At 68.9% G+C, this 57,671-nt stretch carries 27 protein-coding genes and 1 pseudogene (2 of these 28 cut by a window edge); 21 read left to right on the top strand and 7 right to left on the bottom strand.

The genetic code is table 11. From position 1 onward, the window contains the following. From NS1_RS06115 to NS1_RS06085, 7 genes and pseudogenes are all read left to right on the top strand, one after another. Positions 1 to 215, top strand: partial view of a M23 family metallopeptidase gene (locus NS1_RS06115; RefSeq protein ID WP_245661600.1) — the end only. 649 nt of this gene lie to the left of the window's left edge; only the last 215 of its 864 coding nucleotides appear in the window; its start codon lies off the left edge, out of view; its stop codon occupies positions 213 to 215. A 233-nt stretch (positions 216 to 448) separates the two neighbouring features. Further along, positions 449 to 7,789, top strand: a complete 7,341-nt coding sequence (locus tag NS1_RS06110; protein ID WP_062982484.1) for a non-ribosomal peptide synthetase — start codon at positions 449 to 451, stop codon at positions 7,787 to 7,789. A gap of 76 nt (positions 7,790 to 7,865) precedes the next feature. After that, positions 7,866 to 13,718, top strand: coding sequence for a non-ribosomal peptide synthetase (locus tag NS1_RS06105; protein WP_062982482.1), 5,853 nt, complete (start codon positions 7,866 to 7,868; stop codon positions 13,716 to 13,718). Between the two features lie 141 nt (positions 13,719 to 13,859). Then, positions 13,860 to 21,368 (top strand): non-ribosomal peptide synthetase, encoded by a 7,509-nt coding sequence (locus NS1_RS06100; RefSeq protein ID WP_084503544.1) that lies wholly within the window; start codon positions 13,860 to 13,862, stop codon positions 21,366 to 21,368. 122 nt (positions 21,369 to 21,490) lie between these two features. Further along, positions 21,491 to 38,329: pseudogene (locus NS1_RS06095) on the top strand (amino acid adenylation domain-containing protein); the annotation flags it as partial. Between the two features lie 226 nt (positions 38,330 to 38,555). After that, positions 38,556 to 39,578: an alpha/beta hydrolase gene (locus tag NS1_RS06090; protein WP_062982476.1), complete on the top strand. Its 1,023-nt coding sequence runs from the start codon at positions 38,556 to 38,558 to the stop codon at positions 39,576 to 39,578. A 144-nt stretch (positions 39,579 to 39,722) separates the two neighbouring features. Beyond that, positions 39,723 to 40,961 (top strand): TetR/AcrR family transcriptional regulator, encoded by a 1,239-nt coding sequence (locus NS1_RS06085; protein WP_062982473.1) that lies wholly within the window; start codon positions 39,723 to 39,725, stop codon positions 40,959 to 40,961. 4 nt (positions 40,962 to 40,965) lie between these two features. Here NS1_RS06085 and NS1_RS06080 read toward each other — a convergent pair whose 3' ends face one another. Beyond that, a complete protein-coding gene (locus NS1_RS06080) occupies positions 40,966 to 42,474 on the bottom strand; it encodes an aldehyde dehydrogenase family protein (protein WP_062982823.1) in 1,509 nt (502 codons plus the stop codon). 315 nt (positions 42,475 to 42,789) lie between these two features. Here NS1_RS06080 and NS1_RS06075 point away from each other — a divergent pair, with 315 nt between their 5' ends. Genes NS1_RS06075 through NS1_RS06065 form a run of 3 tightly spaced genes read left to right on the top strand, consistent with a single transcriptional unit; the run spans position 42,790 to position 45,442 of the window. Beyond that, entirely contained in the window at positions 42,790 to 43,791 is a 1,002-nt protein-coding gene (locus NS1_RS06075; protein ID WP_056818502.1) for a daunorubicin/doxorubicin resistance ABC transporter ATP-binding protein DrrA, read from the top strand. After that, entirely contained in the window at positions 43,791 to 44,600 is an 810-nt protein-coding gene (locus tag NS1_RS06070; RefSeq protein WP_062982471.1) for an ABC transporter permease, read from the top strand. Before NS1_RS06075 ends, NS1_RS06070 begins: the two co-directional genes overlap by 1 nt. Further along, a complete protein-coding gene (locus tag NS1_RS06065) occupies positions 44,597 to 45,442 on the top strand; it encodes an ABC transporter permease (protein WP_056819265.1) in 846 nt (281 codons plus the stop codon). The genes NS1_RS06070 and NS1_RS06065 overlap by 4 nt, the downstream gene beginning before the upstream one ends. Before the next feature lie 51 nt (positions 45,443 to 45,493). Here the strand turns inward: NS1_RS06065 and NS1_RS06060 are convergent, their stop codons facing one another. From NS1_RS06060 to NS1_RS06045, 4 genes are all read right to left on the bottom strand, one after another. Continuing rightward, the gene (locus tag NS1_RS06060; protein ID WP_062982469.1) at positions 45,494 to 46,678 is read right to left on the bottom strand and encodes a lycopene cyclase family protein; all 1,185 of its coding nucleotides are present in this window, start codon (positions 46,676 to 46,678) and stop codon (positions 45,494 to 45,496) included. A 74-nt stretch (positions 46,679 to 46,752) separates the two neighbouring features. Then, positions 46,753 to 47,922, bottom strand: a complete 1,170-nt coding sequence (locus tag NS1_RS06055; RefSeq protein ID WP_062982467.1) for an ABC transporter permease — start codon at positions 47,920 to 47,922, stop codon at positions 46,753 to 46,755. Then, positions 47,919 to 48,797 (bottom strand): ABC transporter ATP-binding protein, encoded by an 879-nt coding sequence (locus NS1_RS06050; protein ID WP_062982465.1) that lies wholly within the window; start codon positions 48,795 to 48,797, stop codon positions 47,919 to 47,921. The genes NS1_RS06055 and NS1_RS06050 overlap by 4 nt, the downstream gene beginning before the upstream one ends. 64 nt (positions 48,798 to 48,861) lie before the next feature. Beyond that, complete coding sequence (locus NS1_RS06045; protein WP_062982463.1) at positions 48,862 to 49,338, bottom strand: hotdog fold domain-containing protein; 477 nt, start codon at positions 49,336 to 49,338, stop codon at positions 48,862 to 48,864. A 556-nt stretch (positions 49,339 to 49,894) separates the two neighbouring features. On the opposite strand from NS1_RS06045, the gene rpsJ reads away from it, so the two are divergent. The 11 genes from rpsJ to rpsQ are packed head-to-tail and all read left to right on the top strand — an operon-like array spanning position 49,895 to position 55,148. Beyond that, entirely contained in the window at positions 49,895 to 50,200 is a 306-nt protein-coding gene (gene rpsJ / locus NS1_RS06040; RefSeq protein ID WP_040804197.1) for a 30S ribosomal protein S10, read from the top strand. Positions 50,201 to 50,214: 14 nt separating this feature from the next. Continuing rightward, a complete protein-coding gene (gene rplC, locus NS1_RS06035; RefSeq protein ID WP_056818490.1) occupies positions 50,215 to 50,880 on the top strand; it encodes a 50S ribosomal protein L3 in 666 nt (221 codons plus the stop codon). Beyond that, positions 50,877 to 51,551 carry a 50S ribosomal protein L4 gene (gene rplD / locus NS1_RS06030; protein ID WP_056818488.1) on the top strand — a complete coding sequence of 225 codons (675 nt, stop codon included), beginning with the start codon at positions 50,877 to 50,879 and terminating at the stop codon, positions 51,549 to 51,551. Before rplC ends, rplD begins: the two co-directional genes overlap by 4 nt. Next, on the top strand, positions 51,548 to 51,853 hold the full coding sequence (gene rplW / locus NS1_RS06025) for a 50S ribosomal protein L23 (protein WP_056818486.1): 306 nt from the start codon (positions 51,548 to 51,550) through the stop codon (positions 51,851 to 51,853). Before rplD ends, rplW begins: the two co-directional genes overlap by 4 nt. 32 nt (positions 51,854 to 51,885) lie before the next feature. Beyond that, positions 51,886 to 52,722: a 50S ribosomal protein L2 gene (rplB, locus tag NS1_RS06020; RefSeq protein ID WP_056818484.1), complete on the top strand. Its 837-nt coding sequence runs from the start codon at positions 51,886 to 51,888 to the stop codon at positions 52,720 to 52,722. A 14-nt stretch (positions 52,723 to 52,736) separates the two neighbouring features. Then, positions 52,737 to 53,018, top strand: a complete 282-nt coding sequence (rpsS, locus tag NS1_RS06015; protein ID WP_056818481.1) for a 30S ribosomal protein S19 — start codon at positions 52,737 to 52,739, stop codon at positions 53,016 to 53,018. Next, positions 53,015 to 53,428 carry a 50S ribosomal protein L22 gene (gene rplV, locus NS1_RS06010; RefSeq protein WP_062982460.1) on the top strand — a complete coding sequence of 138 codons (414 nt, stop codon included), beginning with the start codon at positions 53,015 to 53,017 and terminating at the stop codon, positions 53,426 to 53,428. The genes rpsS and rplV overlap by 4 nt, the downstream gene beginning before the upstream one ends. Further along, on the top strand, positions 53,429 to 54,223 hold the full coding sequence (gene rpsC, locus NS1_RS06005; RefSeq protein ID WP_062982459.1) for a 30S ribosomal protein S3: 795 nt from the start codon (positions 53,429 to 53,431) through the stop codon (positions 54,221 to 54,223). 3 nt (positions 54,224 to 54,226) lie between these two features. Then, positions 54,227 to 54,643 (top strand): 50S ribosomal protein L16, encoded by a 417-nt coding sequence (gene rplP, locus NS1_RS06000; protein WP_056818475.1) that lies wholly within the window; start codon positions 54,227 to 54,229, stop codon positions 54,641 to 54,643. Beyond that, complete coding sequence (rpmC, locus tag NS1_RS05995) at positions 54,643 to 54,882, top strand: 50S ribosomal protein L29 (protein ID WP_056818473.1); 240 nt, start codon at positions 54,643 to 54,645, stop codon at positions 54,880 to 54,882. Before rplP ends, rpmC begins: the two co-directional genes overlap by 1 nt. Further along, entirely contained in the window at positions 54,879 to 55,148 is a 270-nt protein-coding gene (rpsQ, locus tag NS1_RS05990) for a 30S ribosomal protein S17 (protein WP_056818470.1), read from the top strand. The genes rpmC and rpsQ overlap by 4 nt, the downstream gene beginning before the upstream one ends. 152 nt (positions 55,149 to 55,300) lie before the next feature. On the opposite strand, the gene NS1_RS05985 is transcribed toward rpsQ, so the two are convergent. Then, positions 55,301 to 57,292 carry a helix-turn-helix domain-containing protein gene (locus NS1_RS05985; protein WP_062982458.1) on the bottom strand — a complete coding sequence of 664 codons (1,992 nt, stop codon included), beginning with the start codon at positions 57,290 to 57,292 and terminating at the stop codon, positions 55,301 to 55,303. A 135-nt stretch (positions 57,293 to 57,427) separates the two neighbouring features. Continuing rightward, positions 57,428 to 57,671: the final stretch of an SDR family oxidoreductase gene (locus NS1_RS05980; protein WP_062982457.1), read on the bottom strand. It continues 593 nt past the right edge of the window; 244 of the gene's 837 nt are visible here — the last part of the coding sequence; its start codon lies off the right edge, out of view — the gene reads right to left on this strand; it ends in the stop codon at positions 57,428 to 57,430.

Below are 57,671 nucleotides of genomic sequence, written 5' to 3'. Positions count from 1 at the left end.
CCACCGGCGTCTACGGACACGTCAACGACATGCTCGTCAGCGAGGGCCAGCGGGTCAACGCGGGCGATGTCATCGCGACCGTCGGCAACCGCGGTCAGTCCACCGGCCCGCACCTGCACCTCGAGATCTGGGATCAGGGCGGCAGCAAGATGGACCCGATGCCGTACCTCGCTTCCAAGGGTGTCCCGCTGGAGTGGGGCCCTTCCGCGCACTGAGCGGTGTGAGCGCGGAGCTTTCTCCGCAGAGCGAGTGACGGTGGTTCTTATGAGCCCCGTCACTTTGCTGTTCAAGCGGCAACACGTGCGCGGGCCGATCCGATAGTCCTCTGGGCCCCGAGTACCGGGGGCACGCTGACTCGGCCGCTGTGTTGCCGGTCTATATGATGGCTCGATCTGCACGGTGCGGGATCGCCGCGCGTGCAGGCTCGATGAGAGGTGAATGAACCCGAATGGAAACTGCCCGTCGTTCTGCCCGCGGTAACCGCCGTCGCCGATCGAGCAGTCCGACCTTCGGGCAGTTGCTGACGGGAGCCGTCGAATCGGCCGCCGATCGGGTCGCGGTTCGGTTCAACCCCTCCGGCGACCCCGCCGACCAGCGTCAGCTCACCTATTCCGAGTTCGACCAGCAGTCCTCGCAGCTGGCGCGCGCGCTCATCGGCCGCGGCATCGGGCCCGGCGACGTGGTCGCCATCGGCATCGCCCGCGGCATCGAGTCGGTACTGGCTGTGTGGGCGATCGCCAAGACCGGCGCCGCCTATGTCCCGGTCGACCCGAACTACCCGGCCGACCGCATCGCCCACATCGTCTCCGACTCCGGCGCGGTGCTCGGGCTCACCACCGGCGCGTACCGCGAGGTGCTCGGCACGGCGCTGACCTGGCTCGAGCTCGACGACGCCGAGACGGCCACCCACATCGCGACCCAGCCCGCGCACCCCATCTCCTACACCGACCGGATCCGCGGTCTCGACGAGCGGCATCCGGCCTACGTCATCTACACCTCGGGCTCCACGGGTAAGCCGAAGGGCGTGGTGGTGACCCACACCGGTCTGGCCGGTCTGGTCGCCGCCGAGCGCGCGCACTATCGCGTCACCACCGACTCGCGTGTGCTGCACGTGTGTTCGCCGAACTTCGACGTGTCGGTGCTCGAATTGCTGCTCACCTTCTCCGCGGGCGCCACCCTGGTGATCGCCCCGCCCGGAGTGTTCGGTGGCTTCGAGCTCGCGGATCTGCTGCGCCGCGAACAGGTTTCGCACATGCTCATCACCCCGGGCGCGCTGGAATCGGTCGACCCGGCGGACTTGGACGACCTGCGGGTCGTGGTCGTCGCGGGCGACAAGTTCGGCCCGGAACTGGTCGGTCGCTGGGCCGTCGGCGAGCGGGAGTTCTACAACGGCTACGGCCCCACCGAGGCCACCATCCTGGCCACCAGCACCCCGCCGATGGACCCGGCCGCGCCGGTGACGATCGGCGCCGCGATCGCCGGTGTCGGTGCGTTCGTGCTGGATTCCCGGCTGCGGCCGGTGCCCGCGGGCGTGATCGGCGAGCTGTATCTGTCGGGTCCCGCGCTGGCACAGGGTTATCTGAACCGGCCCGCGCTGACCGCGGAACGTTTTGTCGCCAGCCCCTTCGGCGCCGAATCCGGCGACGCGAACGCGCGGCTGTACCGCACCGGAGACCTGGTGCGCCGCGCCGAATCCGGTGACGGTGTCATCGAATACATGGGGCGCTCGGACTTCCAGGTGAAGATCCGCGGCTTCCGCATCGAACTCGGCGAGATCGACAACGCGCTCACCTCGCACCCCGATATCGACTTCGCGGCCACCCTCGGCAAGACCTTGCCTTCCGGTGTGACGGCCCTGGTTTCGTACGTGATGCCGTCGTCCGGCGCCACCGTCGACGTGGCCGCACTCGATGCGTTCCTCGCGAAATCGTTGCCCGCCTACATGATTCCGGCCGCGATCATGGTCCTGGACCAGATCCCGCTGACGCCGGTCGGCAAGCTGGATCGAAAGGCGTTGCCGGAACCCGTTTTCGCCGTGCGCGAGTTCCGCGCGCCCGCCACTCCGGTACAGCAGGTGGTGGCCGGTATCTTCGCCGAGCTGCTGACCGCCGGTGCGCCGGAAGAGATCCGGGTCGGCGCCGACGACGACTTCTTCGAGCTCGGCGGCAACTCGCTGCTGGCCGCGCAGGCCGCCACGCGCATCGGCGCCGCGCTCGACACCAGGATTCCGGTGCAGGTGCTGTTCGAGGCCAGCACGGTCTCGGGGCTGGCCGAACGCGTCGAACGCCACATCGGCACCGGTTCGGGCCAGGAGCTGGTCGCCCAGCAGCGCCCCGACGCGATCCCGCTGTCGTTCGCCCAGCAGCGGATGTGGTTCCTCAACCAGTTCGATCCGGCCAGCGCCGTGAACAACATGCCGATCGCGGTGCGCCTGTCGGGTGCTCTCGATGTCGACGCGTTGCGCGTCGCGGTCATCGATCTGGTGGCGCGCCACGAGGTGCTGCGCACGATGTATCCGCCGGTCGACGGGGTCGGCACGCAGCTGGTACTGCCGCTGTCGGATCCGCGCGCCGTGCCCACCCTCGCGGCCGACGACGCCACCGAGGACGCGATCGCCACCCTGGTCGCCGAGACCGTCGGCGCGGGCTTCGATGTCACCGTCGCCCCGCCGCTGCGGCTGCGCCTGCTGCGGCTGAGCGCGACCGAACACGTGCTGGTCTGCGTGATGCACCACATCGCCGGTGACGGTGTGTCGATGGGCCCGCTCACGCGCGACCTGATGACGGCCTATGTCCAGCGCAGTGCGGGCAACGCGCCGGGCTGGCCCGAATTGGCCGTCCAGTACGCCGATTTCACGCTCTGGCAGCGCGCGGTGCTCGGCACCGAGGACGACCCGGAGTCGATCCTGACCCAGCAGATCGACTTCTGGCGCACCCAGCTCGCCGGTGTGCCCGATCAGCTCGAGCTGCCCACCGACCGGCCACGGCCCGCGACCGCCTCCTACCGTGGGGCGAGCCTGGACTTCCGGATTCCGGCCGAGGTACACGCCGGGCTCGATCAGCTTGCGCGCGCCCATAATTCGACGCTGTTCATGGTGGTGCACGCCGCGCTGTCGGCACTGCTGGCCAGGCTGTCGGGCAGCACCGACATCGCCATCGGCACGCCTGTCGCCGGTCGTGGTGACGCCGCGCTCGACGACCTGATCGGCATGTTCGTCAACACTCTGGTGCTGCGCGCCGAGGTCGATCCGGCGGCTAGCTTCGAAGAGCTGCTCACCCGGACCCGTGCGGTCGATGTCGCGGCCTTCGGTCACGCCGATGTGCCGTTCGAGCGCCTGGTCGAACTGCTCGACCCGGCCCGTTCGACCGCGCGCCATCCGCTGTTCCAGGTGATGCTCGCCTTCCAGAACATGGCGCGCACCGCCCTGGAGCTGCCCGGACTGACCGTCGCGGGCGTCGAGCTGACCATTCCGTTCGCCAAGTTCGACCTGCAGTTCGAGATGGTGGAGGACACCGATCGCCACGGTGCGCCGCACGGCATCGCGGTCGGGCTCACCTATGCCACCGACCTGTTCGACGCCGACACCGTCGCCGGGTTCGCCGACCGGTTCCAGCGGTTGCTGGCCGCCGTCGTCGCCGCACCCGCCGAGCCGCTCGGTGCGATCGAGCTCTTGGAACCTGCCGAGCTGGACCGCATCCTGGTGCAGTGGAACGACACTCGCCACGACCTCGCGCCGGAGCTGTTGCTCGACGGTTATCGGCGTGCCGTGGCCGAATATCCTGATGCCGTCGCCGTCGCCTACGAGGGTGCCGAGCTGACCTATCGGGAGTTCGACGAGCGGGTCAACCGGCTCGCCCGGCTGCTGATCACACAGGGTGTCGGTCCCGAATCCCTGGTCGGACTGGCGGTGCGGCGTTCGCTCGACCTGGTGATCGGGATGTACGCGATCGTGACCGCCGGTGGCGCGTATGTGCCGATCGACCCGGATCATCCGGCCGATCGTATCGCGCACATTCTCGATACCGCCGCGCCCGCCGCTGTCCTGAGCACCACCGCGGATGCGATCGAGGTGCCCGCGGGTGTGCCGGTGATCCTGGTGGATTCCGTAGCGCTCGACGAGTTCTCGGCCGCGCCTGTCGAGTTGACCGAGCCGGTTCGGCCCGAGAATCCGGCCTACGTCATCTTCACCTCCGGCTCCACCGGGCGCCCCAAGGGTGTGGCGGTGTCGCACGCGGCGATCGTCAACCAGATGATGTACATGGGCGCCGAGTACGGGGTCGGTCCGTCGGATGTGTATCTGCAGAAGACGCCCGCCACGTTCGACGTGTCGCTGTGGGGGTACTTCCTTCCGCTGCGGACCGGCGCGAAGCTGGTCGTGTCGACCCACGACGGGCACCGAGACCCGGTGTACCTCGCCGAAACCATTGCGGCGCAACGTGTCACGCTCACCGACTTCGTGCCTTCGATGCTCTCGGTCTTCGCCGCGCACACCACCGCCGGTTCGATCCCGAGTTTGCGCGCGGTGTTCGCCGCCGGTGAGGCGCTGCCCACCGAGACCGTGGCCGACGTCGCCCGCGTCTCCACGGCGCGAGTGCACAACCTGTACGGACCTACCGAAGCTGCCGTCACGGTGACGCGTTGGCCCGCAAGCGATTCCGATCGCGGTTCGGTGCCGATGGGTGTGCCGGAGTGGAATACCCGGGTCTACGTTCTGGATTCGCGGCTGCGTGCCGTGCCCGCCGGTGTGGTCGGCGAGTTGTACCTGGCCGGTGACCAGCTGGCGCGCGGTTATGTCGCCCGTCCCGGTCTGACCGCGGATCGGTTCGTCGCCAACCCCTTCGAGCCCGGCGCGCGGATGTATCGCTCCGGTGACCTCGTGCGCTGGGGTGGGGCGTCGGCCGAGCCCGCGCTGGAATACCTGGGCCGCACCGACTTCCAGGTGAAGTTCCGCGGTCAGCGCATCGAGCTCGGCGAGATCGAGACGGCTCTGCTCGCGCAGGACGCGATCAGCCAGTCCGTGGCGCTGGTGCTCGATACCGCATCGGGCCAGCATCTGGTCGCGTACGTGGTGGCGCGCCCCGGCGAACAGCCGGATGCCGCGGCGCTGCGGACGGCCGTGGCGGAATCGCTGCCGGCCTACATGGTTCCGACCGTTGTCACGGTGCTCGACAGCTTCCCGCTGAACCCTAGCGGCAAGCTCGATCGCAAGGCTCTTCCCGCCCCGGCCTTCACCGCGGGCGAGTTCCGCGCGCCCGCCACCCCCGCCGAGGAGATCGTCGCCGGGGTCTTCGCGGAACTGCTCGGCATGGCCCGCGTCGGCGCCGACGACGACTACTTCGCCCTCGGCGGCAACTCGCTGCTGGCCACCCGCGCGATCGCCCGCATCAACGAGGCGCTCGACGCGCAGCTGGCCATCCGCGACCTGTTCGAGACGCCCACCGTGTCGGCCCTGGCCGCGCGCATCGGCGGTGCGAGCGGTGCGGCCGCGCGCCCGCCGTTGGTCGCCACCGAACGCCCGCAGCGCATTCCGTTGTCGCTGGCCCAGCAGCGTATGTGGGTGGTCAACCAGGTCGACCCCGCCTCCGGCTCCTACAACATCCCCTTCGCGATCCGCCTCACCGGCGAACTCGACATCGCCGCCCTCGACGCCGCGGTCACCGATGTACTCGGCAGGCACGAGTCGCTGCGCACCTACTTCCCCGTGGTCGGCGACGCTGGTACCCAGGACTCCGGTCGCGCACAGGCCAGTGGCGACGCCGCTGTGGTGGCCGACGGTCTGCCCGTCCAGGAAATCCTCTCCGTGGCCGAAGCGCTGCCCGGCGGGCTTCAGGTCGAGACGACCACCGACATCCTCACTCGTGCGGCCGAATTGGCCGGAACGGGCTTCGATGTGACGCGTGAGGTTCCGCTGCGCGCGAGGTTGCTCACGGATGGAACTTCCGCCGACTGGCTGCTTGTTGTTGTGGTGCACCATATTTCGGCCGACGGTGCGTCGTTGGCGCCGCTTGCTCGCGATCTGATGACCGCTTATGTGGCTCGTGCCGCGCACCAGGCCCCGGCGTGGGCACCGCTGGAAGTCCAGTACGCGGACTACGCGCTGTGGCAGCGGGCGGTCGTCGGCGACGACGAACAGCCGCAATCCCTGGCCGCCGCACAGCTCGACTACTGGCGCGAGCAGTTGGCCGACGTGCCTGCGCTGCTCGAATTGCCGCAGGACCGCCCGCGTCCCTCGGCGCCGACGCTGCGCGGCGCCACCACCGAGCTGCGTCTGCCCGCCGAGGTGCACACCGCGCTGAATCACCTCGCGCGCGAGCACAAGTCGTCGCTGTTCATGGTTGTGCACGCGGCGCTGGCCGTGCTGCTCGGCCGGTTGTCGGGCACCTCCGATATCGCCATCGGTACCGCTGTCGCCGGGCGCGGTGAGCGGGCGCTCGATGAGCTGGTCGGCATGTTCGTCAACACGTTGACGCTGCGCACCACCCTCGATCCGGCCGGTTCCTTCGACGAGGCCGTCGATGTGGCCCGCGAGACCGATCTCGGCGCGTTCGCCAATGCCGACCTGCCGTTCGAGCGGGTCGCCGAGGTCGTCGCGCCGGGGCGGGGCAGTGCGCAGAGCCCGCTGTTCCAGGTGGCGCTCACCTTCAGCAACAACGAGGCGGCCGCGCTCGAACTGCCCGGCCTCACCGTGAACGCCCTGGACACCGTGATCGCGGCCAAGTTCGACCTGCAGGTGGACGTCGAACCGCGCTTCACCGCCGCCGGTGATCCCGACGAGCTGGTCACCCTGTTCAACTACGCCACCGACCTGTTCGACGAGGCCACCGTGCGCAGCATCGGCGCGCGCTTCGCCCGCATCCTGACCGCGGTGGCCGCCGACCCGCAGATCCGCATCGGCGATATCGACATCCTCGACGAGTCCGAACGGGCCCGGCTGCTCGCAGGCGCGGCACAGGCGCCCGCGCCGAGCACCCCATCGGGCGGCACCACGCTCGCGCAGGCCTTCACCGCCGCCGCCGAGGACGATCCCGACGGACCCGCCCTCGTCTGGGGCGACGACGCGTTGACCTACGAGCAGCTCGACGCCCGCTCCGCACGCCTGGCCCGGCTGCTGATCGCCAGGGGCTTCGGCCCCGGCGACGGGGTGGCCGTCGATCTCGCGCGCGGTGTCGACTGGGCCGTCGCGGTCTGGGCGATCCTCAAGGCAGGCGCGGCCGTGGTCCCGGTGACCGGCGCCCAGCCGCACACCGAACCCATCGCGAAGCTGAGCATCACGGTCGGCGAATCCCGTGGCGTCGACTGGATCTCACTCGACGACCCGGCGATCAAGACCGAGCTGTCCACCTATTCCGCCCGCCCGGTCACCTACGCCGACCGTACCCGCGCCCTGCGCGGCGGCGACCCGGTGTTCGTGGGCGCCGACGGCACCCGCAGCTACGACGAACTCGCCGCGGCGGGTGCGCGGGTGCGCGCCGACACCGACCTGACCTTCGAAGCGCGAACCTTCGGGCGCGGCGCTGTGGACAGCTTCACCGCCCTGGTGGAGCCGGTCGCCGCGGGTGTGGCCGGTGCGTCGATGGTGCTGGTGCCGGATGCGGTGGACGGTTTGTCGGCGGCGCTGGCCGAGGAGTGGGTAACCCACGTGTTCGGTGATCGGGCCGGGATCGAGGCACTCCACACCGCCGAACTCGGCGATCTGCAGGCGCTGATCGCCGACGACGCCGCACCGGGCAATCCGGGCTCGGCCGATGTGGTGCTGGTACTCGGGGACTCGCGCGCCCAGGTGGCATGACCCCCGGCACTCCACGCTGGCAGGCGGGAGCTGGTGCGAGACAACAAGTTTCGGTGATGGGTGAGGTGGAACAGCTATGACACGACCGGCAAGAACCCGACCGGTACGTACGCGTCGCCCGCGCGTCACCGCGTTGGCACAGCTGCTGGCCACCGCGGTCGAGACCAACCCCGACGGTCTCGCGGTCGTCCTCGCCGACGCCACCCGCACCATCGGCAGCCTCACCTACGCCGAACTCGACGAGCGCTCCAATCGCATCGCCCGCCTGCTGATCGACCGTGGCATCGGCGCGGGCGACCTGGTGGCAATCGGAATCCCGCGCTCGGTCGAGTCCGTGCTCGCCGTCTGGGCCGTCACCAAAACCGGCGCGGGCTTCGTCCCGGTCGACCCGAACTACCCGCCGGACCGCGTGGCCCACATGGTCACCGACTCGGGTGCCGTCTTCGGCTTGACCGTCGCCGCGGTCGCCGACCGCCTCCCCGGCGAGGTGCGGTGGCTGCCACTCGACGGTCACCAGCCGGGTCGGCCCGCTGACGGCGACGAGCCCTTCTTCGACAACATCTCCGGTGCGGCGATCACCGCCGCCGACCGGCTGCGTCCGGTGCGGGCCGAGGACCTCGCCTACCTCATCTACACCTCCGGCTCCACCGGCCTGCCCAAGGGTGTCGCGGTGACCCAGGCCGGACTCGCCGGATTCAGCGCGGAACAGACGCGCCACTACGGTGTCGAATCCGGCTCGCGCACTTTGCACTTCGCCTCACCGTCCTTCGATGCCTCGCTGCTCGAACTGCTGCTGGCGATCGGGGCAGGCGCCACGATGGTGATCGTCGACCCGAGTGTCTACGGCGGCGACGATCTGGCCGCCCTGTTGCGGCGCGAGCGGGTGAGCCACGTTTTCATCACCCCGGCCGCGCTGGCCTCGATCGATCCGGACGGGCTCGACGATTTCCGGGTGGTGGCAGTCGGTGGTGAATCCGTGCCGCCGGATCTGCTGCGGCGCTGGGCGATACCGCTCGCCGACGGCACCTTGCGCGAGTTCCACAATGTGTACGGGCCCACCGAGACGACCATCGTCACCAACATCAGTGTGCCGCTGAAACCGGGCGATCCGATGACCATCGGCGGCCCGATCAACGGCGTGGCCGAATATGTCCTCGACGACCGGCTCGGTCCCGTTCCGCCCGGCGTCACCGGCGAGCTCTACATCACCGGCGCCCAGCTGACCCGTGGCTACCACGCCCGCCCCGGACTCACCTCCTCGCGCTATGTCGCGAATCCGTTCGACCCGGCCGGTTCTCGCCTCTACCGCACCGGCGACCTGGTCCGCTGGACGGCCGACGGCGCGCTGGACTATGTGGGCCGCAACGACTTCCAGGTGAAGATCCGCGGCTTCCGGATCGAACTCGGCGAGATCGACGCGGTGCTCTCGGCGCACGAGAGCCTCGACTTCGCCGCCACGATAGGCCACGAACTCGACAGCGGCGCAACCATTCTGGTGTCCTATGTGCACGCCGCGCCGGGCGCTGCCGTCGATACCGCCGCCCTCACCGCCTTCGCCGAGCGCAGTCTGCCCGCGCACATGGTGCCGACCGTGCTGATGGAACTCGACGCCATCCCGCTCACCCCGGTCGGCAAACTCGACCGAAAGGCGCTCCCCGCACCGATTCTCGAGCACGCCGAATTCCGCGCTCCCACTACGCCGGTGGAGCAGATCGTGGCGGGCACCTTCGCCCAGGTGCTCGACCTCGGCGACACCCAGCTCGGCCTCGACGACGACTTCTTCACCCTCGGCGGCAACTCGCTGATGGCCACCCAGGTGGCCGCCCGCCTCGGCGCCGCGCTGGACACCGACTTCCCGGTCCGACTGCTGTTCGAGGCGTCGACGGTGGAAACGCTGGCACGGCGACTCGCCGAATCCGCCGGTGCGGGTGCTCGTCCCGCACTGGCGGCGGGGGAGCGGCCCGCGCGGATTCCGCTGTCGCTGGCTCAGCAGCGGATGTGGTTCCTCAATCAGTTCGACCCCGGATCGGTCGCCTACAACATCCCGATGGCGGTGCGGCTACACGGCGCCATCGATGTCGAGGCGCTGCGCGCTGCGGTGGCCGACCTCGTCGCCCGGCACGAAACCCTGCGCACGATCTACCCCGAGACCGACGACGGGCCGATCCAGCAGATCCTCGCCGAGACCGAGGCGACGCCCCGGCTCGAGGTGCGCTCGATCGCACCCGATCAGCTCACCGCCGCCATGCACGAGTTCGGTTCGTCCGGGTTCGATGTGCGCGCCCAGGTGCCGTTGCGAGTCGCGCTGTTCGAGCTCGACGCCGACGCATCGGTGCTGGCGGTGGTGGTGCACCACATCGCCGGTGACGGCTCTTCGCTCGCGCCGCTGACCAGGGACCTCATGCTGGCCTATGCGGCGCGTTCGGCCGGTAACGCGCCGGAGTGGGCGCCGCTGACGGTGCAGTACGCCGATTACTCGCTGTGGCAGCGAGACCTGCTCGGCAGCGAGGACGATCCGCAGTCGCTGGCCTCGGCTCAGCTCTCCTACTGGCGCGCGGCGCTGGCCGGGCTGCCCGACCAGCTCGACCTGCCCGCCGACCGGCCGCGTCCGGCCGTGCAGACCTTCGCCGGTGGTCGCGTTCCGATCGAGGTCGACGCCGAAACCCATCGCGCTCTGCTGGCTTTGGCGCGCACGCAGGGTGCCACGCTGTTCATGGTCGTGCACACCGCCCTCGCGGTGACCTTGGCGAGGCTGGCGGGCACCGACGATCTGGCGGTCGGTACTCCCGTCGCCGGCCGCGGTGAGGCCGCGCTCGACGACCTGATCGGCATGTTCGTCAACACCCTGGTCTTCCGCACCACCCTCACCTCCGGCGAGTCGTTCACCGAACTACTCGCCCGCCAACGGGACAGCGACCTCCAGGTGTTCGCGAACGCGGACCTCCCGTTCGAGCGCCTCGTCGAGGCGATCAACCCCGCCCGCTCCACGGCCCGCCATCCACTGTTCCAGGTCGGCCTGTCCTTCCAGAACCTCAGCCGCACCGGCCTCGAACTCGGCGAGACCGCGGTCGAGGGCGTCGACGTGGACCTCGCGGTCTCCCAGTTCGATCTGCACGCCATCGTCGCCGACGCCTACGACAGTGACGGCGTCGCGCAGGGGATCAGTGGCGTATTCACTTATGCCACAGACCTGTTCGACGCGTCGACCGCCCAGACCTACGCCGACCGTTTCGTGCGAGTTCTCACCGCGATCGCCACCGCGCCCGAACGTCCTGTCGACGAGCTGGAACTGCTCTCCGATGTCGAGCGGGAACGAATTCTGCACGACTGGAACGCAACCGACCACTCGTGCCCGTCCGCGACGCTGGCCTCGCTGTTCGATGACAGCGCGGCAGCCGACCCCGATGGTGTGGCGCTCGTCGATCCCGACGGCGCGCGGCTCACCTATCGTGATTTCGCCGCGCGGGTGAATCAGCTTGCGCGACATCTGATCACGCGGGGCGTGGGAGTAGAGGACCGCGTGGCGCTGGCGATCCGGCGTTCCACCGACCTCGTCGTCGCGATGTACGCGGTGACGCAGACCGGCGCGGCCTACGTCCCCGTCGACCCGGACCAGCCCGCCGACCGCGTCGCTCACGTCCTCGATACGGCGGCGCCTGCCTGCGTATTGACCACCACGCGTGACGGATTCGCGACTGTGTCGGCGCCGGTGATCGCTATCGACACGATCGATACTTCCGCGGTCTCGACCGCGCCGATCGTGGCGAGCGAGCGCGTCGGTGTGCTGCGTCCGGAGAACACGGCCTACATCATCTTCACCTCGGGGTCGACCGGCAAGCCGAAGGGTGTGGCGGTCTCGCACGGCGCGATCGTCAATCAGTTGCTCTGGAAGACAGCTGCTTTCGGCCTCGGTCGTGACGACTCGGTCCTGTTGAAGACCGCCGCTACCTTCGACCTCTCGGTCTGGGAGTTCTGGTCGGCCGCGAGCTGTGGTGGTCGCCTGGTGATCGCCGCCGCCGACGGCCACCGCGACCCCGCCTACCTGCTGCGTGTACTCGCCACGCAAGCGGTGACAACCTTGCATGTGGTGCCCTCGATGCTCGACGCGTTGCTCACCGAATCCGCCGGCGCGCTCCCGCGTTCACTGCGCCGCGTACTCGCCATCGGCGAGGCCCTGCCCGCCGCTACCGCCCAGCGTTTCCTGGCGACGACCTCGGCGGCACTGCACAACCTGTACGGCCCCACCGAAGCCGCGGTCTCCATCACCGACCACCGCGTCACCACCGCCGATCGCGCCACCGTCCCGATCGGTCGGCCGGTGTGGAACAGCGGCGCCTACATCCTCGACGCCCGGCTCCGCCCGGTCCCGCCCGGTGTCGCAGGTGAGCTGTATCTAGCGGGCGCGCAGCTCGCTCGCGGCTACTACGCCCGCCCCGACCTCACCGCCGACCGCTTCGTCGCCGACCCCTTCGCCGGACCCGGCGGCGCGCGCATGTACCGCACCGGTGACCTCGTCGCCTGGACGGCTGACGGCGAGCTCGACTACCGCGGTCGCACCGACTTCCAGGTGAAGATCCGCGGATTCCGCATCGAGCTCGGCGAGATCGAGGCCGCCCTGCTCGCCGCGCCGCAGATCGCCAAGGCGGCGGTCATCGCGTCGACGGATCCGCAACTCGGCGACCGGCTCGTGGCCTACGTCGTCCCCGCGTCCGGAACCTCGCTCACCGCCACGGAAGCCAAAGCCGCCGTAGCGCACGTGCTCCCGTCCTACATGGTCCCCGCCGCATTCGTCGTTCTCGACCACCTCCCGCTGAACGCCAACGGCAAACTCGACAGAGCCGCCCTCCCGGCGCCGGTCCTCGAACCGCGCCGCTATCGCGCACCCGAGACCGATCACGAGATCGCCGTAGCCGCCGTCTTCACCGAGGTCCTCGGCGCGCGAACCCCCGGCCTCGACGACGACTTCTTCGCCCTCGGCGGTAACTCGCTGCTGGCCACCCGCGTCGTGCACCACCTACGCGAACACACCGGCGTCGAACTCACCGTCGCGGCGTTCTTCGCCGACCCGACCGTCGCCGGTCTCGCCGCGAGAATCAGCGACGGACCGGCCGGCGCCGCCGACCTCGAAGCCGCGCTCTCGGTCGTGCTCCCGATCGCGCGCCGCGGCACCCGCCCGCCGCTGATCTGTGTGCACCCGGTCTCCGGTCTGGCATGGGCCTACGCGAGCCTGGTGCCGTATCTGCCCGACGATCTGCCCGTGGTCGGCATCCAGTCGCCCGCGCTGAGCGATCCGGAATTCCGGCCCACATCAGCCGAAGAACTGGTCGATCGCTACCTTGCCGAAATCCGTGGCGTCCAACCGCACGGTCCCTATCAGCTGCTCGGCTGGTCGCTCGGCGGCGTGCTCGCACAGGCTGTCGCGACCCGTTTACAGGCCGAGGGTGAAACGGTGGCATCGCTGACGATGCTCGACAGCCTCCCCGGTGCCGCACTCGCCGATTTCGGTACCGAATTGCGGCATGTGCTCGTCGAACTCGGCATCCCCGAGCACCAGCTACCCGACCGGCTCACCGAGCTGGGCGAGGAGGCGCTCGAATCGCTGCACGACGCGCTGGCGGGCGACGCGCCGATCTCGCGTGCGCAATTCGTCGGCATGTACCGCGGCGCGCTGCACTCGGTGGCGTTGCTCACCGAGCTCGAACACACCGGATTCGAGGGCGATCTCACCTATTTCACCGCCGTGCGGACCCCCCAAAAGCTGGGGGACGGCGCCTCGCGATGGCGGCCGTTCGTCAGCGGAATCATTGCTGACCACCCGGTCCAGGCCACTCACCAGCAGATGCTCTCGACTGTGGCGGTAGCCACGTTCGCAGCGGCAATTGCCCAGGTCGTCGCGGGTGCGCACGGATCCGTCGATATGTGTCCGTAACGGGCTCGATGGGCATTACGATTCCGTTGCGATAGAGTTGGTGTGTCGTGGCGCACACCTCGGCGACGGTCGGCAGCGGCTATGTAGGTGTGGCTATGCTGTGTCCGACTCGGCCGCCGGACGCGAGAGGTGTATTGGTCTGTGGAAACCCCCCGCCGCACGGGCCGTGCCGGTCGCCGACGTGCTACCGGCGTTCCGTTGTTCGGTCAGCTACTCACGGCCGCCGTCGAATCCGCGGCCGATTCGATCGCGCTGCGCTACAACCCGACCGGGATGCCCGGTGCGGAACTCGAGCTCACTTATCGTGAGCTCGACGAGCGATCCTCGCGTTTGGCTCGTGAACTCATCGACCGTGGCATGGGCGCGGGCGATGTCGTCGCGATCGCGATCGCCCGATCGATCGAATCCGTGCTCGCCGTGTGGGCCATCGCCAAGACCGGTGCCGCGTACGTGCCGGTCGACCCGGCCTACCCGGCCGACCGGATCGCCCACATCGTGGCCGACTCCGGCGCGACCATCGGCCTGACCACCGCGGCCCATCGCGCCTGCCTCGGCACCACCGCGTATTGGATCGAACTCGATGACCCGGTGGTCGCCGAACGCATCGCCGTACGGCCCGCGCACGCGGTGAGCTACGCCGACCGGGTCCGCCCGATCGACGAACGGCATCCCGCCTACGTCATCTACACCTCCGGCTCCACCGGCAAGCCCAAGGGCGTCGTGGTGACCCATGCCGGGCTGGCCACGCTGGTAGCCGCCGAGCGCGAACACTATGGCGTGGAACCCGATTCGCGCGTGCTGCATGTTTGCTCGCCGAACTTCGATGTGTCGGTGCTCGAGCTGCTGCTGCCGTTCGGCGTCGGCGCCACGCTGGTGATCTCGCCGCCACGGGTGTTCGGCGGTTTCGAACTGTCGGACCTGCTGCGCCGCGAGCGCATCACCCACCTGCTGATCACCCCGGGCGCGCTCGAGTCCGTCGATCCGGCCGGGCTGCCGGATCTGGCGACCGTGATCGTCGCGGGCGACCGGTTCGGTCCTGAGCTCGTCGGCCGCTGGGCGACCGGTGGGCGCGCGTTCTACAACGGCTACGGGCCCACCGAGGCCACGATCCTGGCCACCAGCACCGTGGCGCTGCGGGCGCACGCGCCGATCACCATCGGCACCGCGGTGCCCGGCATGGGTCTGTACGTGCTCGACGCCCGGCTGCGGCCGGTACCCGCCGGAGTGGTCGGCGAGTTGTACCTGTCCGGCCCCGCGCTGGCGCAGGGGTATCTGGGCAGGCCGGGGCTCACCGCCGAACGTTTCGTCGCCTCGCCGTTCTGGCCGGGCAGGCTGTACCGCACCGGCGATCTGGTCCGCCGCTACGAACACGACGGCACGCTGGAATACCTCGGCCGCACCGATTTTCAGGTGAAGGTGCGCGGCTTCCGGATCGAGCTGGGCGAGATCGACAACGCGCTCACCGCGCACCCCGACCTCGACTACGCGGTGACGCTGGGCAAGACGATGCCATCGGGTGCGACGGCGCTGGTCGCCTATGTGCTGCCCCGCGTCGGCCACACGGTCGATACCGGAGCGCTGGCGGAGTTCCTCGCGGAAACGTTGCCCGCGTACATGATTCCGTCGGTGATCATGGTGCTCGACGCCGTGCCGCTGACCCCGGTCGGCAAGCTCGATCGCGCCGCGCTACCGACGCCGGTGTTCACCGTGCGCGGCTTCCGCGCGCCCGCCACCCCGGCCGAACAGGTAGTGGCCGATGTGTTCGCCGCGCTGTTGCTGCGTGACGGCGCGGGCCGGGTCGGCGCCGACGACGACTTCTTCGAATTGGGTGGCGACTCGCTGCTCGCCGCCCAGGCGGTGGCCCGCATCGGTGCCGCGCTGGATGTGCGGGTGCCGGTGCAGGCGGTCTTCGAGGCGCCGACCGTCGCCGGTCTCGCCAATCGCGCCGAGCAGCAACGACTGTCGGCGCACGCGCTCCCGTTGACGCCGCGTCCGCGCCCCGAACTGATCCCGCTGTCCTACGCCCAGCAGCGGATGTGGTTCCTCAACCGCTTCGACCCCGCGTCGGCGGTGGACAACATCCCGGTCGCGGTCCGGCTCTCCGGTCGCCTCGACCTACCCGCCCTTCGCGCCGCGATCGCCGACCTGATCGCCCGCCACGAAGTTCTTCGCACGGTCTATCCGGTATCCGGCGGCGTCGGTTCCGAGGGCTACGGCGCCGTGCTCGACGGCGAAGGTCACCAGCTGGTGCTGGCGGCGGGCGATCCGGCCGCGATGCCCGAGTTCGACGTCGTCGAGGTGGCCGAGGACGAGCTGACCGAGGCGATCGGCGCCGCGGCGCTGACCGGCTTCGACGTCACGGCCGGTCCGCCGGTGCGGGTTCGGGTGCTGGCGATCTCGGACAGCGAGCACGTCGTGGTGTGCGTGGTGCACCACATCGCCGCCGACGGATTCTCCTTCGCGCCGCTGACCAGGGATCTGCTCACCGCCTACGCCGAACGACGCGGTGGCGGCGCGCCGCAGTGGCCGCCGCTGCCGGTGCAGTACGTCGACTACACGCTGTGGCAGCGCGAACTGCTCGGCGTCGAGAACGACCCGAGTTCACTGCTCTCCGCGCAACTGGCCTTCTGGCGAAAGACCCTGTCCGGCCTGCCCGAACAGCTCGAACTGCCCACCGACCGCCCCCGTCCGGCGGTCTCGAGCCGGGCGGGCGGCTCGCTGAGCATTCAGGTGCCCGCCTCGGTCCATGCCGGCCTGTCCGCACTGGCCCGCGAGCACAACGCCACGCTGTTCATGGTCGTGCACACCGCGCTGGCCATGCTGCTGGCCCGGCTCAGCGGCACCCGCGACATCGCGATCGGCACCCCGGTCGCCGGCCGTGGTGAGCAGGCGCTCGACGAGCTGATCGGCATGTTCGTCAACACCCTTGTCCTGCGCACCGAGGTGAATCCGGCGGCGAACTTCGCCGAGTTGCTCACCGAGGTTCGATCGCGTGATCTCGCGGCCTTCGGACATGCCGACGTGCCGTTCGAGCGCCTCGTCGAACTGCTGGAGCCGGTGCGTTCGACCGCACGGCACCCGCTGTTCCAGGTGATGCTGACCTTCCAGAACCTGGCCCGTTCCGATCTCGCCCTGCCCGGCCTCGCCGTGTCGTCCGCCGATTTCGCGGTGCCGCTGGCGAAGTTCGATCTGCAGGTGGAGCTCACCGAACACATCGGCATCGACGGCGCACCGCAGGGCATGGCGGCCACGTTCGTCTATGCCACAGATCTTTTCGATCGCGGCACCGTCGCCGACTTCGCCGACCGCTGGACGCGGGTCCTCGCCGCGGTGGTGGCCGATCCGGCCAAGCCCGTGGGCGACATCGACGTGCTCGCGCCCGGTGAGCGTGAACTCGTGCTGCGCGAGGGCAATTCGCCCGGCATCGCGGTTCCCGAGGTGACCCTCGCCGATCTGATCACCGCCCAGGCGCGACAGCGACCCGATGCGATCGCGATCAGAGCGGGGGAGCGATCTATCACGTTCGCCGATCTCCTCGGCCGGGCATCGGCGCTGGCGCGTGCGCTCATCGCGCAGGGCGCGGGCCCGGAAACCCTGGTGGCCGTTGCTGTTCCGCGCACCGAGGAATTGCCGGTCGCGTTGCTCGCGGTGCTGTTGTCGGGTGCGGGCTATCTGCCGATCGATTCCGGATACCCGGCGCAGCGCCTCGGCTACATCCTCGCCGACGCGAAACCCGCTGTGCTGCTGTCGACCTCGGCGGAGCACGAACTGCTGACGCCCCTCGCGAATCTGCCCGTGGTGTTGCTCGACGAGCAACCCGTCTACTCCGAGGCCCCGCTGCATCCTGGCGAACGCCGCGCCGGGTTGTACCCCGATCACCTGGCGTACGTCATCTACACCTCGGGTTCCACCGGCCTGCCCAAGGGCGTCGGCGTGACCCATCGCAATGTGCTCGAGCTGTTCGCCAACACCCAGTTGCTGTTCACCTTCGACGAGGACGACGTGTGGACGGTGTTCCACTCCTTCGCCTTCGACTTCTCGATCTGGGAACTGTGGTGCGCGCTGGCAGGCGGCTCGTCGGTCGTCGTCGTCGACCACCTGACCTCCCGTTCGCCGATCGAATTCCGCGAGCTGCTGGCCACCGAACACGTGACGGTGCTGAGTCAGACCCCCACCGCTTTCGCGCAACTGGACGAAGCCGACCGCGCCGCACAGGCCGCGGGCGCCACACCGCTGCCACTGCGCTACGTGGTCTTCGGCGGCGAGGCCCTCGACCCCCGCAAGCTCAACCGCTGGTACGACCGGTACGGCAACGGCCATGGCGCGCCGGAACTCGTCAACATGTACGGCATCACCGAGACGACGGTCCATGTCTCCCACCAGGTCCTGACTTCACGGACGGCGGAGATCGTGGCCGAGCGGGCGGACGTCGGGGGAGCGGATGCGGCGGTAGAGCGGCGTGAGGATGCCGCCGAACTGCCCGGCAGCCTCATCGGCCGCGCACTGCCAGGGCTGTCGGTGGTGGTCCTCGACGATCGGCTGCGCCCGGTGCCCTTCGGCGTCGCGGGTGAGCTCTACATCGCGGGCAACCAACTCTCGCGCGGCTACCTCGGCAAGCCGGGCCTCACCGCCACCCGCTTCGTCGCCGACCCGTTCGGCGAACCCGGCGCGCGCCGCTACCGCTCCGGTGATCTCGGCCGCTGGATCGGTTTCCGCGGCACCCCCACCCTCGAATACGGCGGCCGCGGCGACCAACAGGTCCAATTGCGTGGTTTCCGCATCGAACCGGGTGAGATCGAGGCCGCCCTGCTCCGGGTGCCCGGCGTCGGTCAGTCCGCGGTCATCGTGCGCGCCGACGAGCACGCCGGTGACCGTCTGATCGCCTACGTCGTCGCGGCGACAGATCTGGTCGAGCTCGAGGTCGCCGGTCCGAAGAGCCCGGTCGGGGCACGCTTCGAACGTGGCGGCGCGGGCTTCGCCGACGAAGACTCCGGGGCGCGCGTGGCCACGGCACTTGACCCGGTGCAGGTGCGCGCCGCCGTCGCCGAATTCCTCACCGGCTATATGGTTCCCGACGCGGTCGTGGTGGTCCCCGAACTGCCGATGACCACCAACGGCAAGCTCGACCGGGCGGCCCTGCCCGCACCGGAGTTCACCGCAGCCACCACCTTCCGCGCGCCGACCACGCCCATCGAACTCAGCGTCGCCGAGGTGTTCGCGTCCCTGCTCGGCGTGCCCGAGATCGGTCTCGACGACAACTTCTTCGACCGCGGCGGCAACTCGCTGCTCGCCACCAGGGCCATCGCCCGCATCGACCAGGCACTCAGTACCGACCTGGTGGTGCGCGACCTGTTCGAGGCGCCGACCGTCGGCTCACTCGCCGCGCGCGTGCGCCCGGGTTCGGTGACCGCGCCACGACCGCCGCTGATCCCGGCGCAGGATCGAGGCGTCATTCCGCTCTCACCCGCGCAGCAGCGGATGTGGTTGCTCAACCGCATCGATCCCGACTCACCGGCGTACAACATCCCGCTGGTCCTGCGGCTGCGCGGCGCGCTCGACACCTCGGCATTGCGCTACGCCGTCGCCGACGTGCTCGAACGGCACGAGGCGCTGCGTACCCGCTTCCCGGCCGATGACGCCGAAGCTGTTCCGTACCAGGAGATCCTGCCTGTCAGCGCGGTGTTGCCCACCGGCCTCGCGCTCGAGGAGTGCGACGATCCGCGCGAACGGGTAATCCGCTTGCTCTCCGGTGGTTTCGACGTCGCCGAGCGAGTTCCCCTGCGCGCCGGGCTGTTCACGGCCCGCGCCGACGATCCGCTCGCGGAGGAGGAATACGTGCTCGCCGTGGTGGTGCAGCACATCATCGCCGACGGCGCCTCCCTGGCACCGCTGGCGCGTGACCTCGTGATCGCCTACCGGGCCCGCGTCGAAGGTCGCTCGCCCGCCTGGGCGCCACTGCCCGTGCAGTACGCCGACTACGCGCTGTGGCAGCGCGAGGTACTCGGCGCGGAATCCGATGAGAACTCCACCGCCGCGAGGCAGCTGGAATTCTGGCGGCACACCCTGGCGGGACATCTCGGCACGGTGGAACTCCCGCACGACCATCCCCGCCCCTCGCACGCCTCGCTGCGCGGCGCCGACGTGAGCACCACGCTGCCCACCGACGTCCATGTCGGCCTCGCCGAGATCGCCCGCAGGCACAACGCCTCGCTGTTCATGGTCGTGCACGCGGCACTCGCGGTGTTGCTCGCGCGGATCTCCGGCAGCACCGATATCGCGATCGGCACCCCGATCGCCGGACGCGGCGAACCCGAACTCGATGACCTGGTCGGCATGTTCGTCAACACCTTGACCCTGCGCACCGAAGTCGACCCGCGCCGCGGATTCGACGAATTGGTCAGCGCCGCGCGTGAAGTCGGCCTCGCCGCGTTCGCCAACGCCGACCTGCCGTTCGAGCGAGTCGTCGAGGAGGTGGCCCCGACCGGCACCGTGTCGCACAACCCGCTGTTCCAGGTGGTGCTCTCGTTCCACAACAACGAGACGCCCGTGCTCCGCCTGCCCGGCCTCACCATCGAGGCGATGGACCTCGCGGCCCGGCCCGCCAAGTTCGACCTCCAGGTCAATGTCGAACCGCGTCTGTCCGCGACCGGCGAACCCGACGAGATCGGCGTCGTCTTCACCTACGCCACCGACCTTTTCGACGAGCACACTGTCGCGGCTTTCGCACGCGGGCTCACCGAGATCGTCACCGCGGTCGCCGCCGATCCCACGGTGCGAGTCGGCGATATCGACCTGCGTGATGCCAGAGAACGCGAACGTGAACTGACCGCCGCGGCCTATGCGCCCGCGCCGTCGGCCAACGGCGCCGCGCTGGCGCAGGAACTGGCCTCGGCGGTGGAGGAGGACCCGGACGCGCCCGCTCTCGATCTGGGCGAATCAGAGATCGTCTACGCCGAATTCGACGCCCGTTCTTCGCAATTGGCTCGCTCGCTGATCGCCCGCGGCGCCGGGCCCGGCACCGGAGTCGCGGTGCGCCTCGACCGCGGGGTGGATGCGGCGATCGCGACCTGGGCGGTGCTCAAGGCCGGCGCCGCGGTGGTGCCGCTGATGACGATGAACGCGCGCCTGCCGGGCAGCCTCGAGGTGAAGCTCGGCCTGACCATCGACATCCTCGACGCACCCGACGGCCTGGACTGGTACGACCTCGCCGACCCGGCGCTGCGCGCCGAACTGGCCGCGGAATCGCCGCGCCCGATCGGCTACGCCCATCGCACCCGCGCGCTGCGCGGCGACGACGTGGCGTTCGTCGGCGGCGGCCGCGCGCTGAGCTACGACGAGTTGGCGACCGCGGCCGAGCAGGTTGCCGAGCGCACCGGGCTCAACTTCGAATCGCGTACGCGAGCGGCGGGCAGACCGGATTCGGTGGCGGGCGTGCTCGAGATCGTCGCGGCCGCGATCGCGGGTGCGACGCTGGTGATGGGGGCAGACCAGGGGGGTGCGGACGAGGTGAGCCACGTGTTCACCGAGGCCGCGGTGGCCGTCGCCGAGCCCGGCGACGGGACCGGTGCGAGGATTGTCGCGCTCAGTGAGATGATCGGCAACGCCGGGCAGCCGCACGAGCGGCGCACGGTAGTCGGGATGGATGGATAGGTGGAACGAACACTGGCTGGTCCGCGCGCGGCGCGGATGAGTGGCAGTGCGCGTCGATATCGGTACGAGGTGTGCATGACCGGGCAACGGCAAGTCGACTCCGTCGATCGGACGGAACTGTCGTGACCCGGGCGAACCGGGCGTCTGGCGCCCGCGCCCGGCAGCGCGGGAAGTCGCTGCCGCAACTGCTGTCCGTGGCCGTGGAGTCGAACCCGAGTGGGCTCGCGCTCTCCTGGGACGACGGTGTCTCGGCACCGGTGCGCTGGACCTACGCCGAGCTCGACGAACGTTCCAACCGCCTGGCGCGACTGCTGATCGCCCGCGGCGTCGGTCCCGAGGACGTGGTGGCCGTCGGCATTCCGCGCTCGCCGGAATCGGTGCTGGCGATGTGGGCGGTGACCAAGACCGGTGCGGCGTTCCTGCCGGTGGACCCGAACTATCCGCCCGCCCGCGTAAGCCACATGCTCGGCGATTCCGGTGCTGTGCTCGGCGTCGCGGTCGGTGCGGCGGTGGACCGGTTGCCGGGTGCGCTCGACTGGCTGTGTCTAGACGACGACGGCGTGCGTCGCGCCACCGACGATCAGTCCGGCGATCCGGTGACCTTCGCCGACCGGGTGCGCCCGCTGCGGCTGCAGCACCCCGCCTATGTGGTGTACACCTCTGGTTCCACCGGCCTGCCCAAGGGCGTTGTGGTGACGCACGCCGGGCTGGCCGGGTACTGCGCCGAGCAGCGCGCGCATTACGCGATCGAGCCGACCTCACGCACCCTGCATTTCGCGTCGCCCTCGTTCGACGCGGCGGTGCTCGAACTGCTGATGGCGGTGGGCGCCGGGGCCGCGATGGTGCTCGTACCCGCCGGCATTCTCGGCGGGGCCGAGCTGGCCGATGTGCTGCGTCGCGAAGCCGTCACGCACATGTTCATCACCACTGCCGCGCTGGCCTCGCTCGATCCGGCCGGGCTGGACACGCTGGCCGTGGTCACGACCGGTGGCGAGGCCTGCCCGCCGGACCTGATCCGACGCTGGGCCACGGATTCGCGCCGGTTCCACGATTGTTACGGGCCGACCGAGACCACCATCGTGACGAATATCAGCGCGCCGCTGGTGGTGGGCGACACGATGAACATCGGTGCGCCGCTGCGTGGGGTGACCGAGTACGTGCTCGACGAGCGCCTGGTTCGGGTGCCCGACGGGATGATCGGCGAGCTGTACATCGCGGGCAACGGGTTGGCGCGTGGCTATCACCGTCAGCCTGGATTGACCGCGTCGCGCTTCGTGGTCGACCCTTTCGCCGGGGCCGACGGGCGGATGTATCGCACCGGCGACCTGGTGCGTCGCCGGGTGGACGGTGCGATCGAGTTCGTGGGGCGCAACGACTTCCAGGTGAAGGTGCGCGGGTTCCGGATCGAGCTCGGTGAGATCGATACCGTGCTGACCGCGCACGACACCGTCGACTTCGCCGTGACCATCGGGCACGAACTCGACAACGGCACCACGATTCTCGCCGCCTACGTGCACGCCGCACCCGGCGCGCGAATCGACACCGACCAGCTGTTCGAGCACGCGAGGACCGGTTTGCCCGCGCATATGGTGCCGACCGCGCTCACCGTGCTCGACGCCATCCCCCTGACTCCCGTCGGCAAACTCGATCGGGCCGCGCTGCCCGCACCGACCCTGCGGGCCGAGGAATTCCGTGCGCCCTCGGGTGCGATGGAAGAGCTGGTGGCGCACATCTTCACCGAGTTGCTCGCGCCGGAGAACCCGGTGGGCGCCGATGACGACTTCTTCGCGCTCGGCGGCAATTCGCTGCTCGCCACGCGGGCGGCGGCGCGCCTCGGGGCAGAGCTCTCGGCGCGGGTACCCGCCGGTCACGTCTTCGAAAGTCCCACTGTCGCAGGACTCGCCACGCTGCTGGAGCCGCTGAAGGGCGCGGGCGGGCACGCGCCGCTGGTGCCGCGCGGGCGTCCCGAACTGATCCCGCTCTCGCCCGCGCAACAGCGGATGTGGTTCCTCAACCAATTCGATCCGAATTCCACGGCCGAGACGATCCCGTTCGCGCTGCGCCTGTCCGGACCGTTCGACCCTCGCGCGCTGCACGCGGCGCTGACGGACCTGGTCGGTCGGCACGAATCGCTGCGCACGTGGTACCCGGTCTACAACGCCGACGAGCGTGAGCGTGGTGCGCGCGCGGGCGAAGACGGTGCTGTGGTCGACGGTGTCGGCCACCAGGTCGTGCTGCCGATGTCCGAGGCTGTCCCCGATGTGCTGGTCGACTCGCTCACCGAGGACGACTTGCCGCTGTGGCTGGCGGAATTCGCCGGTACCGGGTTCGACGTCGCCGCTGGTGTGCCGTTCCGGGTGGCGTTGGCCGAGCTCGGGCCGCACGACCATGTGCTCGCCGTGGCCCTGCACCACATCACCGCCGACGGCGCCTCGGTGGCGCCGCTGCTGCGTGATCTGCTCGGCGCCTACCTCGCCCGTCGCAACCGCTCGCGACCCAGGTGGCAGCCACTGCCGGTGCAGTACGCCGACTACACGCTCTGGCATCGCGAGTTGCTCGGCTCCGAAGCGGACCCGGATTCTGTTGCCACCGCCCAGATCTCGCACTGGCGCAGCGCGCTCGCGGGCCTGCCCGACCGCCTCGACCTGCCCACCGATCGTCCTCGCCCGCCCGTATTCACCGGCCGCGGCGCCGAATTCGGTTTCCAGATCCCGGCGGCGGTGCACACCGCGCTCGCCGCGCTCGCCCAGCGCAGCGGCGCCTCCGAATTCATGGTCGTGCACGCGGCTTTCGCGGTGCTGCTCGGCCGCGTCGCGCACACCGACGACATCGCCATCGGTACGCCGGTGGCCGGGCGCGGCGCCCGCGAACTCGACGACCTGATCGGCATGTTCGTCAACACGCTGGTGCTGCGCTCGCACCTCGACCCGCGAGCGAGTTTCGCCGAACTGCTGCGCGCGACCAAACGCGCCGACCTCGCCGCTTTCGCCCACGCGGACCTGCCGTTCGAGCGCCTGGTCGAATTGCTCGATCCGGTTCGCTCGCAGGCCCATCACCCGCTGTTCCAGGTCGCCCTGTTCTTCCAGAACCTCGACCTGCCGAACCTGCGACTACCCGGCCTCGACGCCACACCGGTCGAATTCGGTGGTGCGGTGGCACGTTTCGACCTGCAGCTCACCATCGTGCCCGGCGCCGATCCGACCGAGCCGATGGCCGCGTCGTTCAACTACGCCACCGATCTGTTCGATGCCGACACCATCGAATCCCTGGCGGCCCGGTTCACCCATCTGCTCGACGCGGTCGCCACCGACGCCGATATCGCGATCGCCGACATCGATCTGCTCACCGAGGCCGAGCGTGAGCAGACCCTGGTGAGCTGGAACGACACCCGTCATCCGGTGCCGCCGGAGCCGATGCTCGACGCGTATCGCCGTGCGGTGCAGATACATCCGGACGCCACCGCGCTCGTCTACGCGGACACCGAGCTGACCTACCGGCAGTTCGACGAGCGCGTGAACGCCCTCGCCCGGGTGCTGATCGAGCAGGGCGTCGGTCCCGAAAGTCTGGTCGGCCTGGCTATCCGCCGCTCACCGGAACTGGTGATCGGCATGTACGCGGTGCTCACCGCGGGCGGCGCGTATGTGCCGCTCGACCCCGACCACCCGGCCGAGCGCATCGCCTACATCCTCGACACCGCCCGGCCCGCGTGTGTGCTGAGCACCCGCGCCGATGCCATCGCGGTCCCGGACGGCACCTCGTTGCTGTCGCTCGACGATCTCGATGTCGTCGGAGTACCCGGTGATCCGGTCCTGCCCTCGGAATTGCGCGCGCCGTTGCGTCCCGAGAACCCGGCCTACGTCATCTTCACCTCGGGTTCGACCGGCAAGCCCAAGGGTGTCGCGATCTCGCACGCCGCCATCCACAACCAGCTGGTGTGGATGCTGGCGAAGTACCCGCTCGCGCTGGGTGATGTGTACCTGCAGAAGACCGCGACCACCTTCGACGTGTCGCTGTGGGGCTATTTCATGCCGCTGCGCGTCGGCGCGAAACTGGTGCTGGCCACCCCGGACGGCCATCGCGACCCCGCTTATCTGATCGACCTGATCGGCAAGCACCAGGTCACCGTCACCGACTTCGTCCCGTCGATGCTCACGATGTTCGCCGCCCAGGCAGCGGCCGAGGACTCCGGGCAGGCGGGCCACGCCGACCTGGCGTCGCTGCGCGAGATCTTCGTCATCGGTGAGGCGCTCCCCGCGGAGACCGTCGATGCCATGGCCGCGGTCAGCTCGGCCAGGTTGCACAATCTGTACGGTCCGACCGAAGCCGCTGTCTCGGTGACCTACTGGCCCGCCCGTCCGGGCGAGCGCTCGGTGCCGATCGGGCTGCCGCAGTGGAACTCCCGTGTCTATGTCCTCGACGAGCGGCTGCGGCCGGTGCCCCCCGGCATCGCGGGAGAGCTCTATCTCGCGGGGGATCAGCTCGCCCGTGGGTACCTCGCGCGGCCCGGCCTGACCGCCGATCGCTTCGTCGCCGATCCCTTCGCCTCGGTGTCCGGCAGCGGGTCCGAAGGGGCGCGCACGCCAGGCCCCGTGCGGGGCGCGCGGATGTACCGGACCGGCGACCTGGTGGTGTGGCGACGGCCCACCTCGAACGCCCCGCACCGACTGGACTACCTGGGGCGTATCGATTTCCAGGTGAAGTTCCGTGGTCAGCGGATCGAGCTCGGCGAGATCGAGACCGCGCTGTTGGCGCACGAATCCGTCAGCCAGGCAGTGGCCTTGGTCGTCGCGACCGAGCTGGGTGACCAGCTGGTCGCCTACGTGGTGCCCGCCCACGGCCACGGCACCGAGCCGGACCGGCTTCGCGCCGCTGTCTCCAAAACCCTTCCGGTCTATATGGTTCCGGCTTCGATCACCGTGCTCGGCGGGCTGCCGCTCAACCCCAGCGGCAAGCTCGACCGCAAGGCGCTGCCCGCGCCGAGCTTCACCGCGCGGGCGTTCCGCGCACCGAGCACCACCCAGGAGCGGCTCGTCGCCGGTCTGTTCGGAGAAGTCCTCGGCCGTACCGATATCGGCGCCGACGACGACTTCTTCGCGCTCGGCGGCAACTCGCTGATCGCCACCCGCCTGGTCGCCCGGCTCGGTGCCGCCACCGGTGGCCGCGTCGCCGTGCGCACGCTCTTCGAAACCCCCACGGTCGCCGCGCTCGCCGCTGTTCTCGGCTCCGATGTGGTGGCGGAACCGACCTCTGGACTGGGCACTTTGCCCCGCCCCGACGTGCTGCCCCTCTCGCCCGCCCAGCGCCGCATGTGGTTCCTCAACCGTTTCGACCAGGGCGCCGACGACGGAGCCGCCGCCTACAACCTCCCCTTCGCGCTACGTCTGACCGGCACCCTCGACGTGCCCGCCCTCACCGACGCCCTGCGCGACGTGTTGGCCCGTCACGAGGTGCTGCGCACGATCTACCCCGACACCGCCGACGGACCGATCCAACAGATCCTGCCGGTCGACGCGGTGGACCTCGACGTCACCGTGCACCGGATCGATGCGGACCACGCGACAGCGCAGGTGGCCGCACTCGCGTCGACAGCGTTCGACGTGACGACCGAGGTTCCGCTGCGGGTCAGGCTGCTCGACATCACCGGCAGCGGACCCGACGCGCCCACCGAGCACGTGCTCGCCGTGGTGGTGCACCACATAGCCGGCGACGCCTCGTCGATGGCGCCGCTCGTGCGTGACGTGACCACCGCCTACCTCGCCCGCGCCGCGGGCCATGCCCCGGATCAACCGCCGCTGCCGGTGCAGTACGCCGACTACGCGCTGTGGCAGTTGGACCGGCTCGGTGCCGAGGACGACACGGAATCCGCTGGTGCCGAGCAGCTCTCGTTCTGGCGGTCCGAACTCGCCGACCTGCCGGATCTGCTGGAACTGCCTGCCGACTACCCACGGCCCGCGGTCGCCTCGCTCGTGGGCGGCCGGGTGCCGGTGCGCATCGGCGCCGAGACACACGCCGCGCTCACCCGGATCGCGCGGGAGAGTGGCGCGACCGTGTTCATGGTGTTGCACACCGCCTTCGCGGTGCTGCTGGCGCGGTTGGCAGGCGCCGCCGATGTCGCGGTGGGCACTCCGGTCGCCGGACGCGGTGAGCGCGATCTCGATGATCTGATCGGCATGTTCGTCAACACCGTTGTGTTGCGCACCCGCTACGACGGTGGCGCCACCTTCGCCGAACTGCTCGCCGCCCAGCGCGCGAGCGATCTCGCCGCGTTCGCCGCCGCTGACATTCCGTTCGAGCGGCTGGTCGAGGTGCTCGATCCGCCGCGCTCCACCGCACGTCATCCGCTGTTCCAGGTGGGTCTTTCCTTCCAGAACGTGGACCGTGCCGAACTGGAACTGCCTGGATTGCGGATCGCGCCGGTCTCCGCGGAACTGGCTGTGTCGCAATTCGATCTGCATCTGATCGTCGGCGACGGGTACGACGCGGACGGGGCGCCCACCGGCATCGAGGGCTTCTTCACCTACGCCACCGATCTCTTCGACGCGGCGACGGTGACAGCCTTCGCCGACCGGCTCGCGCTGGTACTCGACGCCGTGGTGCACGAGCCCGCCGTGGTGGTGGGCGATATCGAGCTACGGACCGCCGCCGAGCTGGCATCCGAAACAGTCAGCGGGGCAGCGGATCTCGCTGTGCCCGGCGGCACGCTCGCCGATCTGCCGCTGGTCGCCCGGCCCGAAGCCGTCGCACTCGTGGCCGATCTGCCCGAGGGTCGCCTCGAGCTCACCTACGCCGAGTTCGAATCACGGGTGAACAGGCTCGCGCGCCACCTGATCTCGATCGGGGTCGGCCCGGAGTCGCTGGTCGCGCTCGCCCTGCCGCGTTCGATCGATCTCGTGGTCGCGATGTACGCGGTGACCAGATCCGGCGGCGCCTACGTGCCCATCGACCCCGATCAGCCCGCCGATCGCACCGACTACATCCTGCACACCGCCGCCCCGATCTGCGTGCTCACCAAGGGCTTCCGTACCGACGCCGCGCCGGTGGTGCGGGTCGACCACCCGGTGATCGCCTCCGCTGATCCGCGCCCGATCACCGACGCCGACCGCCGTGCACCGCTGCACCCGGAGAACACCGCCTACGTCATCTTCACCTCCGGCTCCACCGGTCGCCCCAAGGGTGTGGCGGTGCCGCACGCGGCGGTGGTCAATCAGTTGCAGTGGCTCCGTGGTGAATTCGGTACGACCGCCGCCGATGCCTTCCTGCTGAAGACCCCCGCCACCTTCGACCTGTCGGTCTGGGAATTCTGGTCCGCCGCCGTCTGTGGCGGCCGCCTGGTGATCGCCGCCCCCGACGGCCACCGCGATCCCGCCTACCTGGATGCCCTGATCACCGACGCGGGCGTCACCACCCTGACCGCCGTGCCCTCCCTGCTCGAGGCGCTGTCGGGCTACTGGGAGTCGCACTCGCACGACGAGAACGGCGCCGGTCTGACGGGTTCGGGCCGCGTCGGTCCGTTGACCCGCATCCTCGCGATCGGCGAATCCCTGCCCGCCGCACTGGCCCAGCGCCTGCTGAAGGCCCTGCCGGGCACCAGGATCGACAACCTGTACGGCCCCACCGAGGCTGCTGTCTCGATCACCGATCACCGGGTCAGCACCGCCGACGTGCTGACCGTTCCGATCGGCGGTCCCGAATGGAACAGCCGCGTCTACGTCCTCGACGAGCGCCTACGCCCCGTCGCCCCCGGCATCAGGGGCGAGCTGTACCTCGGCGGTATCCAGCTGGCTCGCGGCTATCTGCGCAAGGCGGCCCTGACCGCCGAACGCTTCGTCGCCGACCCGTTCGAGCCCGGCGCGCGTATGTACCGCACCGGCGACCTCGTCGCCCGCGCGGGGGGCGGCGAGCTGATCTACCTGGGCCGCAGTGACTTCCAGGTGAAGGTCCGTGGATTCCGGGTGGAGCCCGGTGAGGTGGAAGCCGTCCTGCTCGGACTGCCCGAGGTGACTCAGGCCGCGGTGCTGGCCCGAACCGACCCGCACTTCGGTGATCGGCTGGTCGCCTACGTGGTCGGCACGGATCTCGATGTCGCGCAGCTGAAGTCCACGCTGCGGGACAAGCTGCCGACCTATCTGGTGCCCGACGCCTTCGTCGCGCTCGCGGAGCTGCCCTACACCGTCAACGGCAAGCTGGATCGAAAGGCGCTGCCCGCGCCGGTCTTCGAGGCCGCCGCCTTCCGTGCCCCCGCGACCCACACCGAACAGCTGGTCGCGGAGGTCTACGGGGAGATCCTCGGCGTCGCCTCCGTCGGCGCCGACGACGACTTCTTCGCCCTCGGCGGCAACTCGCTCCTCGCCACCAGGGCCGCGGCCCGGATCGGGACGGCGCTCGATCGCTCGATCGGGGTCCGGCTGCTGTTCGAAGCGCCGAGGGTCGCCGATCTCGCACTGCGCGTGCACCGATCGGACGAGGCGACCGCGCCGCGACTGCTCGCCGGACCGCGCCCGCAGCGGGTGCCGTTGTCGCTGGCGCAGCAGCGGATGTGGTTGCTCAACCGGCTCGATCCCGACGCGACCGTGTACAACATCCCGGCCGCGATCCGCCTCACCGGCGCCCTCGACCTGCCCGCCCTCAGCCTCGCCGTCGCCGACCTGTTCGCCCGGCACGAGGTCCTGCGCACCCGCTATCCGGCGCGTGGGGACGTGCCGATCCAGGATGTGCTCGCGCCCGATGCGGTGCGCGTGGACCTGACGCCGGTCGAGGTCGCGGACGACGAGCTCGCCGACGAGGTGCGCCGGACCGTCGCCACCAGATTCGACGTCACCGCCGCGCCGCCGGTCCGGTTGCGGCTGCTGCGCCTCGGCGCCGACGACCACGTCCTGGTGTTCGTCGCCCACCACATCAGCGCGGACGGGTTCTCCATGGGCCCGCTCACCCGCGACCTCGTCCTCGCCTACACCGCGCGCACGGCGGGCTCGCCGCCCGCGTGGTCGCCGCTGCCGCTGCAATACGCCGATTACGCTGTGTGGCAACGAGACGCGCTCGGCGACGAAGCGGACCCCACCTCCACGGCCGCCGCCCAGCTGGCCTACTGGCACGACGAGCTCGCCGGGCTGCCCGAGGAAATCGCGCTGCCCGCCGACCGGCCTCGTCCGGCGGTCCAGTCGTTCGCGGGCGCAACCAGCGCCTTCGAGATCGACGCCGCACTACACGCCGAACTCGCCGGACTGGCCCGCGCCCGCGGCGTCACGGTGTTCATGGTCGTGCAGGCCGCGCTCGCGGTGCTGCTCGCCAGGCTCAGCGGCACCGGCGACGTCGCCATCGGCACCCCGATCGCGGGCCGTGGCGCGCGTGAGCTCGACGATCTGGTCGGCATGTTCGTCAACACCTTGGTGCTGCGCAGCCGGATCACCGAGAGCGATCCGTTCACCGCGCTGCTCACACAGACCCGCGACACCGACCTGCGCGCCTTCGCCCACGCCGACGTCCCGTTCGAGCGGGTGGTCGAGGCGATCCAGCCCGCGCGCTCGGCGGGCAGGCACCCGCTGTTCCAGGTGGCGCTGTCGTTCGAGAACCTCGCGCCGGTGGCCTTCGAGCTGCCGGGGATCACGGTGGGGGCGCTGGACGCCCGCACCGCAGAGGCCAAGTTCGACCTGTTGCTCACCGTGCGTGAGCAGCAGGACAACGGCGGCATGTTCGCCGAATTCGGCTACGCGACGGACTTGTTCGACGCGGAGACCGTAGCGAGCTTCGGTCAGCGCTTCGTCCGTCTGCTCGCCGCCGTGGCCGCGGACCCCGACCTGGCCGTGGGCGATATCGACCTGCTCGACCCCGCCGAATTCCGCGCGCAGATCACGTTCGCCGGCCCGGCGGCCGAGCCGGAACGCACCCTCGCGCAGTTGATGGACGACGCGGTGCGCGGCAATCCGAGCGGCATCGCGCTGCGCGGCGACGGTCGCGGATTCACCTACACCGAACTCGACGCCGCCGCCAACCAGCTCGCGCGCGGTCTCATCGCGCGCGGCGCCGGTCCGGAAGCCGCTGTCGCCGTGGCGATTCGGCGCTCGGTCGAATCGGTGCTCGCGGTGTGGGCGATCGCGCGAACCGGCGCGGTGATCGTGCCGATCGACCCCGGCTACCCCGCCGAGCGGATCAGCCACATGGTCACCGACTCCGGCGCCGTCTTCGGCATCACCCTCGCCGCCGAACTCGCCGAATTGCCCGCGCTGCCCGGCGACGGCGGCTGGGTCGCGCTCGACGATCGGGCGTTCACCGCCGAGATCGCCGGTTGCGCGACCGTCGGCCTGCGCGAGATCGAACTGCTCGCCCCGCCGAACACCGGCAACGCCGCGTACATGATCTACACCTCCGGCTCGACCGGTCTGCCCAAGGGCGTCGTCGTCACCCACGCGGGCCTCGCCAACTTCTGTGCCGAGCAGAAGCAGCGCTACCACCTCGACTCCGCCACGCGGGCACTGGCTTTCGCCTCACCGTCGTTCGACGCGTCCATGCTGGAACTGCTGCTCGCCATCGGCGGCGCGGGCACCCTCGTGGTCGCTCCCGCAGGATCCGTCGGCGGCACCGAACTCGCCGAGCTGATCCGCACCGAGGGCGTCACCCACACCTTCCTGACCCCCTCGGTTCTGGCCACCCTCGACCCCGACGGTCTCCCCGGTCTGCGCGCCCTGATCATCGGCGGCGAGCACGTACCCGCCGACCTGGCCGCACGCTGGAACACGCTGCCCAAGCGGCATTTCCACAACGGGTACGGGCCCACCGAAACCACCGTCATGACCGCCATCAGCGACACGCTGCGTCCTGGCGACGCCGTCCATATGGGCGGCCCGATCCGTGGCACCCGAGCCCTGATCCTCGACGAGCGCCTGCGTCCGGTCCCCGAAGGCGTCACCGGCGAGCTCTATCTCGGCGGTGTCCAACTGGCCCGTGGCTACCACCGCCGTCCGGCTCTGACCGCGTCGCGCTTCGTCGCCGACCCCTTCGGCGATCGGACCGGTGCCCCCGCGGGCGCACGCCTCTATCGCACCGGCGACCTCGTCCGCCGACGCGGCGATGTTCTCGAGTTCATGGGCCGCAACGACTTCCAGGTCAAGATCCGTGGTCTGCGCATCGAGCTCGGTGAGATCGACGCCGTGCTGGCCGCCGCTCCCGGCGTCGCCTGGGTCACCACGCTCGGTCGTGACAACGGCAGCGGCTCGACCATGCTGGTGTCCTACGTCATGGCCGATCAAGGCCGGGCTCTCGACACCGCCGAGCTCACCGCGCTCGCCGCACAGGTGCTGCCCGACTACATGGTGCCCGCCGCGATCGTCGTCCTCGACGAGATTCCGCTGACTCCGGTCGGCAAGCTGGATCGGCGCGCGCTGCCGGACCCGGCCGCCGTCCGCGGCGAATACCGACCGCCACGCACCGCCGCCGAGAAGACCATCGCCCGCGTGATCGGCGACGTTCTCGGCCACGACCGGGTCGGTCTCGACGACGACTTCTTCGCCCTCGGCGGCGACAGCATCACCGCCATCCAGGTGGTGTCGCGGGCCACGACGGCCGGCGTGGTGCTGCGCCCGCGTGATCTGTTCGACGCGCGCACCGTCGCCGCGCTGGCCGGACGCGCCGACGTCACTGTCGAACCGAGCGTCCCGTCCGCCACGCTCCCGCTCACCGCGACCGCCGCCCAGCTCATCGAAGCGGGAGCGAGCGTCGTCGAACCCCGTGCGGTACTGCTCGAGGTCCCGGCCGACTGCCCGGACCAGGCCGTCGCGGCCGCCGCTGCCGCGGTGATGAGCCAGCATCCGATGCTGTGGGCGCTGCTCGACCGCACCGGCGACACCCCGGTGCTGCGCATCCCGCCGCCCGACGAACGTACCGGCGGCGCCTTCCGCAGGCTCGACACCGAAGACGGTGAGTCCTCGCTGCCCGTCGACGACATCGTCGCCGCGGCCGCCGCGGCGCTCGACCCGGACGAGGGGCGCAATATCCACTTCGTGCTCACCGGCGACGCCGGTAGCTCGGCCACCCTGGTCGTCGTCGCCAATGCCCTTGTCCTCGACGAGAATTCGTGGCGCGCGGTGATCGACCAGCTGACCTCCGCATGGAGTCGCGGCCGGCACGCCGCGCCCGCCGCGCCCGATGCCGGACTCGGCGACCTGGTCCGCCGACTCGCCGAGTACCCGTCCACGCCCGCGGCGCGCGTCGAACGTGAGTACTGGCATCGCGCGATCCGTTCCAGGGCAGGCGAATCCGTCGATCTGCACCAGCGCAACCGGGTCTCGCTGAGCATCACCGGTGAGGGCACCACCGCGGTGCGCACGGTCGCCGACGCCTACCGCGCCACCGTGGACGAGGTGCTGCTCACCGCCGCCGCGCTGGCACTGCATACCGGGGCCGAGACCACCGCGGCACGGGTGATCGGCACGGTGGTGCGGCTGCGCGCCGACCAGCGCCTGCTCGGTCGGCCCGACGCCGAGGACGTGGTCGGCGGGTTCACCACCGACTACCCGCTGGCACTGCGCCTGGACGGGATCGACGTCGCCGACGCGCTCGTCGGCGGTCCTGCCGCGGGGACGGCCCTGGCCCAGATCAAGGAACTGCGCCGCGCGGTCCCCGCCCACGGCGCCGGTTTCGGCCTGCTCCGCTACCTCGACGCCGAGACCTCCGACAGTGTCCGCACGCTGGACCGCGGCCGATTCGCGGTGCGCATGCGTGACCTGCGCCCGGCCCGTGTGCACACCGACGTCGCCGCCGACGACCTGGCGCTGGTGCTCACCGTCGATGCCACCGACGACGGGTTGGTCGCCCGATTCGACTACGCCACCGCCGTACTCACCGCGGACGCGGTCAAGACCTTCGCCGAACACTGGATCCGCGCGCTCGGCGGACTCGCCGAACACGGATTGCGGCCCGGTGTGGGCGGATTCACGCCGTCGGACTTCCCGCTGGTGCGTCTGGGCCAGACCGAGCTGACGCGCCTCGTCCGCCGCTACCCGCTGCTCAGCGACGTCTGGCCGGTGACCCCGCTGCAGTCGGGGATGCTGTTCCACGCGCTGCTCGCGGAGAACTCGGTCGACCCCTACATCACCCAGTTCGTCCTCGACCTCGACCCGTCCGTGGACGCCGAACGACTGCACGAGGCGGCCCAGGCCGTGCTCGACCGGCACGACAACCTGCGCGTCGCATTCGCCACCGACGCCGCGGGTACCCCGCTCCAGGTGGTGCTCGACGACATCGACGTGCCGTGGCAGGTCATCGATGCCGACGACGCCGCCTACCAGCGCATTCGCGCCGCCGACCTGGCCACGCATTTCGACATGGCCGCCGCGCCGCTGTTGCGGTTCACCCTGGTGCGCACCGACGGGACCGCGCATCTGCTCGTCACCAGCCATCACATCCTGATCGACGGCTGGTCGACGCCGCTGCTGCTGCAGGAGCTGCTCACCGCGTACATGATCGGCGGCCGGAGCAGGCGTCTGCAGAAGGTCGCGCCCTACCGCGACTACCTGGCCTGGCTCGTCGACCAGGATCTCGAAGCCGCCAGGACGGCATGGCGCACCGCGCTCACCGGCCTGGCCGAGCCCACTCCGCTCGCGCCCGTCGATCAGGGCCGCGAGATCGCCACGGGCACGGGGGAGACCGGCTTCGCGCTCTCGCCCTCGGACACCACCGCGCTGAGCGAGCTCGCCGCGAGCCTCGGCGTCACGGTGAACACCGTGGTCCAGGCGGCATGGGGTCTGCTCATCGCCCGGCTGGTGGATCGCGACGACGTGGTGTTCGGCGCCACCGTCTCCGGCAGGCCCGCCCAGCTCGCGGGCGTGGAGCGGATGGTCGGGCTGTTCCTCAACGCGATTCCCGTGCGGGTGCGGGTGCGTCCCGGCGATACCGTCGCCGAGTTGCTGCGCAGGCTGCAGGACGATCAGGCCGCGCTGCTCGATCATCACTACCTCGGCCTCGGTGAGATCCAGGAGATCGCGGGCATCGACGCGCTGTTCGATTCGCTCGTCGTGTTCGAGTCGTTCCCGGTCGACCGCGAGGGGCTCGCGCAGGCCGCGTCCGGGTCGGCCGCCGTCACCGGGATGGACGCCGCCAACGGCACCCACTACCCGCTCACCGTGCAGATCGTCGCCGACTCCCAGCTCCGGGTCTCGGTGAAGTACCTGCGCGATGTGTTCGGTGAGGACACCGCGAATGCCATGGCGCAACGCTTCTCGATGCTGCTGGCGAGGTTCACCGCCAGCCCGAAGGCCAGGATCGCCGAGATAGACGTGCTGCTCGCGGAGGAGCGCGCGACGCTGGCGGCGGTCAATGCCACCGACGCACCCGAACTGCTCGACGAGGCCACCCTGCTGTCGTTGTTCGACGCGCAGGTCAAGCGCACACCGGACGCCACCGCGCTGATCGACGGTGAAACCGTCTACACCTACGCGGAATTCGACGAACGCGTGCGCGCGCTCGCCGCCGGGCTTCGGGCCGAGGGAGCCCGGCCGGAAACGCTCGTCGCGGTCGCGATGCGGCGCGGGATCGACCTGGTGACCGCGATCTACGCGGTGCTGCGGACCGGGGCGGCGTATGCGCCGGTCGACCCGGACCATCCGGCCGAGCGGACCGAGCGGGTGCTGGCCGCCGCCGCGCCGATCTGCGTACTCGCCGGCGGCGGATTCACGACCACCTCGGGCATTCCCGTCATCGAGATCGACGCTGTGCGTGGCGAAGTGGCCGAGCTGGAGATGCCGAAGGCGGACAATCTCGCCTACGTCATCCACACGTCCGGGTCCACCGGAACGCCCAAGGGCGTCATGCTGACCCACCGGCAGCTGGTCAACCAGTTCCGCTGGGCACAGCGCACCTACCCGCACGGCCCCGGCGACGTGGTGCTGCACAAGACCCCGGTCACTTTCGACATCGCCACCTGGGAGTTGTTGTGGCCGTTGCATACCGGCGCCACCGTGGTGATCGCCGCCCCCGACGGGCACCGTGATCCGGCCTACCTGGCCGAGGTGATCGCCGAACGCGCCGTCACCACCGTGCATTTCGTGCCGTCGATGCTGGACGCGTTCCTCACCGATCGCGACAGCGGCGAATTCCCCTCGCTGCGCTGGGTCTTCGCGGCGGGTGAGGCGCTGTCGTCCTCGACCGCCCGCCGGTTCGCTCAGGTGGTGCCCGAGGCGACGCTGGTCAACTGGTACGGGCCCGCCGAAGCCACCGTGGTCACCGCGGCGCAGGTCGAAGCCGGTCCCGGCGTGAATATTCCGATCGGCACGCCGGTCGCGAACACCCGCGTCCACGTGCTAGATCGTCAACTGCGACCGGTCCCGCCCGGGACCGCGGGGGAGCTGTACCTGGAAGGCGTGCAGCTGGCCCGTGGCTACCTCGGCGCTCCCACGCTCACCGCCGAACGCTTCGTCGCCCGTCCGGGCGGCGGCAGGCTCTATCGCACCGGCGACGTCGTGCGCGTGACCTCCGACGAGAGCCTGGAATACCTGGGCCGCAGTGACTTCCAGGTGAAGCTGCGCGGACAGCGGATCGAACTCGGCGAGGTCGAGGCCGTGCTGCGCGATCATCACAGCGTCCGGCACGCCGCGGTCGCGCTCGTGCACGGCCCGACGGGTGACCGGCTGGTCGGCTACATCGTGCCTGCCGAGGCGCAGGTCGAGGAAGCTCGAGCGGCGGCGCGCCCCGAGGGTTACTCGATCGAAAGCGGCTCCACCATTGTCGGTTTCGATCAGTCCGCGTTGCTCTCCCATGCCAGGGCGGCGCTCCCGTCGTACATGGTTCCGGCCAGCCTGGTGCTGCTGCCTTCCCTGCCGCTCAACGCCAGCGGCAAGCTCGACCGCAAAGCCCTGCCCGTCCCCGCCTTCACCACCCGCGCCTACCGACCCCCGACCACGCCGTTGCAGCGCGCGGTCGCCGAGGTCTACGCGGAGGTGCTCGGCGCGGGCAAGGTCGGTCTCGACGACGACTTCTTCGAACTCGGTGGCAACTCCCTGGTCGCCACCAAGGCGATCAGCCGATTGCGCACCAGGGTCGGCGCCGAGGTGCGGGTGCAGTGGTTCTTCACCGACGCCACCGTCGCCGCGCTGGCCGAGCGGATCGACGCCACCCAGTCCGCCGGCGGCGAACACGACCTCACCTCCGACCTCGAATCCGACGACGCCCTCGGTGTCCTGCTGGCCATCCGCAACCGGGTACCGCACGGCACCGAGGCGGGCGGCGCGCTGTTCTGTATCCACCCGATGTACGGGTTGTCCTGGTGCTATGCCGGTCTGGCGCAGTACATTCCGGCCCGGCGCCCGATCTTCGGCCTCCAGTCGCCCGCGCTCAGCGAGGCGGGCTACCTGCCGGGCACGCTCGCCGAGATGGCGCGCCGCTACGCCGCCGAGATCAGGACCCAGCAGCCGCACGGGCCGTACCGGCTGATGGGCTGGTCGCTGGGCGGCGTGCTCGCCCACGCCGTCGCGACCGAACTCCAGGCGGCGGGGGAGCAGGTGTCGCTGCTGGCGATGCTGGATTCGCATCCTGATATCGACGTGCCCGATTTCCACACCGCGGTCCGCGACGCGCTCGCCGAACTCGGCGTCGACATCAGCGCGGCGCTGCCTGCCGCGGGCGTGCGTGAACTCAGCGAGGACGCACTGGCCGCGCTGCACGCGATCATCCCGGCCAACATGGCCGTGCTCACCCCCGAACGGGTGCGCCGGATCTATCGCAGCGCGGTGCGCTCGGCCGAATTGATCGCCGAGCACCGGCCCGCGGTGTTCCGCGGCAGGCTCGAGTACTTCAGCGCGCTCGGACACGAGGCGGCAGCGGCGAATTGGGCCCCGTATGTCGACGGCGCGGTGCGTGATCGGCCGGTCGCGGTGGTGCATGATCAGATGACTTCGCCGCAGGCGCTGGCCGAGATCGGGCCACGGTTGGCGGAGCTGCTCGACGCCGGTGACCGTGCGGCGGGGGCGCGGTGACATTTACGCCGGGGCGCGATGACATCAGTGGTGCCGGTGAGGCATGATGTGACCGCGCTGTTGTAACGATTACCCCTGTTGTAGCTACCGGATAACCCGTAGGGTCTGGCGTGTTGCAACTTCGTGCCCTGCAGGGGAGCACGGACCGAATCGGAATTCGAGACGAAGCGAAGGTGCGAAATTGATGCGTCGGCACACCCGGCGTCGTGGCTCCAGGGCCGCGGCGATGATCGCGGCAACGGCAGTGGCGGCGGGACTGATGTCCGGCATCGGTACGAGCCCGGCATCAGCTGACCCGATCATCGATTCCAAGAGCCTGCTCGCCAACCCGGTCTCCGAGGACGGCTCCAAGATCGTCAAGGCCGAAGTGAAGGACTCGCGCAGTCTGCGACTGCACGTGTACTCCGCGGCCATGGACCAGAACATCATCGTCGACGTGCAGCGCCCCGCCGACGCCTCGGTCCCGCGTCCGACCCTGTACCTGCTCAATGGTGCGGGCGGCGGCGAGGATTCGGCGTCGTGGGTGGCCAAGACCGACGCGCTCGAGTTTCTCGGCGACAAGAACGTCAACGTCATCCAGCCGATCGGCGGCGCCTGGAGCTACTACACCGACTGGATCAACGACGACCCGGTCGTCGGGCGCAACAAGTGGAAGACCTTCTTCACCGAGGAACTGCCCCCGCTGGTCGACGGCGCGCTGGGCACCAACGGTGTGAACGCGATCGCGGGCCTGTCCACCTCGGGCACCACCGTGCTCGCGCTGCCGATCGCCAAGCCCGGCCTGTACAAGGCGGCCGCGGCCTACAGCGGTTGCGCGCAGACCTCCGATCCCGTCGGTTCGGAGTTCGTGAAGCTCACGGTCGAGACCTGGGGCGGCGGCAACACCATGAACATGTGGGGTCCGGAGGGCTCGGCGGAATGGGTCGAGAACGACCCGTACGTGAATGCCGAAGGCTTGCGCGGCGTCGATCTCTACATCTCCACCGGCAACGGTCTGCCCGGCCCGTACGACACCCTCAACGGTCCGTACGCGCTGCCAGGGGCCTACGGCCTGGCCAACCAGATCGTGATCGGTGGCGTCATCGAGGCGGGCACCAACTACTGCACGCACAATCTGGCCAACCGGCTCAACGAACTCGGTATCCCGGCGACCTTCAACTTCCGCCCCAGCGGCACCCACTCCTGGGGCTACTGGAAGGACGAGCTGAAGCTGTCGTGGCCGACGCTGGCTCGCGGACTCGGCCTGTAGACGGATCTTCTCTCGAACCGCCCCGGTAGCGAGTACGTCGCTGCCGGGGCGGTTCCATTTCTTCGACCTGCCCTCGACGTTTGCGAATTGTGGTTAACTTAGGTTGACTGGTCCAACCTGGTTCGCGTAACGGAAAGTGAGTGCATGGTCGCCGATCGCAGTGAGGCCGAACAGGCCCGCGAGCCGACGACCGCACCTGCCCGCGTCGTGCGCCGCAGACCGAAGGACCGCAAGATGCAGATCATGCGGGCCGCCGCCCGTGCGTTCAGCGCGCGGGGTTACTACCCGGTCGGCGTGGACGAGATCGCCGCCGAGGTCGGCATCTCCGGGCCCGCGCTGTATCGCCACTTCGCCAACAAATACGCGCTGCTCGTGGCCGCCGCCGAGGAGGGTGCTCGGGGTTTGCGCGATGTCGCCGCCGCGGCCGACGACCCGTCGCTGAGCCCGGAAGCCAGGCTGAACGCGGTGCTCACCGCCGTCGCCGAACGCAATATCGACATCCGTCGCGAGGCCGGGCTCTACCGCTGGGAACGCCGCTATCTCGAGCCCGATGACCGGGTGCGCATTCGCGCGTTCTATCGCGAACTCGAGTCGAACGTCGCCGCGCGGATCGCCGAGGTGCGGCCGGAGGCGAGCGCCGACGACGTGGTCCTGCTCGCGGTCGGCGCGCTGAGTTCGCTGGCCAGTATCGCCGCGCACCGCACCACCCTCTCGCACGGACGCATGCTCGCGGTGCAGCTCCAGATGGCCTGGGCGATCGTGCGCGCCGAGTTGCCGCCGACGCCGGCGGAGGCCGAGCCCGACAAGCAGACCCGTGGGCTGCCGGTGACGTCGAAACGTGAACAGCTGCTCACCGAGGCGATCCGGATCTTCGGTCGCAACGGGTATCACGAATCGGGCATCGAGGAGATCGGCGCCGCCGTCGGCATCAACGCCTCGAGCGTGTACCGCCACTTCGACAGCAAGGCCGACCTGCTCGCGGCGGCCTTTCATCGCACCGCCGACCGACTCGCTGTCGCGATCGGCGAGGCGCTGGCCGAAAGCGACGACCGCGCCGACGCTGCCCGCCGCATCGCCGACCAGCACGCTCGCCTCACCTTCGCGACGCCCGAGATCATGCCGGTCTACTACGCGGAGTTCAGCAATCTCCCGCAGGCCGAGCAACACCGCCTGCGCGCCATCCAGCGACAGAACATCCTCGAATGGGCGAACCTGCTCGACGACGACCCGATCGAAGCGCGTTTCCGCGTGCACGCCGCCGTCGGCCAGATCATCGACGTCGGTCGCCTGCTGCGCTTCGACTCGCGCCCCGAACAACTGGCCCGCCTCACCGCACTCACCGACGCGGTGTTGCTCGGCAGCGGCTCGGCGGACGAGAACTAGCAGGTCAGCCGCGGCCGTGGCGGAGGCGGAAGATCGCTCTCGCGGTCTGTAGGTGCCCAGGGCGACGGTCGAAGGTGGACAGCCGGATCGGCGCCCGGTAGCGCCTGCGGGCGATCGACATCGTGCGGCTGTATTCGTGCAGACCCTGCTGACCGTGGCTGTGGCCCTGTCCGTATTCGCCGACCCCGCCGAACGGCAGGGCGGGGATGCCGGTGAACGCGGTCGACGAGTTCACGGTCACCACACCCACTTTCAGCTGTTCGGCGATGAACTCGGCGCTGGGGATGTCGAGGGTGAAGATGGTGACGGCGATGCCGTTGCCCGCCGCGTTGACCCGGGTGACCGCGTCGGCCAGGTCGGCGACCCGGTTCACCACGAGCACCGGGCCGATGCCCTCGCCGGTGATCGCGATGCTGTCCTCGGGGACCTCGGCCAGCACGATCGGCTCCACATACGGGTCGCGGAACGAATCGAGTCCGCCCAGCACCGCGTGCCCGCCGTGGGCGAGCGCGTCGCGAACCTGTCTGCGCACCACGTCGACCTGGGCGGCATTGATCATCGGTCCGTAGGAGGCGCGATTGTCGGCGCCGGGACGCAGCTTGGCCGCCCGCTCCGCCACTTTGGCCAGGAAGTCGTCGAAGACCGAATCGGCGACATAACAGCGCTGGATGCCGGAGGAGTTCTGCCCGGCGTTGGCCATCGCGCCGAACACCGCCGCCTCCGCTGCCGCGTCGAGCATCGCGTCGACGTGCACGATCATGCTGCCCTTGCCGCTGTTCTCCACCACCACCGGCGTGAGCGACTGGGCGCACAGGGCGATCACCTCGCGTCCGCGAGCCTCGGGCCCGGCGTAGGCGATCTTGTCCACCTCGGCCTTGCACAGGGCGGTCGCGGTCCGCGAATTACCGGTAACCGCTTGCAGTACGGGCTGTTCGGGCGAGACCGCGGCCCAGCTGTCGGCCAGCCAGGTGCCGACACCGGTACTGAGCTCGTGCGGATTGAACACCACCGTGTTGCCGGCGGCCATGGCGTAGGCGATCGAACCCATCGGTGTGAACACGGGGTTGTTCCACGCGCCGAGCACCCCGATCACGCCCAGCGGCAGATAGCCGACGGAGGCGTGCTGATTGCGGGTGAACCAGCCGGTGGACAGGCGGCGGCGACCCAGTGTGCGCGCGGCGTTGCGGGCGGCCCAGTCCAGATTCTCCACCGCCAGCATCACTTCCAGGGTGGCGTCGGCCTCCGGTTTGCCGGTCTCGCTGCGCAGAATCTCCACCAATTCGCCTGCGTTGCGGGCGATCTGACGACGCCACTCGAGTAACAGGCGCTTGCGCTCACCGAATTCCAGTTCGCCCCACCAGTTCTGGGTGGCCCGGGCGGTGCGTACCGCACGGGTGACCTCGGCGGTGCCGTGGACGGGATACTGCGCGAGCTGTTCACCGGTGCGCGGATCGAAGGCCGTGAGCACATCGGATCGACCGATCGGCGCGGCAGTGGAAGCCGACTCGACCATGGTCACCTCCCCACAAGATCGAACACGCCCGCGTGCGGGCCGGTGAGACGAGTGTTTCCCCGCTGTCAGCGTATGGGTGTGCGGCCCGGCCGACAAGGTCAACGCACTGCCCTTGCACTGCCCACGTGAGTAACGCCACTGGGGCAGGCGAAGGATGCCCCGGCAAACTGGGCGCATCGACGCGGACCTGGGCCGGGAAAACCGCCGGACCGGTAACATCGCGCCGAACGGTATGGATCACTTACCGGGAAGAATTTTTCCGCGTGCGCTCGTCTCGTTCAGGGCCGTGCGCACCCGGCCGATGGTGGAGAGTTGATGCCGAGTTCGATCTCAGTGGATTCGCCCGCAGGTGGCGTCGCGTCGCGCGACAGTGAACCCGCGGTGCTGGTGTCCGACGTGCGCAAGTCGTTCGGTGACGTGCACGCCCTGCAGGGCATCAGTTTCCAGGCCGAAAAGGCCAGTGTGCTGGGCATCCTCGGACCCAACGGTGCGGGAAAGACCACCATGGTCAAGGTGTTGTCGACGCTGCTGCGCCCCGACTCCGGCACCGCCGTCGTCGCCGGGCACGACGTGCTCACCGACGCCGCGGGCGTGCGTCGCTCGATCATGATGACCGGTCAGTACGCCGCCCTCGACGAGAACCTGACCGGCCGGGAGAACCTCGAGCTGTTCGGTCGCCTGATGGGCCTGACCAAATCGGCCGCGCGCAAGCGCGCCGAGGTGCTGCTCGAAGAGTTCGACCTGGTCAGCGCGGGTAAGCGAGCCGTGCGCAACTACTCCGGCGGCATGCGCCGTCGCGTCGACATCGCCTGCGGACTGGTCGTGCGACCGGAGGTGGTGTTCCTCGACGAGCCCACCACCGGCCTCGACCCGCGCAGTAGGCAGGGCGTGTGGGACCTGGTCACCGCGCTCAAGAACCAGGGCATCACGGTGCTGCTCACCACGCAGTACCTCGAAGAGGCCGACGTCCTCAGTGACAACATCATCGTCATCGACAAGGGCACCGTCATCGCGGAAGGCACCGCCGACCAGCTCAAGGCCAAGACCGGCGGCAGCTACTGCGAGATCGTCCCGCTGGACCTGAGCCGCCTCCCGGCGACCGTTCGGGCCCTCGGTGACCTGGTGCCCGCTGTCGTCGCCGCCGATATCGACGGCGCCGACAAGCTGTCCATCCCCGCCCCCGACGGCGCCGCCACCCTGGCCGAGGCGCTGCGCAGGCTCGACAACGCGGGCATCGACCTCGCCGACATCGCGCTGCGCAGGCCCTCGCTCGACGACGTGTTCCTGTCGATCACCGGTCACTCGGGCGGCCACTAGTGAGCGTGTCCACCCCCGCGGCGAACACGTTGTTCGCCGAGCTACCCGCTGTGCACCCGAGCAGTTTCGCGCAGTGGCGCGCGCTGACCGGGCGCATCGTGCGCACCATGGCCACCAAGGGCGAGCTGATCGTCGCGGTGCTCACCCCGCTCGTGGTCACCGTGGCCTTCTACCTGCCGTTGCGGTACGTGATGAAGGTCCAGGGCATCGACTACGCGCAGTACGTGATGCCGATCGTCGTGCTGCAGACGATGGCCATGACGATGATGTCGAACGCGCAGCTCGCGGCGTTCGAAGCGCTCACCGGGTTGAGTACCCGACTCCAGACGATGCCGATCGGTTCGCTGGTTCCGCTGATGTCGCGGATCTGCGCGGGTCTGGTGCGGTCGATCGTCTCGCTGATCGCGACCGTCGCCTACGGCTACGTGATCGGCTTCCGGTTCACCGGCGGTTGGTTGCAGGCGCTCGCGTTCTGCGGATTCGCGCTGGCCGTCGGCGTGGTGCTCACGCTCGGCGCCGACGCGCTCGGCAGCCTCACCAAGAACCCCGAGGCGCTCAGCCAGGCCCTCACCCTGCCGATTCTGATCTTCGGCATGATGTCGACCGGGTTCGTGCCGGAGGCCAGCTTCCCGGCGTGGGTGCGGCCGTTCGCGCGCAACCAGCCGATCTCCCAGTTCGCCCAGACCCTCAGCGATATGGCCGCGGGCCATCTGAGCTGGGCAGGCACGTGGGTGTCGCTGGCGTGGCTCGGCGGACTGGCTGTTTTCTTCCTCCCACTGGCTGTGTGGGCGAGTGTGAGGCGATCATGACAACAATCGAGAAGTCGTCGGTCGAGGAGGCCGCGGCCGACCTGCCGGTGGTGCATCCCAAGCCGGAGAGTTCGGTGTCGGTGTGGTTCACCCACAGCCTCATCCAGACCAAGCGGCTGCTGATGGTGTGGTTGCGTGACCCCTCGACGACCATCCAGACCATCGCCTACCCGGCGGTGACCCTGCTGATGTTCCGCATCGTGCTCGGTGACTCCATCACCGCGGCCACCGGCGCTCCCAGCATCTACGGCCAGGCCGCGCTGCTGACCCTGGTCGCGGCCATGACCGGCGCGGTGGTGAGTGCGCTCGGGTTCAAACGGGAGAAGGCATCGGGACTGCTCAGCCGGTTCTACACGATGCCGCTGAACAAGGCTTCGCTGCTCACCGGTCGGCTGCTGGCCGAGATGCTGCGCATCCTGATCACCACGTTGATCGTGCTGCTCGTCGCGGTGCCGCTCGGCTTCCTGTTCATGGAGGACCCGCTCGCCAATATCGCGCTGGTCCTGGTTCCGGTGCTGTTCGGCATCGGGTTCGCGGTGATGGTGACCGCCCTGGCCACGATCACCGAGGGCGTCATGCTGATCAGCCTCATCGGCATTCTCAATACGCTGCTGATGTTCTTCAACACCGGCTTCGTTCCGGTCTTCGCCTACCCCACCTGGTTGCAGGACGTGGTCGCGAATCAGCCGATGAGCTGTGCGATCGATGCGATGAAGGGGCTGTCCTACGGTGGGCCGGTCGCTGAACCGCTGCTCAAGACCGTCGCCTGGACGGTGGGGATGGTCGTGGTCTTCGCCTACCCGGCGATCGTCGGCTACAAGAAGGCCGCCGAGTCGTCCTGAGACCGTCGCATGCTGATCGCCGTCACGAACGCTGTGGCGGCGATCAGTGCGTTATCGGCTGGGTGAGTCGGCGCCTGCGGGTGCGAAGGGGTAGTCCACCCAGCGGTCGCGGTTGGTCCAGCCGACGAGGTCGTAGCGCCACCGGAACGGCCAGGTGTGGGCGACGGTGTTGAACAGGGCGGCGCCGAGCGCGGAGTAGTCGTCGTGGGCCGAGAGCAGCGCGCGCTGGCGGCGTTCGGATTCGGTGAAGAAGGCGTCGAACATGGCGATGGACTGGTCGGTGGTGAGTCGACCCAGACCCCACAGGCCACGCATCCGCATCCAGTACACGGCCCTGGCCCGCCACGGCCACAGAGCTTCGATCGGATTCTCGCCGCGCTGCACCGCGGCGACCGCGGTGTCCGCCAGCGCGAGTGAGTCGGCCACGCTGTATCCGGTGCACGGGTGCATCATCCCGCCGCGCGAGCCGAACGGCACCGCCACCGCGGTGCCCTTCTTCGGCGGTGGCTGATCCAGGGGGTAGTGGGCGGCCTCGTGCGGTTCGTCGCCGGTGAGAGTGATCCCGTGGGCCGCGAGCCGGTTGAGGGTGCGCTTGCGTAACTCGTGCTGCGGCATCCCGCCGCGCAATCCCAGGCTGGTCTCCTCGAAGATCACCGTGCCGTCCCCGAGCGGCACCGCGTAGAGGAACGACGGCGGCTCGTCGGGGCCCGCACCGTTCTCCGGCCGCCAATCCAGCAGCAGCCCTTCGCCTTCCGCGACCATCGGCGCCGCGGTCTCGGCGTCGACGAAGATTCCGTGGGCCGAGGCGGCCCCGCGCTTGCCCAACGTCGGCAGCCCCCGCGTATCGAACACCGCCCCCGCCGAGATCACCGTCCCGTCCGCGAGCTCCACCTCGTGGGCGTCCACCCGCCGCGCCCGATCCGCGAAGACGGTCGCGTCGTCCAAGGCCAACGCCGCGTGCAGCCCAGCTTTGGAGAGCACGCAATACGGCCGCTCGATCCGATGCTCGCCTTTGGTCCACACCGTCGGCGCGGCGATCCGCTGGGCGATGGCACTCGCGGGCAACCACGTCGGCAACTCGTCGATCCAGCAGGAGAAGGTCGGCGGGAACAACCGCTCCGGCCGCGGATCCACCGCGGCCACTCGCAACCCGGCCACCGCGGCCCGATGCGCCAACCCCCGCCCGGTCGGCCCCAGCCCGACCACGCAGATATCGAATTCCCGCACAACACTCACGTCCGCATTCAATCGGCCCCACCCGTCGCCACGCAAGCACCAGTGACCCGGTCGTCACTCGCCCCGATGCTGCCCTAGTCCTCCAGGGCCAGGGCCTGGCGCATCGTCAGGCGAGCCTGGGTCTGCATCAGCGAACGGCGGTAGATCTTCTCGGCGACGACGACGATCGCGTAGGTGGCGACCGCCATCAGGGCCAGGGCGATGAAGGGTTCCCACCAGGCGGCGGTGCCCTCGGCCAGGCGGGCGGGCATGGCGACGATGGACATGATCGGGATATAGGAGCCGATGACACGGGCCGTGCCGGTGAGGAAGATGCCCGCGAACAGCACGATCATGATGAGCAGCCCGAGCGGAGTCGAGGTGGACTGGAGGTCTTCGCTGCGAGTGGCGAGCGCGCCCGCGACGGCCCACAGGCTCGCCAGGGCGAGGAAGCCGACGAGGAAGAAGACGATGAACCAGCCCGCGGCCCCGGCGATCTGGCCCAGTTGAGCACCCTTGCCGGTCGCCGCCAACCCGATCAACCCCGCCCCGACGAACAGGGCCAACTGCGCGAATGCCAGTGCCGCGTTGCCCACGACCTTGCCGATCAGCAACTGCCGCAACGGCATCGCACTGGCCAGGATCTCCACGATGCGATTCTGTTTCTCCTCGACCACACTCTGCGCGATGGACATGCCGAACAGCACCGACGCCAGATAGAAGAGGAACGCGAAGACGAACGAGACGATCTTGGCCAGGCCCGGGTCGATCGCGCCCTTCTCCAGCAGGTCGTAGGTCACGGTCGCACCGCGGGCCAGCTCGTCGAGCGAGACGCCCGCGACAGCGGCATTGCGCTGCAACGCGATCTGCTGTGCGGCGGCGGTGATGTAGGTGGTGGCGTTGTCGTCCTCGGCGGTCTTGCCGATCAGCTGCCATCCGCTGGGGTCGGCGGGCACCAGGCCCACGTCGACCTCGTCCTCGCGGACCAACTGCTCGACCGCGGCCTGGTCGGCGACGGGTCGCGCGATGAAGCTCACGTCGGTCCCCGCGTTCGAGGCCAGGGTGTTCGCCGTCTCGAGTACGATCGAGGTGTCCGAACCGGTGATCGCCACGTCGATCTTGTCTGGCCTGCTGCTGAGGAACCCGGTGAGAACCAGCGACGCGAGGATCACCACCAGCGTCACCACAGTCGAGATGACGAAGTTGCGGTCACGCAGCTTCACCGCGATCTCCCTCGCGGCAACGATCCGCCACACGCCGTTCACGCTGTCACCTCCCGGTAGATTTCGGCGACCGTCGGCCTGGCCTCGGTGAACTCGCGCACCGACCCCCGCGACAGCGCCTCCTTCAGCACCCCGTCGGTGCCGCCGCCGTCGATCTCGAACAACACACGCGGCCCGACACTCTCGACCACGCGAATCCCCGGATAGTCCCGCAGCCACCCCGCATCACCCTCGAGCACCAGCCGATACCGTGAGCCACCGCTGGACCGCAGCTCGTCGACCGAGCCCTGCCCGACCACCCGGCCCGAGGCGAGCACCACCAGCTGATCGCACAGCTGCTCCACCAGATCCAGCTGATGCGAGGAGAACAGCACCGGCACACCCTGATCGGCGTACTCGCGCAGCAACTCCACCATCGAATCCACGGCTACGGGGTCGAGCCCGGAGAACGGTTCGTCCAGGATCAGCGCCGTCGGCTGCGCGATCACCGCCGCCGCGATCTGGACGCGCTGCTGATTGCCCAGCGACAACGATTCGAGCTTGTCCTTGCCGCGCGAGCCCAGATCGAACCGCTCCAACAGGGTTTCGGTGCGCGCCTTCGCCTCGCCGGCGGGCAGCCCACGCAAGCGGGCCAGGTACACGAGCTGGTCGAACACCGGCTGCTTGGGATAGAGCCCCCGCTCCTCGGGCATATATCCGAACGAGCGCCGATCCAGCTCGGTCACCGGCCTGCCTGCCCACCGGATCTCGCCGGACTGAACGGCCAACACGCCCATGATCATTCGCATCGTGGTGGTCTTGCCCGCCCCGTTGCCCCCGACGAACCCGGTCAGCGCGCCGGGCGGGACCGCGAACGACACATCGTTAACCGCGACGTTCTCCCCGAACCGGCGTGTCACATGGGCGACTTCCAACATCGGACTCCCCGTCTTTTGTGGCCTGAGCCACAACCGTACCGATGCAAGGGTTCCCGCGCCGGGATCAGCGCGGTGAAACCCAGGTGGTGATGTCGGCGTGTACGACCTCGATGCCGTCCTTGTCGTAGATCGAGACGGGGACCGTGAGTTCCTGGCCCTTGGTGATCGCCGAGAAGTCGGGGATCTCGTCGAGTTTCGCCACCGCGCGCAGGCCCGATTCCGCCTTGACCAGGTACTGGACGTTCATCGACTTGGGGATCCAGCGATGGGTGGTGGGAACGGTGGCCTCGCTGAGCATGCCCATCGCCACCTCGGCGAGGTTGCAGGCCGCGATCGCGTGGAAGGTGCCGAGGTGGTTGTGGATGCCGAACCACTTCGGGGAGGTCACCTCGCAGACGCCGGGCTCGAGGCGGACCACCTGGGGGAGCACGGTGCCGAAGTAGGGGACCCGGGCGACCATGCCGAGCGAGAACAACGCGTGTCCGATGCGGTTGTCGGGCAGCTTCTTCCAGCCGCGGAAGGTCGCGGTTTCCTGTGTCATGATCGCTATCTTACTCAGAAGTAAGGTAGCGGGGAACCCTCCGGTGACCAGCGGGGGCGACGAGCCAGCTACCATTGCTCGGTACAGCCCAGCCGGCGGTGTGGTCGAGGTAGTAGCCCCTTTGGTGGCGTGATCGATACCTCATGACCCCCGATTTGAAGGACGTCGTCGGCATGGTGCATACTGTTCGGGTTGCCTTGCGCAGGATCCCCAACTCTTCGGAGCGGATGACCTGAGCAAGGGGAGCAGTAGTTTGTATCTCGCCGGCTCGCCGGTGTGGATACGTTCGGAACCACGCACTTCCGGCCCATGGTGAGTAACTGACCCGGGTCGGAGATTAAGAGTTAGGGCGACACGCCCGACCGCGTGGACCGGAGAACCATGACAGATGAACAGCGGCGAGGACTAGGTAGTGCCTTTTGGTGCGCCCTGGTTGCGGGTCTTTAGTGGGAAACCACGCTGAGGCGTCTTTCTGTGTTCGGGCTGTGCAAATTGAGGGTGGTGCGGGAGCAAGCTCCTGTGACCACGAAGGAAAGCGGAGAAAAGGACACTTAGCGTGGCGGGACAAAAGATCCGCATCAGGCTCAAGGCCTATGACCACGAGGCGATCGACGCGTCAGCGCGCAAGATCGTGGAAACGGTGACCCGCACCGGCGCCCGTGTGGTCGGGCCTGTGCCGTTGCCGACCGAGAAGAACATCTACTGCGTCATCCGTTCGCCGCACAAGTACAAGGACTCGCGCGAACACTTCGAGATGCGCACGCACAAACGCCTCATCGACATCCTCGACCCGACGCCGAAGACGGTTGACGCGCTGATGCGCATCGACCTGCCGGCCAGCGTCGACGTCAACATTCAGTGACGGGGACTCGAGACATGACTGACAACAAGAATCGGCCCCAGGCCGGAATCCTGGGCACCAAGCTCGGCATGACCCAGGTCTTCGACGAGAAGAACCGCGTCGTCCCGGTCACCGTCATCAAGGCGGGCCCGAACGTGGTCACCCAGATTCGTACCGTGGAGCGCGACGGCTATTCGGCCGTTCAGATCGCTTTCGGCGCCATCGACCCGCGCAAGGTGAACAAGCCGGTCTCCGGCCAGTTCGCCAAGGCCGGTGTCACCCCGCGCCGCCACGTCACCGAGATCCGCGTCGCGGATGCCTCCACCTTCGAGATCGGCCAGGAACTCTCGGCTGATGTCTTCGAAGAGGGCACCTACGTCGACGTGACCGGAATCAGCAAGGGCAAGGGCTTCGCCGGCACCATGAAGCGTCACGGCTTCAAGGGCCAGGGCGCCTCGCACGGTGCGCAGGCTGTGCACCGTCGCCCGGGTTCCATCGGTGGCTGTGCCACTCCCGGCCGCGTGTTCAAGGGCATGCGCATGTCGGGTCGTATGGGTAACGACCGCGTCACCACGCAGAACCTCTCGGTTCACAAGGTCGATGCCGAGAACGGTTTGCTCCTGGTCAAGGGTGCTATCCCCGGCCGCAAGGGCAACATCGTGATCGTCAAGAGCGCCGTGAAGGGTGGTGCGCACGCATGACCAGCCTCGACAAGAAGGCCAACCTGACGCTGACCGTTAAGGCCGCAGGCGGCAAGACCGAAGGCACCGTCGAACTCCCCTCGGAGATCTTCGACGTGACCGCCAACGTCGCGCTGATGCACCAGGTCGTTATCGCTCAGCTGGCCGCTGCTCGCCAGGGCACCCACTCCACGAAGACTCGTGGCGAGGTCCGTGGTGGTGGCAAGAAGCCGTACCGCCAGAAGGGCACCGGCCGCGCCCGTCAGGGCTCGACCCGTGCGCCGCAGTTCGCCGGCGGTGGCACCGTCCACGGCCCGCAGCCGCGTGACTACAGCCAGCGGACCCCCAAGAAGATGAAGGCCGCCGCCCTGCGCGGTGCCCTCTCCGATCGGGCCCGCAACGAGCGCATCCACGTGATCACCGAACTGGTCTCGGGTCAGAACCCGTCGACCAAGATTGCCAAGGACTTCCTGGCCGAGCTCTCGGGCCGCAAGAAGTTCCTGGTCGTCGTCGGCCGCGAGGACGTCGCCGCGTGGAAGAGCGTGGCGAACCTGCAGAACGTGCTGCCGATCGCCCCGGATCAGCTCAACACCTACGACGTGCTCAACAGCGACGACGTGGTGTTCAGCGTCGAGGCCCTGAACGCTTTCGTTCACGGTCCCGCCGAGGCGGCCCAGGAGGAGAGCAAGTGAGCACCATCGCCGACCCCCGCGACATCCTGCTCGCACCGGTCATCTCGGAGAAGTCCTACGGGCTGATCGAGGAAGGCACCTACACCTTCCTGGTGCACCCGGATTCGAACAAGACGCAGATCAAGATCGCCGTCGAGAAGGTTTTCGGCGTCACGGTCACCAGCGTCAATACCGCCAACCGTCAGGGCAAGCGCAAGCGGACCAAATTCGGTTACGGAAAGCGCAAGGACACCAAGCGCGCACTCGTGACCCTCTCGGCCGATAGCAAGCCCATCGAGATCTTCGGAGGACCGGTCGCGTAAGCGCCTGGGACTCCAGAAAGCGAGAAGAACTCATGGCAATCCGTAAGTACAAGCCGACAACGCCGGGCCGTCGTGGCTCCAGCGTCTCGGACTTCGCCGAGATCACCCGGTCGACGCCGGAGAAGTCGCTGCTGCGCCCGCTCACCAAGTCCGGTGGTCGTAACGCGCACGGTCGCATCACCACTCGTCACCGCGGTGGCGGTCACAAGCGTGCCTACCGTCTGATCGACTTCCGTCGACTGGACAAGGACGGCATCCCGGCCAAGGTCGCTCACATCGAGTACGACCCCAACCGCACCGCCAACATCGCACTGCTGCACTTTGCCGACGGCGAGAAGCGCTACATCATCGCGCCGAAGGGCATCAAGCAGGGCAGCCCGATCGAGTCCGGCCCCACGGCCGACATCAAGCCGGGTAACAACCTGCCGCTGCGCAACATCCCGACCGGTACCACGATTCACAACGTGGAGCTGCGTCCGGGCGGCGGCGCCAAGATGGCTCGTTCCGCTGGAATGAGCATTCAGCTGCTGGGCAAGGAAGGGCCGTACGCGACCCTTCGTATGCCTTCGGGTGAAATCCGCCGTGTCGACGTGCGCTGCCGCGCCACCGTCGGCGAGGTCGGCAACGCCGAGCAGTCGAACATCAACTGGGGCAAGGCCGGCCGTATGCGCTGGAAGGGCCGTCGTCCCACCGTCCGTGGTGTCGTCATGAACCCGGTCGACCACCCGCATGGTGGTGGTGAGGGTAAGACCTCCGGTGGTCGCCACCCGGTCTCCCCGTGGGGTCAGCCTGAAGGCCGTACCCGCAAGCCCAACCGCCCGAGCGACAAGCTCATCGTTCGCCGTCGTAAGACCGGCAAGAAGCGCTAAGGAGGAGGTAAGAAATGCCACGCAGCCTCAAGAAGGGCCCGTTCGTCGACGACCACCTCCTCGCGAAGGTGGACGTGCAGAACGAAAAGGGCACGAAGCAGGTCATCAAGACCTGGTCGCGTCGCTCGACCATCATCCCCGATTTCATCGGACACACTTTCGCCGTTCACGACGGTCGCAAGCACGTCCCGGTGTTCATCTCGGACAACATGGTCGGCCACAAGCTCGGTGAGTTCGCGCCGACCAGGACGTTCAAGAGCCACGTCAAGGACGACCGGAAGAGCAAGCGGCGATGACTGAAACCAATACCGAAACGGTTCAGAACCCGACTGCACGCGCTACCGCCAAGCACGTTCGGGTCACCCCGATGAAGGCCCGTCGCGTCGTGGACCTGGTCCGCGGCAAGCGAGTCGAGGACGCGCTGGCCATTCTGCGGTTCGCACCGCAGGCTGCCAGCGAGCCCGTGGCCAAGGTCGTGGCTTCGGCCGCGGCGAACGCCGAGAACAACCTCGGCCTCAACCCGGCCACCCTGGTCATCTCGACTGCTTTTGTCGACGAGGGCGCCACCATGAAGCGTTTCCAGCCGCGGGCCCAGGGTCGCGCGTTCCGGATTCGCAAGCGCACCAGCCACATCACCATCGAGGTCGAGAGCGTGCCCACCACCGGCGCTGACACTCGTAGCCGCCGGAAGGGAGGGGCAAAGTAAATGGGACAGAAAATTAACCCCCATGGCTTCCGCCTCGGTATCACCACCGACTGGAAGTCACGTTGGTACGCGGACAAGCAGTACGCGGAATACGTGAAGGAAGACGTTCAGATCCGCAAGCTCCTCGCCACAGGCATGGAGCGGGCAGGCATCTCGAAGGTCGAGATCGAGCGCACCCGTGATCGCGTCCGTGTGGATATCTTCACCGCGCGTCCCGGCATCGTGATCGGTCGTCGTGGAGCGGAAGCCGACCGCATCCGCTCCGAGCTGGAGAAGCTCACCAAGAAGCAGGTTCAGCTGAACATCCTCGAGGTCAAGAACCCCGAATCGGATGCGCAGCTGGTTGCTCAGGGTGTTGCCGAGCAGCTGTCCAACCGTGTGGCGTTCCGTCGTGCGATGCGTAAGGCCATTCAGTCGGCCATGCGTTCGCCGAACGTCAAGGGCATCCGCGTGCAGTGCTCGGGCCGCCTCGGTGGCGCCGAAATGTCGCGCTCGGAGTTCTACCGTGAAGGTCGCGTTCCGCTGCACACGCTGCGTGCGGACATCGACTACGGCCTCTACGAGGCCAAGACCACCTTCGGTCGCATCGGCGTCAAGGTCTGGATCTACAAGGGCGACATCGTCGGTGGTCGTCGTGAAGTGACCGCCGCCGCCGCCGCTCCGGATCGCCAGCGTCGCGAGCGTCCGAGCCGTCCTCGTCGGTCCGGCGCCACTGGCACCACCGCGACCAGCACCGAGGTCGGGCGCGCCGCCACTGCAGTGGCGGAGGCTCCGGCAGAGAACAAGGAGGGCTGACGCATGCTGATGCCCCGTAGGGTCAAGCACCGCAAGCAGCACCACCCCGGTCGCTCCGGCATGGCCAAGGGCGGCACGGCGGTGGCCTTCGGTGAGTACGGCATCCAGGCTCTCGAGCCCGCCTACGTCACCAACCGTCAGATCGAGTCGGCGCGTATCGCAATGACCCGCCACATCAAGCGTGGCGGCAAGATCTGGATCAACATCTACCCCGATCGTCCGCTCACGAAGAAGCCGGCCGAAACCCGCATGGGTTCCGGTAAGGGTTCGCCGGAGTGGTGGGTCGCGAACGTGAAGCCCGGTCGGGTCATGTTCGAGATGTCTTACCCCAACGAGGAGACTGCTCGTGAGGCCCTGCGCCGCGCGATGCACAAGCTCCCGATGAAATGCAGGATCGTGACCAGGGAGGAGCAGTTCTGATGGCTACCGAAACACCGGCCGCAGAGCTCCGCGAGCTCAACGAAGAGGAGCTCGTCGCCCGCCTGCGTGAGTCGAAGGAAGAGCTGTTCAATCTGCGCTTCCAGATGGCAACGGGTCAGCTCGACAACAACCGTCGTCTGCGCGTCGTCCGCCACGAGATCGCGCGCATCTACACGGTCATGCGTGAGCGCGAGCTCGGCCTGGCCACGGCACCCGCTGGCAAGGGAGATGCGGCATGAGCGAGAACACCGAAGAGCGCAACAGCCGCAAGGTACGCAGCGGCTACGTTGTCTCCGACAAGATGAACAAGACGATCGTCGTCGAGCTGGAAGACCGTCACCGGCACAAGCTCTACGGCAAGATCATTCGCACCACCTCCAAGGTGAAGGCGCATGACGAGAACGAGATCGCCCACGTCGGCGACCACGTTCAGCTGATGGAGACCCGTCCGCTGTCGGCCACCAAGCGCTGGCGTCTGGTCGAGGTCCTGGAGAAGGCCAAGTAAGGTCCCTCCTCGATCCATCGAGATCGTTTCTTCGAAGGCCCGTTTCCCCACTCGGGAAGCGGGCCTTCGTCGTTGGACGACCCGGTTGTCGTCGCATCGCAAAAGGCCCGCTCCCGATGTTCCGGGGGCGGGCCTTCGCTGTGTCTCGTGGGTCAGCCGGTGAAGGCGTAGGGCTGGCGGATCTTGTGCGCGAATTCCACGATGTTGGTGACGGTGCTGCTCGGGACGCCGACTTCGCTGCCGATGCTGCGGGCCGACCAGGACTGGTCGGTGAGCTCGAGGATCTCCTCGATCTGGTCGAGGGTCAGGCGCAGGGGGCTGCGGTGGGCGATGCGGCGGGCAAGGGCGCGGACCTCGGTGTCTTCGTCGAAGTCGACATCGTCCGGGGCGGGGAGGTCTTCTTCGTCGTCGAGGTCCACGTCGACCTGCTCGACCGGCTCGGCTGTGTCGGCCATGTCGGCCGGGACGGTGTCGGCGTCGACCAAGACCGGCTCGGAAGTCACAACGGGATCGGGTTCTGTGGGCTCGGTCTGCTCGGAGACTTGCGCGGGTGCCGAAGGTTCACGCCGCGAGGGTTCTGGTTGCAGGATCAGTTGCTCGGCAGGTTCGGCGGTGAGGGTCAGCTGCTCCGGCTCCGCGACGGGAGGCTGTGGATCGTTGTGCACCACTACCGGATCGGTGGGTGCCGAGGTGTCGCCATCAGGGTCACGGGCGACGGTGCCGGCGTGCATCGTCGCCTCGGGAACCGGATCGGTACCGGTGGCGTCGCCCGCGGTGGCATGGGCGACGGTGGTGACCGGTATTCGGCGCAAGGTGGGGGCGGCGCCGTTGGTCCGGGTCGAGTGCTCGGCGCCGTTGCGGCGGTGGTCGGCCGCGGCCTTGTGGATCAGCTCGAGGGTGCCGGGGGCGTTCGGCTTATCGGCGGAGGGGCGACGCAGGCTGTGCGGGTAGGTGCGCTCGGCGGCCGATGCCACGATGGTTTCGGCTTCGGCGACGAGAGGTTCAGCGGTCGGTGCCGGAGTATCGCGGACCACTGGCTCCGGGACGACCGGCGGGACCGGCGATTCGACCGCCTCGTTATCCACGGTGTTCGTCTGCTCGGACGACGCGATGGTCTCGCGAACCGTTTCGGCTGCGCGGGAATCCTTCTCGGGCATCGCGCAGGACTGGGTGTCGTGCACCTCGGCGGCAGCCGGAGCGGTCGAGCCGACAGCGGCGCGGTCGGACAGCGGCGATCGGAGCTCGGGCGCAACGCCGTTCATCACGGTGTGCGTGAGCGCTTGCCTGTCATCACCCAGCGAGGTCGCCTTTTGCGGAAACACGGTCGCGGCGATCCGTTCGACATGGGCATACCCGGCGTCCCCGGGCAATTCGACGGAGGCGCTCTCGATCAACATCGCGTACCGAGCCGAGACCCACGCGTGCAACCAGATCACCACACCCACCATCACCGGCGCGATGGCGAATTCGGCTGCGCGACCGAAGGATCCGGCGGCCAGGTGGGGACCCGCGTTCAAGGCGATGGTGGTGCCGAGTAGGGCTAGTTCGAACACGATCACCTTGCCGCGTTCCAGCTCGCGTCCCCAGCGGGCAGCGGTGGTCGCGGTGACCATGATGACGATGATCGGGATCGAGATCATGGCCTCGATGCCATAGCTGAGCCAGTACAACGGGTCGCTCATGTCGCCGCTCGGCACGAGATTGCGTTGCACATTGACCCCGGCCCAGACCATGCCGAGAACGACGACGGCGATCAACGCACGCGATGACCATTCCGACCGCCGGTACAGCTGGGCCAGGCGCGCGTCGGCGCTCGACACTCTTCGTCGTGCGGCCAGCGCCTTGCGATGCCAGCGCGCGTCGGCCTCGTCGGTGCGGCGGATGAGGGCACTGGTGCGGCGGTCGCGTTGTTCGGTGGCGAGTTCGTCCCCAACGGCACGTCGACGTTGTTTGCGTCGTTGTGTGCGAATCCATTCGGCCAATTCGCGTTCGGCGCGGATCTCGTCGTCGGAGAGCGCGTCGTATAGAGCGGTGTCGTGTTGCAGGGGGAGCTTGTCGCGAGCCGTCGCGACCTGCTGGGCGAGCGCTGTGATCTCGGTGTTCGGCGCGATGGCGGCATTCTCGCTCAACCGATCGTCGGACATGTCGCGCCTTCCGCCACTCGAACATATGGACTATCGAACATATGTGTGATTGCCAGAGAGCGTAAACGCCGACCGTGCCCCGGTCAACGACAACGAGTCGATTCCGTCGAATCCCCGGTAGCGACACGCCGGGTTTCAGGAATCGGTATCGCCGCGGAGCAGCCTTTTCTCGTAGGCGGAGCGGTTCGACGATCCGGCCACCGCCACAACCTGATTCGGCACGGTCCGCCGCAAGACGATGTCGCGCAACCACTGTGGCAGCACGCCGACGAGGCCGACCACCGGTCCGAGATGCGCGGGCAATGTCACCTCGAATCGCGGCCGCTCGACGGCATCGAGAACGGCTGCGGCCACATCGCTCGGCTGGAGTAATTGTGCT

The sequence above is a fragment of the Nocardia salmonicida NBRC 13393 genome, from assembly GCF_001613085.1.
In the GTDB taxonomy this organism is placed as follows: Bacteria; Actinomycetota; Actinomycetes; order Mycobacteriales; family Mycobacteriaceae; genus Nocardia; species Nocardia salmonicida.
This window is presented reverse-complemented; position numbering and strand designations above follow the sequence as displayed.

Coding starts and splice junctions, on each gene's coding strand:
- NS1_RS06105 (WP_062982482.1), top strand. CDS start 7,866: ATGACACGACCGGCAAGAACCCGACCGGTACGTACGCGTCGCCCGCGC.
- rpsQ (WP_056818470.1), top strand. CDS start 54,879: ATGAGCGAGAACACCGAAGAGCGCAACAGCCGCAAGGTACGCAGCGGC.
- rplC (WP_056818490.1), top strand. CDS start 50,215: ATGACTGACAACAAGAATCGGCCCCAGGCCGGAATCCTGGGCACCAAG.
- rplD (WP_056818488.1), top strand. CDS start 50,877: ATGACCAGCCTCGACAAGAAGGCCAACCTGACGCTGACCGTTAAGGCC.
- NS1_RS06085 (WP_062982473.1), top strand. CDS start 39,723: ATGGTCGCCGATCGCAGTGAGGCCGAACAGGCCCGCGAGCCGACGACC.
- rpsC (WP_062982459.1), top strand. CDS start 53,429: ATGGGACAGAAAATTAACCCCCATGGCTTCCGCCTCGGTATCACCACC.
- rplB (WP_056818484.1), top strand. CDS start 51,886: ATGGCAATCCGTAAGTACAAGCCGACAACGCCGGGCCGTCGTGGCTCC.
- rpsS (WP_056818481.1), top strand. CDS start 52,737: ATGCCACGCAGCCTCAAGAAGGGCCCGTTCGTCGACGACCACCTCCTC.
- NS1_RS06050 (WP_062982465.1), bottom strand. CDS start 48,797: ATGTTGGAAGTCGCCCATGTGACACGCCGGTTCGGGGAGAACGTCGCG.
- NS1_RS06045 (WP_062982463.1), bottom strand. CDS start 49,338: ATGACACAGGAAACCGCGACCTTCCGCGGCTGGAAGAAGCTGCCCGAC.
- NS1_RS05985 (WP_062982458.1), bottom strand. CDS start 57,292: ATGTCCGACGATCGGTTGAGCGAGAATGCCGCCATCGCGCCGAACACC.
- NS1_RS06075 (WP_056818502.1), top strand. CDS start 42,790: ATGCCGAGTTCGATCTCAGTGGATTCGCCCGCAGGTGGCGTCGCGTCG.
- rplV (WP_062982460.1), top strand. CDS start 53,015: ATGACTGAAACCAATACCGAAACGGTTCAGAACCCGACTGCACGCGCT.
- rplP (WP_056818475.1), top strand. CDS start 54,227: ATGCTGATGCCCCGTAGGGTCAAGCACCGCAAGCAGCACCACCCCGGT.
- NS1_RS06110 (WP_062982484.1), top strand. CDS start 449: ATGGAAACTGCCCGTCGTTCTGCCCGCGGTAACCGCCGTCGCCGATCG.
- rpmC (WP_056818473.1), top strand. CDS start 54,643: ATGGCTACCGAAACACCGGCCGCAGAGCTCCGCGAGCTCAACGAAGAG.
- NS1_RS06080 (WP_062982823.1), bottom strand. CDS start 42,474: ATGGTCGAGTCGGCTTCCACTGCCGCGCCGATCGGTCGATCCGATGTG.
- NS1_RS06090 (WP_062982476.1), top strand. CDS start 38,556: ATGATCGCGGCAACGGCAGTGGCGGCGGGACTGATGTCCGGCATCGGT.
- NS1_RS06065 (WP_056819265.1), top strand. CDS start 44,597: ATGACAACAATCGAGAAGTCGTCGGTCGAGGAGGCCGCGGCCGACCTG.